Source organism: Delftia sp. S65 (assembly GCF_016516495.1).
GTDB classification, from domain to species: domain Bacteria; phylum Pseudomonadota; class Gammaproteobacteria; order Burkholderiales; family Burkholderiaceae_C; genus Comamonas; species Comamonas acidovorans.
This window is the reverse complement of the sequence record NZ_JACVUR010000011.1, coordinates 1-55,513: the sequence shown is the minus strand read 5'-3', so window position 1 is coordinate 55,513 and position 55,513 is coordinate 1. Positions and strand designations below refer to the sequence as shown.

The following is a 55,513-nucleotide window of genomic DNA, read 5'->3' as shown; positions in this document are numbered from 1 at the left end:
TCAAGAGCCACCACGTTGTAGCCGCCGTAGAACGGGCCGAAGAAAGAGACTTTGAGCGCCGCAACGTCCGGGCCGTGCACCGTGCGGGCCTTGCCCTCGGAGGATTTCCAGCGCCGGTGGCGGGCGTCGTAGCCCCGGTTCAGCACATGCACCGTGCCGTCGGGAAGCTGTGTGTACTCGGCCTGGGTGCGCTCCAGGCCTTTTTCGAAACTGTGGTCGATGCGGGCCACTTCATACCAGCGGCCCATGTAGCGCTGGATGTCCCAGCCGCGCACCGGCTCCACGGTAGGGGGGATGGGCGGGTTGCGCAGGCCCTTCCACAGCAACGCTGCTGCGGCGGCGCCTACGGCAAGCCCCGCGAGGCCGGCCGTGGGCAGCACCCAGGCGGGGCGGGAAGTGGATGGGGTGGTTGACTCTGTATTGGGGTGGCGGGGTGACATGGTGCGGAACTCCGTGTTCAGGCAGACTTGCATGCCAGGGTCTTGCGCGCTTGGCAGCGTGCTCCTACTTTAGGACAGAAAACCGGGCCGCAGTGTAGGTCGGCGCTGCCTGCGCCGGTGCTGTGCGGGCCGCGCAACGCTGGAACTTTCCCTATGCCAGAGCAGGCCATGTGTTTTTTTGTGCGCGGTCATGCAGGTCTATGGCCTAATTGCGCGTTCTCATTTTTTTGAAGAAGGAAATGCCATGGGCAACAAGATCGTTACCGAAGCCGACCGCAAGTTCACTCCCCAGCCCCCCCTGCCCAACGGCGTCACCCTGCCGACGCCCGGCCGTGGCCAGCGCGTGAGCCGCGCCCGTGGCGCCCACACCCATACCAAGAAGAACCCCGGCAAGCGTCACCGCTGAGCACGGCGGGCCGCATGCATGCCTGCTGCGGCCACGTTCTGAAAGCAAAAGCCCTCTTACGAGGGCTTTTGCTTTTGAGGCGGCGTTCTCAATGCTGCAGTGCCTGAAGCTTGCGGCGCAGCATCTGCACTTCCTCGATCAGGTCCGCCGTCAGCGCGGCCAGCTGAGGGTCGGCATCGAAGCTGTGCTCCAGATGGGCTATGCGGCGCGCGCGCACCAGGGTCTGGCTGCTGAAGCGCCACTGCGCCTGTGGCGCGGCCGCTTCGCCGGACGGCTCGTTTTCGCAGTACAGCACGCCGGTCTGCACACGCTCCACCACCCAGGCGGTGTTGCGCTGGCAGTGGCGGGCCAGATCCTGCAGGTCCAGAGCGCCTTCGCCCAGCAGTTCTGCGGGCTCGTAGAAGGGGTACAGCGGCGTGCTCATCGCGTGGCTCCTTGGCCCGCTGCGTGCTGGCGGGCATCGAACGAGGGAAAGGCCTGGGCCAGTGCCGCATAGGCCTGGCGCTGGGCGTCGGTCTGGGGCTCGGGCAGGGCGATGCCCAGTACCAGGTACAGGTCGCCCGGCGTGGCGGCGGGCAAGCCCTTGCCCTTGATGCGCAGCTTGCGGCCAGCGCGGCTGCCTGCGGGCACGCTGACCTCGAATTCACCGGCAATGGTGGCCACGCGGACCGGGCCGCCCAGTGCGGCTTCCCAGGGGGCCAGGGACACGGGCTGGTAGACATCCTTGCCCTCGGCCCACCAGCGCGGGTCGTGGCGCAGGTGCACTTCCAGCAGCAGATCGCCTGCCGGGCCGTTGCCCAGGCCCGGGCCCCCCTGGCCGGCCAGGCGGATCATCTGGCCTTCGCGCACGCCCTTGGGAATGCTGACCTGCAATTCCTTGTCGCGCGCCACGGGGTGTCCGTCCTCATCCAGCACCGTGGTGCGCAGGTGCAGGCTGCGCTGCGCGCCCTGGTAGCTGTCCAGCAGGTCCAGCTCGATGCTGGCGTGCTGGTCCTGCCCGCGCAGGTCAGGCGGGGAGCGATGCTGGCCGCCTCCGCCCGCATGGCGGGCACGCGCGCCCTGGCCGAACATCTGTGAGAAGAACTCGCTGAAGTCCGCGTCGCCCTCCGGCATGGCGCCGTCGCTGCTGCGAAAGTGAAAGTCCTGCCCTTCCCAGCCGGGCGGTGGCTGGAAGCCGCCGGCGCCGGGCCCGCTGCGGCGCGGCGCATCGGCCAGGGCGTCATAGGCTGCGCGCTTTTCGGGGTCCGACAGCACGGCATTGGCTTCGTTGACTTCGGCCATGCGCTCGGAGGCGTCAGCCTCCTTGCTGACATCGGGGTGGTACTTGCGCGCCAGCTTGCGGTAGGCCTTCTTGATGTCATCGGCACTGGCCTGCCTGTCCACGGCCAGGATGCGGTAGTAGTCCTTGTAATCCATGAATTTCCGTCCTCCGGCCCTTGCGGGCGATGTTCTGGACAAACCCGAAAGCAGCATAGCCCGGTCATGGCAGGGTCTCAACCGATGGGCCTTTTCCTGCTTGACTGGCATCTTGTGACGGGTTCATTACATTCGCGCGTCGGCAGGACGGAACAGGAGGCGTCGGACATGGCACATGGCAGTCGGGGGCGGGCTGGGCGGGGGCATCCAGGCTCCAGGGGATGGAGGGCCCTGCTGGGCGCATGGCTGGTGGCCGGCGCGTGTGGAGCCTGCGGGGTGATGGCGCAGACCGCGCAGACCATGCAGCCAGCACCGGGCGTGCCCATGGCAGACCTGCCGCCCGCCGTGGTCAGCGCCCCGCTGCCCGATGTGGGCTCCATGGCCTCCAGGGTGCTGGCCTGCACGGCCTGCCATGGTCCCGAGGGCCGGGCCACGCCCAGCGGCTACTTTCCGCGCATTGCGGGCAAGCCCGCAGGCTATCTGTACCGCCAGCTCAAGAACTTCCAGCAAGGGCGCCGCAGCTATCCCGCCATGAACCGGCTGATCGAATTCATGTCGGACGACTATCTGCGCCAGATCGCCACGCACTTCGCAGGCCTGGAGCTTCCCTATGCCCCGCCTGTGCCGGTACAACTGCCGCCCGCTGAACTCGCCCGTGGCGAGCAACTGGTCTTGCGGGGCGACGCGCAGCGCGGCCTGCCCGCCTGCGCTGCATGCCATGGTGAGCGGCTCATGGGTGCGGGTGACGATATTCCGGGCCTGCTGGGCCTGTCGCGCGACTATCTGAACAGCCAGATCGGTGCCTGGCGCTCCGGCCAGCGCAAGGCGGCAGCGCCCGACTGCATGGACCAGGTGGCCAAGGCGCTGACGGCGCAGGAGGTCGTGGCCGTCACGGCCTGGCTGTCATCGCGCCCTGCACTGGCGGCGCCGGGCGGACATGAAGCCCTGGCCCTGCCCATGCCGCTGCGCTGCGGCGCCGTGGCCGCCATTGCTGGCCAGGAGGGCAAGCCATGAACACCCTGACAGAAAACGCGGCAAGCGGGAACACACGCAGGCGGCGGCTGGCGAGGGTGGCAGGGCTGGCGTTGCTGATCATCGCCCTGCTGGGCGCGCTCCTGGTCTGGCTCAACCTGCGGGGCGAGCAGGGCGTGCACGCCTATGGCCATGGCGGCTGGTCAGGCGCGCGCGAAACGCCAACTGCCTTGATAGAGCGCGGTGCCTACCTGGCCCGCGTGGGCAGTTGCGCAGGCTGCCATACGGCGGCTGGCGGCGCCGAGTATGCGGGCGGGCGGGGCCTGCCCACCTCGTTCGGCACGCTGTACACCAGCAATCTCACGCCTGACAAGGAAAGTGGCCTGGGGCTGTGGACGGCCCAGGACTTCTGGCGTGCAATGCATAACGGGCGGTCACGGGAAGGGCGCCTGCTGTATCCGGCCTTTCCATATGACAGCTACACCCATGTGACGCGCGCCGACTCGGACGCATTGTTTGCCTATCTGCAAAGCCTGCCTGCCGTGCGCGCGCAGGTGCCCCGGCATGCGCTGGACTTTCCCTATGGCTGGCAGGGCTCGCTGGCTGTGTGGCGCGCGCTGTTCTTCACCCCGCAGGATTGGCAGGACCGGCCGCAGAAGGCGGCTGCCTGGAATCGCGGTGCCTATCTTGCCCAGGGCCTGGGGCACTGCGCGGCCTGCCATGCACCGCGCAACGGCATGGGCGCCTCGGCCCAGGCCATGTCCGGTGGCTTTGTGGCAGGGCAGGCCTGGTATGCGCCGTCGCTGCTGGACCCAGGCGAAGCCGGCGTGCGCGCAGGCCAGGAGTCCGCCTGGGTGCAGTTGCTGCAGACGGGTTCGGGTCCTTCGGGATCGGCGCTGGGCCCCATGGCCGAAGTCGTGGCGCGCAGCACCCAGCACTGGCAGCCGCAGGATCTGCAGGCCCTCGCTTCCTACCTGCAGGAGCAGGGCGCGGCAGCAGGCCCGCCCAGGAGCAGGCCTGCTGCCGCGCCCGTGCCATCCGGGCAAATGGCCTTGGGGCGGGCCATCTACGAGCGGCAATGCGCGGTTTGCCACGGTGCCGAGGGCCAGGGAACGCCGGGCGCGTTTCCCGCGCTTGCGGACAATGCCTCCGTGACCCTGGCCGAGCCGCGCAACCTGTTGCTGGTGTTGCTGGAGGGGGGCTACCCACCCTCCACCCGGCAGCAGCCGCAGCCGCACGGCATGCCGCCTTTCGGTCATGTGCTGTCCGACGCACAGGTGGCCGCCGTGGCCAGCTATGTGCGCAACGCCTGGGGCAACAAGGCGGCGGAAATCGGTAACATGGAGGTTTATCGCGCCCGGGAAGGGCGTGGTTTCTGAGAGGCTTTCATGGATTCAATGGCCGGCAAGCTGCCGGACGACAGCGACGCCACCCGCCCCTGGTGGGTGGTTTGCCTGTGCGCGCAATGGTGCGGCGTTTGCAACCAATACCGAAGCACGTTTGCGGAACTGGCAAGCCAGTTTCCGCAGATGCGCTTTGTCTGGCTTGATGTCGAGGACCGCGAGGACGTGGCCGGAGACCTGGACATCGAAACCTTCCCCTCGCTGCTGGTGGCCGATGGCGAGCGCGCACGTTTTCTGGGGCCGGTGCTGCCCCAGGCGGGGGTTGTGGCGCGCATGCTGCAGTCACTGGCCCAGGACCCGGGCGCGGCCCCTGCCGACCCCGCCGAGGCGCAGGCCCTCTTGCGGCGGCTCCAGGCGGCGCAGGCGCTGGAGCGCGTTGGCGTCTGAGCCTCGGGCAAGGGCGGGTGGGCCGGCATGAGGCGCCCCGTCCTGTCCCCGCTTTTGTGCGGGGCGGGCTTGGCCTGAAGGTCGTTTGCGGATACAATGGCATATTCACGACCAAACGGGCGGGTACCAACCGCCCTTTTTTTTGGGCGATCTTCGGGCGACCTTCGGGATTGCCATGGGGCTCGGCGCTGTTGGGACATGGCTGCTGCCAATGTTTCAGGGGCGTTCCGGGTCTTTTGTGTTTGCAGGACTGAATTTAAATACACGTGGCACTACAGCAAATCGTTGAACAAACCGTGACAGGTCTGGGCTATGACCTGGTGGAAATAGAACGCTCGGCGGGCGGGCTGTTGCGCGTCACAATTGATTTGCCTTGGCAGCCCCCGGTGGAGGGCGGGCCGGTGGTGCCGGAGCAGTTCGTGACAGTCGAGGACTGCGAGAAGATCACGCGCCAGCTGCAGTTCGCGCTTGAGGTTGATGGCGCAGATTACACGCGCCTTGAGGTCTCCTCCCCTGGTATCGACCGCCCCCTGCGGCACGAGCAGGACTTCACCCGCTTTGTCGGTGAAGTCATCGACCTGACCCTCAAGGAGCCCATCGGCGCCGCCGCTGAAGGGCAGGTCAGCGCCAATCGCAAGAAATTCCGCGGCACGCTGGAGCGTGCCGAAGATGGTGGCTGGCAGATCGTCTGGAGCGACGAGCCACCCGTCAAGCCTGGCCAGAAGGTCAGCAAAAAGCGTGTTCCCGCGCCCCTGCAGGCGCTGGGCTTCACTCTGGAGGAGCTGCGCGAGGCGCGTCTGGCTCCCATCGTGGATTTCAAGGGGCGTTCTGCCAAGCCGGTCTGATCGGAGCAGGCAGGGTACGTCGAATCATTGGGGCAGGAAGGGCACTGCCATCCCCTTCCTGTGTGATTGAAATAGGAGAGTCGTCGCATGAATCGCGAATTGTTGATGTTGGTAGAAGCCATTTCGCGCGAAAAGAACGTGGAGCGCGATCTGGTGTTCGGTGCAGTGGAATCGGCCCTGGCCCAGGCCACCAAGAAGCTGTACCAAGGTGAGGTGGACATCCGCGTGGCCATCGATCGCGATAGCGGTAACTACGACACCTTCCGCCGCTGGCTGGTGGTGCCCGATGATGCGGGCCTGCAAAACCCCGATGCCGAAGAAATGCTGATGGACGCACAGGACCGCGTCCCCGGTATCTCCGAAGGCGAGTACATCGAGGAAGAGATCGAGTCGGTTCCCATCGGCCGCATCGGCGCCATGGCGGCCAAGCAGGTCATCCTGCAGAAGATCCGTGACGCCGAGCGCGAAATGCTGCTCAACGAGTTCCTGTCGCGCGGCGACCGGATCTTCACGGGCACCGTCAAGCGCATGGACAAGGGCGACATCATCGTCGAGGCCGGCCGTGTCGAAGGACGCCTGCGCCGCAACGAGATGATCCCCAAGGAAAACCTGCGCAACGGCGATCGCGTGCGGGCCATGATCATGGAAGTGGACGCCACGCTGCGCGGCGCGCCCATCATCCTGTCGCGCTCGGCGCCCGAGTTCATGGTCGAGCTGTTCCGCAACGAAGTGCCCGAGATCGAGCAGGGCCTGCTGGAGATCAAGAGCTGCGCTCGCGATTCCGGCAGCCGCGCCAAGATCGCCGTGCTCAGCCATGACAAGCGTGTCGATCCCATCGGCACCTGCGTCGGCGTGCGAGGCACCCGTGTCAACGCCGTCACCAATGAACTGGCTGGCGAGCGCGTGGACATCGTGCTGTGGTCCGAAGACCCTGCACAGTTCGTGATCGGCGCGCTGGCTCCGGCCAATGTGTCGTCCATCGTTGTGGACGAGGAAAAGCATGCCATGGACGTGGTGGTTGACGAGGAAAACCTCGCCATCGCCATCGGCCGTGGCGGTCAGAATGTTCGCCTGGCTTCCGAGCTCACCGGCTGGAAGATCAACATCATGGACGCGGCTGAGTCTGCGCAAAAGCAGGCGGACGAGTCCGCTGTTGCGCGCCAGCTGTTCATGGAAAAGCTCGATGTGGACGAGGAAATCGCCAACATCCTCATCGAGGAAGGTTTCGAGACCCTGGAAGAAGTGGCCTATGTGCCGCTGCAGGAAATGCTCGAAATCGAGGCGTTCGACGAAGAGACGGTGAACGAGTTGCGCACCCGGGCGAAAGATGCACTGCTGACGCAGGAAATCGCGCACGAGGAAAACGTGGGCAAAGTGTCGCAGGATCTGCTGACGCTCGAGGGAATGACTCCGGAGATCGTGGACAAGCTGGCCGAGGCCGATGTGCACACCCGAGACGATCTGGCCGATCTGGCCATCGACGAGTTGACCGAGCTGACCGGGCAGACCGAGGAAGAAGCGAAGGCTTTGATCATGAAGGCGCGTGAACACTGGTTCACCGAAGGGCAAGAGTAAGGTCAGGGAGGTTCAGAGCATATATGTCCAGTAATACGGTTGCCGAGTTTGCAAGAGAGCTCAACAAGACCCCTGACACGTTGCTGCAGCAGCTCAAGGCTGCAGGCGTCGCCAAGGACAACGCATCGGATGCGTTGACCGACGGCGACAAGCAGCAACTGCTCAGCCATCTGCAGGCCAGCCACGGAAGTGGCGCCAAGAAGATCACGCTGACCAAACGGTCCACAAGCGAGATCAAGCAGGCCGATTCGTCGGGCCGCGCCCGCACCATCCAGGTGGAAGTGCGCAAGAAGCGTACCTTCGTCAAGCGTGACGAGGTCGCCGAGGGCGCCTCCGATCCCGCTGTCGTTGCCGCTGCCCAGGAGCAGCGCGCGGCATCGGAGCGCGAGTCCCAGGATCTGGTGCGCCGCGAAGGGGAAGCACGTCGCCAGGCCGAAATGATCGGCCGCGAGGAGGAAGAATTGGCACAGCAACGCCGTGAGCGCGAAGAGCGCGAACTAGTTCAACAACGCGAACGAGAAGCCGAAGAGCGCGCAAGCGCCTATGCGGCTGCAGAAGCCGCAAAGATCCTCGAGGCCAACCGCGCGAAGCAGGAAGCTTCGCGTGAGCAGGCTGCAGGCCAGGCTGCGCGCGCCGAAGCCCAGGTTGCGGCTCGCGTCAAGGCCGAGGAAGAGTCCAAGGCCCGCGCGGCCGAGGAAGCAGAACGCGCCAAGGATCTGGAAGACCGCCGCCGCAAGGCGCTGGCCGAGGCCGAAGCCATTCGCGCCATGATGGCTGCGCCCAAGAAGGTGCTCGTGGCCAAGAAGCCTGAAGAGCCCAAGCCCGTGGCCAAGCCTGCAGCGCCCGCTGCCGGCGATGCCAAGAAGACCACGCTGCACAAGCCCGCTGGCACGACCACCGGTGGAGCCGGTGCGCGTGCGGGTGCGCCTGCCGGTGCCGGCAAGGAAGTCAAGTCCGCCAAGCTCTCGTCGAGCTGGGCTGGCGATGGCAAGAAGAAGGAAATCAAGACCCGGGGCGACAGCTCCGGTGGCGTGGGTGGCCGTTCCAACTGGCGCGGCGGCCCGCGTGGCGGCCGTCGTGGCAATGACCGTCATGACGGTCAGCACCAGAGCGCGGCAGCGGAATTCCGCGCCATCGAAGTGCACGTGCCCGAGACCATCACCGTGGCCGAGCTGGCGCACAAGATGTCGGTCAAGGCGTCCGAGCTGATCAAGGTGCTGATGAAGATGGGCCAGATGGTCACCATCAACCAGCCTCTGGACCAGGACACGGCCATGATCGTGGTCGAGGAAATGGGCCACACGGCCAAGGTCGCCGCGCTGGACGATCCCGAAGCCTTCACGGCCGAGGAAGTGTCCCAGCAGGAAGCTGCCCAGGAGTCGCGTGCTCCCGTGGTCACCGTCATGGGCCACGTGGACCACGGCAAGACCTCGCTGCTGGACTACATCCGCCGCACCAAGGTGGCGTCGGGCGAAGCCGGTGGCATTACCCAGCACATCGGTGCCTACCATGTGACGACGCCCCGCGGCATCGTCACCTTCCTGGATACCCCGGGCCACGAGGCCTTCACGGCCATGCGTGCCCGTGGTGCCCAGGCCACCGACATCGTCATCCTGGTGTGCGCGGCCGACGACGGCGTGATGCCCCAGACCAAGGAAGCCATCAAGCACGCGAAGGCGGCTGGTGTGCCCATCGTGGTTGCCATCACCAAGGCCGACAAGCCCGATGCCAACCTCGACCGCGTCAAGCAAGGCCTGGTGGCCGAGCAGGTGGTGCCTGAAGAGTACGGCGGCGAGTCCCCGTTCATCGCCGTGTCCTCCAAGACCGGCCAGGGCATCGACGAGCTGCTGGAGCAGGTTCTGCTGCAGGCCGAAGTGCTGGAGCTGACCGCTCCCGTGGAAGCCGCTGCCAAGGGCCTGGTCATCGAAGCCCAGCTGGACAAGGGCCGCGGCCCTGTGGCCACGGTGCTGGTGCAGTCCGGTACGCTGAAGGTGGGCGACGTGGTGCTGGCAGGCCAGACCTACGGCCGCGTGCGCGCCATGCTGGACGAAGACGGCAAGCAGACCAAGTCTGCCGGCCCCTCCATCCCGGTGGAAATCCAGGGTCTGTCCGACGTGCCCCAGGCCGGCGACGACTTCATGGTGCTGCAGGACGAGCGTCGTGCCCGCGAAATCGCGACCTACCGTGCCGGCAAGTTCCGCCACACCAAGCTGGCCCGCCAGCAGGCTGCCAAGCTCGAGAACATGTTTGCCGAAATGGGTGCAGGCGAGGTCCAGACCCTGCCTATCATCATCAAGGCCGACATGCAGGGCTCGCAGGAAGCGCTGGGCACATCGCTGCTCAAGCTCTCGACCGACGAGATCCGCGTTCAGCTGGTCTACTCGGGCGTGGGCGGCATCAGCGAGTCCGACGTGAACCTGGCGCTGGCCTCCAAGGCCATCATCATCGGCTTCAACGTCCGGGCCGATGCCCAGGCGCGCAAGACGGCCGAGAGCAACGATGTGGACCTGCGCTACTACAACATCATCTACGACGCAGTCGAAGAGGTGAAGGCGGCCATGTCCGGCATGCTGGCTCCCGAGCGCAAGGAAGAGATCATCGGCATGGCCGAGATCCGCACCGTGTTCGTGGCTTCGAAGATCGGCACCGTGGCCGGCTCGTACATCACGCAAGGCCAGGTCACGCGCAATGCGCATTTCCGCCTGCTGCGCGAGAACGTGGTCATCTACACGGGCGAGATCGAATCGCTCAAGCGCCTGAAGGACGACGTCAAGGAAGTCAAGGAAGGCTTCGAGTGCGGTATCAAGCTCAAGAACTACAACGACATTCGCGAAGGCGACGTGCTCGAAGTGTTCGAGATCAAGGAAATCGCGCGCTCGCTGTAATTCGCCATGGCAACACGCAAGTCCGCTGCGCCGAATCGCAGCTTCAAAGTCTCTGACCAGATCCAGCGTGATCTGGCAGAGCTGATCGCGCGCGAGTTGAAGGACCCGCGCGTGGGCATGGTCACGCTGCAAAGCGTGGAGGTGACTCCGGACTATGCCCACGCCAAGGTCTACTTCAGCCTGCTCGTGGGCGATCCACAGGCGACGCAGGAAGCGTTGAACCAGGCCGCAGGCTTCCTGCGCAACGGCCTGTTCAAGCGCCTGCACATCCACACAGTGCCCACGCTGCACTTCATCTACGACCGCACCTCCGAGCGTGCGGCCGACATGAACGCCTTGATCGCCAAGGCCGTTTCTTCGCGCGGAAAGGAAGAGTAGCCCCATGAACGCGCCACGCACAAGGGTGCAGCGGCGCCCTGTGCATGGGGTGTTGCTACTCGACAAACCGCTGGAGCTGTCCAGCAACGACGCCTTGCAAAAGGTCAAGTGGTTGCTGCGCGCCGAAAAGGCCGGACACACCGGCACGCTGGACCCGTTGGCCACCGGCGTGCTGCCGCTGTGCTTCGGTGCGGCGACCAAGTTCAGCCAGTTGCAGCTTGAAGCTGCCAAGACCTACGAGGCGATTGCGCGCCTGGGCCAGACCACGACCACGGCCGATGCCGAGGGCGAGGTGCTGCGCGAGCGCGCCGTTGACCTCGCCGCCCTCACGGCCGAGCGATTGGCCGCCGTGCAGGCGCAGTTCACGGGTGCGATCCGCCAGGTGCCACCCATGTACAGCGCCCTCAAGAAGGACGGCAAGGCTCTCTATGAATATGCGCGTGCCGGCATCGAAGTCGAGCGCCCGGCGCGCGAAGTGACAATCCACGCACTGGAGCTTTCGCTGACGCAAGACAGCGAAGGCCTGCCTGCGATCCGGATGCTGGTGACCTGCAGCAAGGGCACCTACATCCGCACGCTGGCCGAGGACGTGGGCGAGGCCCTGGGCTGCGGCGCGCACCTGCGCGCGCTGCGCCGTATCGACACCGGGGGGCTGGGTGTCGAGCGCTGTATCTCGCTGGAGGCGCTGGCCGCCATGGGCGAGGGCGAGCGTCTGCAGCAGTTGCAGCCTGTCGACGCCCTGCTGGCCAGCCACACGGCTGTCACGCTGGGCGAGCAAGATGCGGCCCGTTTTCTCACGGGCCTGCCCCGCAGGGGCGCTTGGGCCGATGCCGAGGCGGTGGCTGTGTATGGCGAGAACCCACAGGCTCTGCTGGGAGTGGGGCGCGTGGTGCGTGGGGAACTCATCCCCGGGCGCCTGCTCAGTTCACTGGAAATTCAACAGATTTTGGAAGACACGCCGCGCCCATGACGCAGCGGCAATGGGAAAACACTATGAGCAAACAAATCCGCAATATCGCGATCATCGCCCACGTGGACCACGGCAAAACCACCATGGTGGACCAGCTGCTGCGCCAATCCGGAACCTTCGCCGAACACGAGAAAGTCGTGGACACGGTGATGGACAACAACGCCATCGAACGCGAGCGTGGCATCACCATCCTGGCCAAGAACTGCGCCGTGAGCTGGAACGAGACGCACATCAACATCCTCGACACACCCGGCCACGCGGACTTCGGCGGTGAAGTGGAGCGTGCCCTGTCCATGGTGGACGGCGTGGTGCTGCTGATCGACGCGCAGGAAGGCCCCATGCCCCAGACGCGCTTCGTGACCAAGAAGGCACTGGCCCTGGGCCTGAAGCCCATCCTCGTGGTCAACAAGGTGGACAAGCCCGGTGCGCGTCCCGACTACGTGGTCAACGCCGCCTTCGACCTGTTCGACAAGCTGGGTGCCACCGACGAGCAGCTGGACTTCCCCGTGGTGTACGCCTCGGGCATCAACGGCTGGACCTCGCTGGAAGAAGGCGCTCCCGGCGAACAGTGGGGCCCCGACATGTCGGCCCTGTTCGACACCATCCTGAAGCACGTTCCCGCCGTCAAGGGCGATCCTGCCGCTCCGCTGCAAATGCAGATCTCGGCGCTGGACTACTCCACCTTCGTGGGCCGTATCGGCGTGGGCCGCATCACCTCCGGCACGCTCAAGCCTTCGACCGACGTGCTGGTCATGGAAGGTCCTGACGGCAAGAGCTACAAGGGCCGCATCAACCAGGTTCTGAAGTTCCAGGGCATTGACCGCGTGCAGGTGACCGAAGCCGGTCCCAGCGACATCGTGCTGGTCAACGGCATTGCCGACCTGGGCATGGGCGTCACGCTGACCGACCCGCTGAACCCCCAGCCGCTGCCGATGCTCAAGATCGACGAGCCCACGCTGACCATGAACTTCTGCGTCAATACCTCGCCTCTGGCAGGTCGTGAAGGCAAGTTCGTGACCAGCCGCCAGATCTGGGACCGCCTGCAAAAGGAACTGCGTTCCAACGTGGCCCTGCGCGTCAAGGAAACCGACGAAGACGGCATCTTCGAAGTGTCGGGCCGCGGCGAACTGCACCTGACCATCCTGCTGGAAGAAATGCGCCGTGAAGGCTACGAGCTGGCCGTGTCCAAGCCCCGCGTGGTCTACCGCGACGTGGACGGCGTGCGCCACGAGCCTATCGAGCTGGTGACGGCCGACATCGAAGAAGGCCACCAGGGTGGCGTGATGCAGGCCCTGGGCGAGCGCAAGGGCGAGCTGGTCAACATGGAACCCGATGGCCGCGGCCGCGTGCGCCTGGAGTACCGCATTCCTGCGCGTGGCCTGATCGGCTTCACCAACGAATTCCTGAACCTGACCCGTGGTTCCGGCCTGATCTCCAACATCTTCGACAGCTACGAGCCGCACAAGGGCGAAATCGGCGGCCGCAAGAACGGTGTGCTGATCTCCATGGACGAAGGCGAAATCTTCACCTACGCCCTGGGCAAGCTGGACGACCGTGGCCGCATGTTCGTCAAGGCCAACGATCCCGTGTACGAAGGCATGATCATCGGCATCCACAGCCGTGACAACGACCTGGTGGTCAATGCCACGCGTACCAAGCAGCTGACCAACTTCCGCGTGTCCGGCAAGGAAGATGCCATCAAGATCACGCCCCCGATCGACCTGTCGCTGGAATACGCGGTGGAATTCATCGAGGACGACGAGCTGGTGGAAATCACCCCCAAGAGCATCCGCGTTCGCAAGCGCCACCTGTCCGAGAACGAGCGCAAGCGCGCTTCGCGCGGCGCATAAGCGCTGTTGCGACCAGGGCGCACGCAAGCCACCTGGCTTCACCGCCCTGACTGTCAAAGGCCGCATCTGCGGCCTTTGTCTTTTTGGCGCGCCGCTCTCAGGTGTGCCGGCGCAACGGCAAAGGAACTGCTGCTGCTGTTGCTTGCTACTGCAGCTGCAGCAGCAACTCGCGCAGGCGCTGCCCGGCCGCTGCGCTTTGCTGCGGATTGAGCGCCAGGGCCAGGCCGATGGAGGGCAGGTTCTCGGTATCTGCCAGCGCGCGAAACACCACCCCCGGCGTGCTGCCCTTGGCCACCACGGCTGGCACCAGCGCCACGCCCAGTCCCGCACCCACCAGGCTGACCAGGGTCTGCGCCTGCACGGCATGCTGCTTGACCTGCGGCATGAAGCCCGCGTTCTGGCAGGCCAGCACCACCAGCGCGTGCAGGCCGGGCACCTCGCTGGGGCGGTAGTTGATGAAGGGCTGGTCCGCCAGGTCCCGCAGCCGCAAGGCGGGCCGCTGCAGCAGCGGGTTGCCTTCGGGCAGCACGGCCACCAGCTCGTCCTTTTCCACGGGCGTGATGGACAGCTCGGTGGCCTGCGTCACCGGGTAGCGCAGCAGGCCGGCATCGAAATCGCCGCTGGCCACCTGCGCGCAGATCTCGCGCGTGGTCGATTCGGTCAGCACCAGGTCGATCAGCGGATATTCGCTGCGAAAGGCCTGCACCAGCCGCGGAATCAACGAGAACGTGGCCGAGCCTATGAAGCCTATGTGCAGGCGCCCGCGCTCGCCGCCGGCCGTGGCGCGCGAGACCTCCTGCATCTGGCGCGCATGGTGCAGGGCCAGCTCGGCACTTTCCAGGGCCGCCTGGCCTGCCTCGGTCAGCGCCGTGCCCCGGCGGTCGCGCTGGAACAACTGCACGCCCAGGCTGTCTTCCAGCCGGCGTATGGATTGGGACAGCGGCGGCTGCGACATGTGCAGCTGCTCGGCCGCCTGCCGGTAGTTGAGCGTGCGGGCCAGGGTGACGAAGTGACGCAGTTGGCGCAGGTCCATTGATATCTACCGTGTATCAGAGATGCTGAATTAAGTCTTAGACGCAGCTTTGAAGATATCAAATACTGGCTCCCTGAAGCAACATGGAGACCACAGTGCAGGCTGCGTTGACAGGGATTCGGGTGCTGGATCTGTCCAGCGTGGTGTTCGGGCCGCTGGCCAGCCAGGTGCTGGCCGACTATGGCGCCGAAGTCATCAAGATCGAGCCGCCGGCCGGCGACTCCACGCGCCATACCGGCCCGGCCGTGGAGCCCGGCATGGCAGCCATGTTCATGGGCACCAACCGCAGCAAGAAGAGCGTGGTGCTGGACCTCAAGCGGGAAGAGTCGCGCCAGGCCCTGCATGCGCTGCTGGCCACGGCCGATGTGTTCATGCACAGCATGCGCCCGCAAAAGCTGGCCCCGCTGGGCCTGGACCCCGCAACGCTGCGCGAGCGCTATCCGCGCCTGGTCTATGCAGGCCTGCATGGCTTTGGCGAGGACGGCCCCTATGCAGGCATGCCCGCCTATGACGACGTCATCCAGGGCATGAGCGGCCTGGCCGACCTGATGGAGCGCCAGACGGGCGAGGCGCGCTACCTGCCCACCATTGCGGCCGACAAGACCTGCGCCCTGGTGGCCGCGCATGCCGTGCTGGCGGCGCTGTTCCAGCGCGAGCGCAGCGGCCATGGCTGCTTTGTGGAAGTGCCCATGTACGAGACCATGGTGGGCTTCAATCTGGTCGAGCATTTCTACGGCATGCACTTCAGCCCCGCGCTCAGCGGCGCAGGCTACCCGCGCGTGATGGCGCCCTGGCGCAAGCCCTACCGAACGCTGGACGGCCACGTCTGCATGATGCCGTACACCGATGCGCACTGGCAGCGCTTCTTCGCCGCCGTGGGCCAGCCGCAGCTGGCCCTGGATGCGCGCTTTGCCAGCCAGGCCAGCCGCACGGCCCACATTGCCGAGCTGCTGGAGACCGCTGGCGAGCATGTGGCGCTGCACGGCACCCAGCACTGGCTCGATACCTGCCAGCGCCTGGAGATTCCCGCCGCCCCCGTGGCGCGCATGGACGATCTGCCCGCCGATCCACACCTGCAGGCCACGGAGTTCTTCGTGCCGCTGCAGGACCCCGCCATGGGCACCGTGCACCTGCCTCGCTCCTCCGTGCGCATGGATGGCCGGCAGGCCCCCATAGGCATGCCACCGCGCCTGGGCGAGCACACGGCGGCGCTGCTGGCCCAGGCGGGCTGGAGCGCCGAGCGCATCGCCGGCCTGCAGATCACGCAACAGGAGACATGAGATGACAGTGAACACCCCGCAGTCCCACCCTGGCGCCGCCTGGAACGCCGTGCCCCGCATGGGCCAGGGCTTTTTCTGGCAGGACCTGCAGATCGGCCAGCAGTTGCGCACCTTCCGCCGCACCGTGACCGAATCGGACCTCGTCGCCTTCATCAATGCCACGGGCATGCTGGAGGCCATCTTCATCGAGGAGGGCTACGACGGCGGCGCCATTGCCGGCCGCCCCGTGCCGGGCGCCATGACCTATGCGCTGATCGAAGGCTTCATCCTGCAAAGCATGATCCAGGGCACGGGCCTGGCCATGCTGGAGCTGCACCAGAAGATCCTTGGCCCCGTGCTGGTGGGCGACACCATCGAGGCGCTGGTCGAAGTCACCGCCATCAAGCCCACCTCCAAGGGCAACCGCGCCGTCGTCACCTCGCGCATCGAGGTCTTCAACCAGGGCCACCAGAAGGTCATGGAATACACGGCCGTGCGCCTGCTGGCCGGGCGCAGCTAGGCGGCCACAAGCATTCCCATAACGGCATCAGGAGACAAAAGCATGGACAAGCAGATCGACAAGGCGGCCCGCAATAGAAGGCGCCGCATGGCGCTGGTCACCCTGGCGGCCCCTATTGCGGCGGCAGCGGCGGTGGCAGTGGGGGCGGCACTGCCCGGCGCCGCGCTGGCGCAGCAGCCCTGGCCCAGCAAGCCCATCACGATGGTCGTGCCCTTCCCGCCGGGCGGGCCCACCGACCTGGTGGCGCGCGTGCTGGCCCAGCAGGTCGGCCAGCAACTGGGCCAGACCGTGATCGTGGACAACCGGCCCGGAGCCAATGGCAACATCGGCAATGCCCTGGTGGCCAAGGCCGCGCCCGATGGCTATACCGTGCTCTACAACACCTCGTCCATTGCGCTGAGCCCGTCGCTGTACAAGAAGATGAGCTACGACGTGGGCAAGGACCTGATGCCCGTGGCGCTGACGGCCGTGGTGCCGCTGGGCCTGGTGGTCAACCCCAAGCTGCCGGTGAAGAACGTGCAGGAGTTCGTGCGCCATGCCAGGGACAAGACCGGCCAGCTGTCCTATGGCTCGGCCGGCAACGGCAACGTCACCCACCTGGCGGCCTTCCAGGTCGTGCAGCACTACCAGATCGAGGCCAGCCACGTGCCCTACAAGGGCAGCGCGCCGGCCGACGTGGATCTGGTCGCCGGGCAGATCGACTTCATGACCGACACCATCAACTCGGTCGCCCCCTTCATCAAGGAAGGGCGGCTCAAGCTGCTGGCCGTCAGTTCCTCCAAGCGCCTGCCCAACTTCCCCGATGCACCCACGCTGGCCGAAAGCGGCATGTCCGGCTTCGAGGCCGGCGCCTGGCAGGGCGTGATGGTGCCCGCGAAGACGCCGGCCGCCATCATCCAGCGGCTCAACCAGGAGCTGATGCGCGCGCTCAAGGCCCCGGGCGTGGTCGAGAAGCTGCAGCTACAGGGCGCCGAAGGCCTGGGCTCCACGCCCGAGGAATACGGCGCCTACATCCGCAGCGAGATCAAGCGCTGGGCCGGCGTGGTCAAGAGTACGGGCGTCTCTCTGGACTGAGTGCGGGGCGTTGCGCCGCCTGTCGCGCAGTTGCGCAAATTGGCACCTGTTTGTCAGGGGTGGGCGCGGTTTTTCAGCTATGGTTGCGGCTCATTGCCCCGGGCTGCCGGGGCAGGGCATGCATAGCAACAAGGAGCAAGATATGACGGGAGCTGCCGGCGAAGTCCTCAGCGAAGTGCGGGGCCGCATGGGCATGATCACCTTGAACCGGGCCAAGGCGCTGAATGCGCTGTCGCTGGGCATGGTGCGCGATCTGCTGGCCACCCTGCTGGCCTGGCAAAAGGATGAGCAGGTGCTGGCCGTGGCCATCCGAGGCATGGGCAAGGAAGGGGTCTTCGGCGCCTTCTGCGCGGGCGGGGACATCCGCTTCCTGCATGGCGCGGGCAGCACGGGCAATCCGCAGCTGGAGGACTTCTTCACCGAGGAGTACGCGCTCAACCACCTGATCCACACCTTTGGCAAGCCCTACATCGCCTTCATGGACGGCATCGTCATGGGCGGCGGCATGGGCATCAGCCAGGGCGGCACGCTGCGCATCGTCACCGAACGCATCAAGATGGCCATGCCCGAGACGGCCATCGGCCTGTTCCCCGATGTGGGTGGCGGCTACTTCCTCTCGCGCTGCCCGGGTCACGCGGGTGAGTGGCTGGCGCTGACGGGCGATGTGATCGGCGCGGCCGATGCGCTGGACTTCGGCCTGGCCGATGGCTACCTGCCCTCGGACCAGCAGCCTGCGCTGTGGGACGCTCTGGCCGCCGGCAGCTTTGCCGATGCAGCGGCCGTTGAGGCCCTGGTGAAGTCGAAGTTCACGGCCCCGGCCAAGCCAGCGGCCCAGCCCCGCGCCGAGATCGACCGCGTGTTCGCCCTGCCCACGGTGGCTGCCATGGTGCAGGCGCTGGAAGCGGCAGATGGCGAGTGGGCCCGGCACACGGCTGCCACGCTGCGCAAGCGCTCGCCGCTGATGCTGCACGTGGTGCTGGAACAGATCCGCCGCGCGCGCGGCATGACGCTGGCCCAGGACCTGCGCATGGAGCGCGACATGGTGCGCCACTGCTTCTACCTGCGCCCCGGCCAGAGCGAGACCATCGAAGGCATACGCGCACTGGCCGTGGACAAGGACCACCAACCGCGCTGGAACCCTGCGCGCATCGAGGATGTGCAGGAAGCGCAGTGGCGCGCCTTCTTCGACAGCCCCTGGCCTGCGCATTCGCATCCGCTGGCGGCGCTGGACTGATCGCGGCGCAGAGCGTTCAGCGTTCAAGCTTCCAAAAGGCCATCCGGCGCCATGCCGGGTGGCCTTTTTGCATTCAACGATCCGCAGGCTCCATGCGGCAGGAATGGCCTGCCAGCAGCCGTACCGCGTCGTCAATGCGCGGGCCCGGATCCCATTCGGGCACGGGCGGCGTCAGGCCCAGGGCCATCTGCCGCAGGGGCTCGGCAATGGCCATGGACAGCAGCATGTCGCAGACGACTTCGGGCTGCTCGGCCCGCAGCAACCCCTTGCCGCACTGGCGCCGCAGCCAGTCCACCAGCATGCCGCGGCCGCGCTCTATGCCGTTGCGCTGGTAGACCTCCAGCAACTCGGGCTTGGCGGGAAAGTCGGTGGTGAGCAGGCGGAACATTCCCACCGCCTCGGCCGACAGCACGCGCGCGGCAATCACGCGCAGGATCTCGGCCAGCGCTGGCGCCACCTCTGAGGCCGACTGCGCATCGGCCGACAGGGCGGGGCGGAAACCGTCGGTCCAGCCGCGCACCACCAGGGCCACCAGGTCCTCGCGGTTGGCTGCAAAGCGGTAGAGCGTCTTCTTGGCCAGCCCCGCGCGCCTGGCCACGGCTTCCATGGTGGTGGCGGCATAGCCTTCGTTGAGCAAGAGCCAGGTGGCGGCGGCCAGGGCGGCGTCGTTGGCCTCGTGCTCGGGCCGGGCCGGCCGCCCGCGCGGCCTGGGGGCCGCAGGAGTGATTTCGGATTCCATTGGATTTCTTGTCGTTCCGTTCGGTGTTGTGCAGGGTCGTGCCTGGTTGTGCAGCATTTTGTTACCCGGCAGGGATTATCCGATTGTTTGGAAACGTTGTTCGTTTCTTTAATATAAGATGGCTTTTCCTCATCAACCCAGGAACGGAAAACACCCATGAACCCCCATGCCTTCGAGCCCGACATTTCCCGCATCGACGAGCTGCTGCACATCACGCCGCTGCGGCTGGAGACGGGAATCCAGCGCCTGCCCAGCGGCTGCCTGGTGGTGGCCTGCCGCACCGACCTGCATGGCTGCAGCGGCCGCATGCTGGACTGGTGGTTCAAGTTCTTCGAGACCACGCAGCACATCAAGTGGTGGCATCCGCACGACCACATCGCGCATCGTGGCTGGGATGCGCAATGGAAGAAGGGCGAGAGCTACATCGGCGCGTCCATCGAGGCCGTGGAGTCCCTGGCCGATATTCCGCCCGTGGCGGCCAGGCTCAAGTTCCACGATCCGCGCGAGCTGTTCGACCCTGCGCAGCTGGAGCTGGCCTTTGCCGAAAAACGCGCATCGGCCGCCGTGTATGCGCGTATCGGCTTCGGCGAGCATGTGCAGCTGGACGCCAGCGGGGACCCCATGGACGGGCAGATGGTGCACCTGGCGCGTGACACGCCTTTTGGCTGCGTGCTGCGCAGCCGCTTTTTGCTGGGCCAGTCCTGCGCCGACCCGGCGGCCGAGCTGCCCGACGCGCTGGGCCTGGGCCTGCTGCGCCATTGCTACACGGAGTTCACCTACCTGTCGCGCTTCCTGCCCTCGCTGTACTACGGCGAGCATGGCAACGGCGAGGCGGCGCCGCTGCCTTGGTAGCCGTGGCCCCAGGCTTCAAAGCTGCTGGTGCACGGCCGTGGCCAGCTGCAGCAGCCGGTTGCGCGGCAGGGCGCCGCTGAGCGCATAGCCAAAGCCCTGGTCCACCCAGTAGAAGCTGGGCACGGGGCCGTCGCTGCTGAAGTGAAAGGCGGTCTCGCCGTGCGTGGCCGGGTCCTGCAGCGCGCCCAGGTAGAGGGTGATGCGCTCGCCCGCCGCGTCCTGGTACATGAACTGGGCGCGTGCGCCGCTGTCGCCGGGCAGCAATCGGCCGCCCACCAGTTCATAGCCCAGGTCCGTGAGTGCCGGCAGCTTCAGCGGCCGGCCCAGGCGCTTGGACAGCCACTGCAGCAGATGGGCCTGCTGCGCGGCCTCCACCTCGACCGGGTGGCGTTGCTCGGGCTGGTAGACCGCGTGGGCGACGGCCGCCTGGTGGGCGAAGCGGGCCGGGGTGGCGGCAGCCAGCGTGGCCGCCGTGGATGGCGCGGCGGCGGGCACCGCCTGCTGCCCATGCACCAGCCAGCCCAGGCCGAAGGCCAGCATCCAGCCCGCGGCCATGCCACCCCAGCGCCACCACTGCTGCTGGCGCTGGTGCAGGCCCTGCAACTGTTCGGCGGCGGCGCGCATTTCGTCGGGCATGCCGGGTTCATCCCGGGCGGCATGCAGGGCGCGCAGCAACTGGCGCTGGCGTTGCCATTGCTCCACGCGCGCGGCACTGTCTTCGTCCAGCTGGTCGCGCAGCGCCTGCGCCTGCTGCGCGGGCAGGCGGCCATCGACCAGGGCGTGCAACTGCTCGTCGGAAATGGGCGGGGGCAAGGGCGAGGAAGATGAAAGAGGGGTGGGGGCGGATGCGGTCATGGCGGCCTCGTCATTTGAGCCGGCGCAGCGCGGGGGCTGCGGCTTGGGGTGTTGCGGCCTTGGCGGTCGGTGCTGACTGTGCAGGCGCTGCAGAGGAGGCCGAGTTGGCCGAGGTGGCCGATGGGGCCTCCATCAATTCGCGCAGCCGGGACCGTGCGCGCGACAGGCGCGACATCACGGTGCCCAAGGGCAGCTGCAGCACGCGCGCCGTGTCGGCGTAGCTCATGTCCTCCACGCTGACCAGCAGCAGCACGGCCCGCTGCTCGGCGGGCAGGCGCTGCAGGCAGCGCTCCAGGTCCAGGGCCGCGTCGCTGCTGTCCTCGGGCGCGGCCAGGGTCTCGGACAGGCTGTCTATGTCCAGCCACTGCCCGCGCGCGGCAGAGCGCCGCTGGTTCAGGTAGAGGTTGTGCATCAGCGTGAACAGCCAGGCGCGCAGATCGCCGTCGGGGCGCCACAGCAGCCATTTGCGGCAGGCACGCTCCAGTGTGTCCTGCACCAGGTCGTCGGCGGCCCAGGCATCGCCTGCCAGCAGCCGCGCATAGCGGCGCAGGCCGGGCAGGTGCTCCAGGATCTGGCTGCGGTCCATGGGCAGGTCCGAAGGCGGATGCGGCTGGAATCAGGGGCGTGCGGTATGCCAGACGCCCATGACGCCGTCGCCCGTGGTGTCACCGGCCTTGCCGTCCTTCACCCAGTAGTACAGCGGCTTGCCCTTGTAGGCGATCTGGCTGCTGCCATCGTCGCGCTGTATCACGCTGTAGTTGCCGCCGGACGGCGCCTGCTTGCCCATCAGCGGCGGCCAGTTGGTCGCGCAGGGGCCGTTGCAGACGGACTTGCCGCTGCCGGCCGTGTCCTTGTCGAAGGTGTAGAGCGTCATGCCGTTGGCGCCGACCAGCATGCCGTTTTGCACGCTGACCGCGCTGGGCGGGGTCTGGCCAGAGGCGTTGGCCGCAGGCGCGGAATAGCAGCCTGCCAGGGTCAATGTCAGGGCTGCCGTGAAGGCACAGGTACCAAGTTTCATGCCGAGCTTCTTCATCGCTGTCTCCGGTGCTTGCCGGCGCGCGAAATTGCAGCCGGACACTGCAATGAACACTGGGCCGTGCCGGTTTATTCCGCAGCAGTGCAAAAAAAGCTGCGGATGCCCGTCAACGGTTGAAGCTCTTCATGGCGCGCTCGACCTCGCGCTTGCCTTCGCGGTCCTTGATCACGTCGCGCTTGTCGTGCTCGGCCTTGCCCTTGGCAAGGGCGATGTCGCACTTGACGAAGCCGTTCTTCCAGTGAAGGTTGATGGGCACCAGCGTGAAGCCCTTTTGCTCGACCTTGCCGATCAGGCGCAGGATGTCGTCCTTCTTGAGCAGCAGCTTCTTGATGCGCGCCGCGTCGGGATTGACGTGGGTGGAGGCGGTCTTGAGCGGGTTGATCTGGCAGCCGAGCAGGAACAGCTCGCCGTCCTTGACGATGACGTAGCCGTCGGTCAGCTGCACCTTGCCGCTGCGCAGCGCCTTCACTTCCCAGCCGTGCAGCACGATGCCGGCCTCGAAGCGTTCTTCGAAGAAGTAGTTGAACGCGGCTTTTTTGTTGTCGGCGATGCGCGACTGTGTTTCAGGTTTCTTGGCCATGGAGTAATAGATGCGGCGAAAACCTGGAGATGAAAGCTCTCCATACAATACTGGATTGCCGTCTCGCCTCCGTGCGGGATTTTAGTTTCGCCTTGCCGTCATTGTGACAGCCGTATGCGCCATGACCGCGCAGCCGGTGTTTTGCATGCCGTGCAGCCCGCCCCATTCATGAAAAAAGTCAACAAGTCCGTCCTGATCTGGTACAGCCCCCAAGAAATGTTTGCCCTGGTGACGGACGTGGCCCACTATGCCGACTTCCTCCCCTGGTGCGACCAGGCCAGGGTGCTGGAGCAGGACGAGCAGGGCATGACGGCCGAGGTGGGCATTGCATTCGGCGGCATGCGCAAGTCCTTCGTCACGCGCAACACGCACAGCGTGCTCGACGATGGCGGGCGCCAGGTCAGCATCCGCCTGATCAAGGGGCCGTTCTCGCGGCTGGAGGGCAACTGGATGTTCCGCCCCGTGGGCGACGGCTCGCAGCGCGCCTGCCGCGTGGAACTGCAACTGGACTATGGCTTTGACAACATGGCGCTGGCCGCCGTGGTCGGCCCGGTGTTCGACCGCATCGCGGGCTCCATGGTCGATGCCTTCGTCAAGCGCGCCGAGCAGGTCTATGGCTGAACCCCGGCCGTTTCTGTGCATCACGCTGGCATGCAGCCCGCGTGCCGGTGAAGTCGTTGAACTGACCTTGCAATTGCCGGCCGGTGCCTCGATTGCCGACGCGGTCGATGCCGCTGGTGGCTGGCAGGCGCTGGGCTTTGCACAGGAGGGGCCCGCTGGCCTTTGGGGCCGCAGCGCACCTTTGACGCAAGGCTTGCGCGATGGTGATCGCGTGGAGCTGTACCGGCCCTTGACCGTGGACCCCAAGGTGGCGCGCCGCGAGCGCTTTGCGCGCCAGGGAGCCCGCGCCACGGGCCTGTTCCAGCACCAAAGGCCCGGGGCCAAGGCCGGTTACTGAAGGAGGGAGGCGCTCAGCGCACCGGGCCGCAGTCCGAGGCGATGGTGGCGTCGGCGCGCTTGAGTTCGCTGTTGCGCGTGGCTTCGTCCATGAAGCCGCGTTCGCCCTGTGCATTGGTGTGTGCCAGCAGGCCGCCCGATGACAGTGCCGTCTTGGCCTGTTTCGCCCGCGCACAGTTTTCCTGGCGATCCTTGGCAATGCGGTCCTTTTCTGCCTTGGCCTTGGCGGCCTCCTGGGCCTCGGCCTTGCGCTTTTGCTCTTCCAGGGCCTTGTCGGTGCCTGCGGGCTTGGCGTCCTTGGCGGCGGCGGCAGGCGCTGCCTGTGCCGTTGCATCTGCAGCGGGCTGCGTGGCCGCATCTGTAGCCGCCGGTGCAGCGGATGGCGCCGCCGCTGCTGGAGCGGGCGCGCTGCCGCCAGGCTGGCGCAGGATGTTCTTGGCCGGAATGTCAGGGGGTGGCGCGCGGTCGCTGAAGACCTTGCGGCCTGTGGCGTCGACCCATTGCCACTGGGCGGCTGCGGACAGCGAACAGGCGGCAAGCGCGGCTAGCAAAACAAGCTTGGTGGCATGCATGGTGATTGGGGTGATCGGGCCGGTTGCAGGTAGCAATAGCAGGAAATGATGGCGGGCAGCGATAGCGGGGAACAATGGCCTACAGCATACATTGTGATCCGGCGCACGGGTACAATCCTTCTTTTGGAGCTCTCACATGCGCCTTCTCGGTAAAGCCCTGACCTTCGACGACGTCCTCCTGGTCCCCGCTTTCTCCCAGGTCCTGCCCAAGGACACCTCGCTCAAGACGCGCTTTTCGCGCAACATCTCCCTGAACATCCCCCTTGTGTCCGCCGCCATGGACACCGTGACCGAAGCGCGTCTGGCCATTGCCATCGCGCAAGAGGGCGGTATCGGCGTGATCCACAAGAACATGACGGCAGAGCAACAGGCTGCCGAAGTGTCCAAGGTCAAGCGCCACGAATCCGGCGTGGTGCACGACCCCGTGGTCATCACCCCCGAGCACACCGTGCTGCAGGTGCTGCAGCTGTCCGAGAACCTCGGCATCTCCGGCTTTCCCGTGTGCGACGGCGGCAAGGTGGTGGGCATCGTCACCAGCCGCGACCTGCGCTTCGAGACCCGCTACGACGTCAAGGTCAGCCAGATCATGACGCCGCGCGAGCGCCTGATCACCGTCAACGAGAAGGACGGCACCACGCCCGTGGAAGCCAAGGCCCTGCTCAACAAGCACAAGCTCGAGCGCATCCTGGTCGTGAACGACGCCTTTGAACTCAAGGGCCTGATCACCGTCAAGGACATCACCAAGCAGACCACCTTCCCCAACGCAGCGCGTGACAGCGCAGGCCGCCTGCGCGTGGCCGCCGCCGTGGGCGTGGGCGAGGGCACCGAGCAGCGCGTGGAGCTGCTGGTCAAGGCCGGCGTCGATGCACTGGTGGTGGACACGGCCCACGGCCACAGCAAGGGCGTGATCGACCGCGTGCGCTGGGTCAAGCAGAACTACCCGCAGGTCGATGTCATCGGCGGCAACATCGCCACCGGCGCCGCTGCGCTGGCACTGGCCGAGGCAGGCGCCGACGCCGTCAAGGTCGGCATCGGCCCTGGCTCCATCTGCACCACGCGCATCGTCGCCGGTGTGGGCGTGCCCCAGATCATGGCCATCGACAGCGTGGCCCAGGCCCTGCAGGGCACGGGCGTGCCGCTGATCGCCGACGGCGGCATCCGCTTCTCGGGCGACATCGCCAAGGCCCTGGCCGCTGGCGCCTCGACCATCATGATGGGCGGCATGTTCGCCGGCACCGAAGAGGCTCCGGGCGAAGTCATCCTGTACCAGGGCCGTTCGTACAAGAGCTATCGCGGCATGGGCTCCATCGGCGCCATGCAGCAGGGCTCGGCCGACCGCTACTTCCAGGAATCGAGCACCGGCAATCCCAACGCCGACAAGCTCGTGCCCGAAGGCATCGAAGGCCGCGTGCCCTACAAGGGCTCCATGGTCTCCATCGTCTACCAGATGGCCGGCGGCGTGCGCGCTGCCATGGGCTACTGCGGCTGCGCCACCATCGAAGAGATGAACAACACGGCCGAGTTCGTGGAGATCACCGCCGCAGGCATCCGTGAATCGCACGTGCATGACGTGCAGATCACCAAGGAAGCGCCGAACTACCGCGCCGACTGATCCCGATCCAGCGCCTTGGCGCGAGATGGAAAAGAGGTCCGGGCAGCCACTGCCCGGACCTCTTTTTTTGTGCGCCTAGATGACGAAGCTCAGATGGCGAAGTTGTCCAGCACCGCGCCCGAGCTGGCGCTCGATGCGTTGAACGCGAACTTGGCCTGCACGCCCCGCGTGTAGCGGGGCGCGGGGGCCTTCCATGCCGCGCGGCGCTGGGCGAGCACGTCTTCGGGCACGTTCAGCTGCAGCTGCAATGCGTGCGCGTCGATGGTGATCGAGTCGCCCTCGTGCACCAGCGCGATAGTGCCGCCCACAGCCGCTTCCGGCGCCACGTGGCCGACCACCATGCCCCAGGTGCCGCCGGAGAAACGGCCATCGGTGATCAGGCCCACGCTCTCGCCCAGGCCGGCGCCGATCAGGGCGCCCGTGGGTGCCAGCATTTCCGGCATGCCGGGGCCGCCCTTGGGGCCCAGGTAGCGCAGCACCATCACGTCGCCGGCCTGGATCCTGCCGTCGAGGATGGCCGCAAGCGCCGATTGCTCATCGTCGAACACGCGTGCCGGGCCGGTGATGACCGGGTTCTTCAGGCCCGTGATCTTGGCCACCGCACCTTCCGGGCTCAGGTTGCCCTTGAGGATGGCCAGGTGGCCCTGCGGATAAAGCGCGTCCGAGAGGGGGCGGATGACCTGCGGGTTAGGCGGTTCGTCAGGCACGCCGGCCAGGGTCTCGGCGATGGTCTGGCCCGAGATGGTGATGCAGTCGCCGTGCAGCAGGCCCGCATTCAGCAGGATCTTCATGACCTGCGGGATGCCGCCCGCCTGGTGCAGGTCCACCGCCAGGTATCTGCCGCTGGGCTTGAGATCGCACAGCACCGGCACCCGCTGGCGGATGCGCTCGAAGTCGTCGATAGACCAGGGCACGCCGGCCGCATGGGCGATCGCAAGAAAGTGCAGCACGGCATTGGTGGAGCCCCCGGTCGCCATGATCACCGAGACCGCGTTCTCGATGGACTTGCGGGTCACGATATCGCGCGGCTTGAGGTCCATCTTGATGGCCTCGATCAGCACCCTGGCGGATTCCTTGGCCGAGTTCTCCTTTTCATCATGGGGATTGGCCATGGTGGAGGAGTAGGGCAGGCTCATGCCCAGCGCCTCGAACGCGCTGGACATGGTGTTGGCGGTGTACATGCCGCCACACGAGCCCGTGCCGGGAATGGCGTGCTGCTCGATGTCCTTGAGCTCCTGGTCGCTGATCTTGCCCGCGGCGTTTTCGCCGACGGCCTCGAACACGCTGACGATGTTCAGGTCCCGGCCTTTCCACCTGCCGGGCAGGATGGTGCCGCCGTAGACATAGATGGCCGGCACATTGGCGCGCAGCATGCCCATCATGCCGCCCGGCATGTTCTTGTCGCAGCCGCCGACCACCAGCACGCCGTCCATCCACTGGCCGCCCACGCAGGTCTCTATGCAGTCGGCGATCACCTCGCGGCTGACCAGCGAGTACTTCATGCCTTCCGTGCCCATGGACATGCCGTCCGAGATGGTCGGCGTGCCGAACACCTGCGCATTGCCGCCGGCTTCCTCGATGCCTGCGATGGCCGCGTCCGCCAGCCTTTGCAGGCCGGAGTTGCACGGCGTGATCGTGCTGTGGCCGTTGGCCACGCCGACCATGGGCTTCTTGAAATCCTCTTCCTTGTAGCCCATGCCGTAGAACATGGAGCGGTTGGCTGCGCGCGCCTTGCCTTCGGTGATGTGGGAGCTTCGGCGGTTGATCTGGTTCGGCGGGGTCATGGCATGTCTCTCGTTGTGGGGCTGGATGAGTATGGGCCGACTGATTCATCTGATCCAATCCTATTCATCGGCATGATTGATATGCTGCACATATGAATGAGCCCCCCATTGATCTGCGCGTCTGGCGGCAATTCCTGGCCGTGGCGGACGAGCTGCACTTCGGCCGCGCCGCGTCGCGCCTGCACATGACGCAGCCGCCGCTCACCCAGGCCATCGCCCAGCTGGAGCGCAGCCTGGACGTGGCGCTGTTCGAGCGCTCAAGCCGCCACGTCGCGCTGACGCCCGCTGGCGAGGCGCTTGTGCCGCAGGCGCGTGAGCTTCTGGCGCGGGCGGCAGCGCTGCCCGGGATTGCGCGGGCTGCGGCAGCGGGAGAAGTGGGGCGCGTGCGGCTGGCCTTTGTCTCCACCATCGGCTTCACCCGGCTGCCGCTGTGGGTGCGGGACTTCGTTGCAGGCACGCCCGGTGTGGCGTTGGAGCTGGTCGAGGCCACCAGCGATGCGCAGATGGAAGCCTTCGAGCGCGGGCAGATCGATGCCGGGCTGATGCTGCATGCCCCGGGGCATGCGCCGGCCGGCCTGGAGCGCCTGGCTGTAGGGCGGGAAGCCATGGTGCTGGCCCTGCCTCAGCAGCATGCGCTTGCCGACGCGGACCGGCTGATGCTCGACGAAGTGCTGGAGCAGCCGCTGGTGATCTTTCCGCGCCGCATCATGCCCTCGCTCCATGACGCGGTGACGGATCTGTACCGACGGCACGGACATGTGCCGCGCATCGCGCAGCAGGCGATACAGATGCAGACCATCGTGAACCTGGTCTGGGGCGGCATCGGCCTGGCCTGGGTGCCCGCCAGCGTGATGCAGTTCTGCAGGCCTGGCGTGGTCTACCGCGAGGCGGTTTTCGCCAGCGCCCGACTAGGCAGCAAACCCGTTGCTCTGCCGGTCTGCGAGACCAGCCTGGCCTGGCCTGCCGGAGCCATGTCGCCCGCGCTGGCGCGGTTTGTCGGCTTCGTGCGCGAACAGCGCTGAGTGGCGTTCACCGACAGCCCCCCGAGGCAAAGCTCTCGAATATCCGCATTGTTCTGGTCTGAATTTTTGGAAATTCTGGCCAGAATGATAGAATTCGGGCCAGGCCGGACACCAGCCTGTTTTTGTTTTCAGCCCCGCCATGCAATCTGTCGGCATCTACGAAGCCAAGACCCGTTTCTCCGCCCTGATCGAACTTGTCGAGCAGGGCGAGGAAGTGCGCATCACCCGCCACGGCAAGGAAGTGGTGCGCATGCTGCCGGTGCGCCGCCGCCCCGTGATCACCGACGAGCAGATCGCCCGCGAGCTGGAGCAGATGCAGGCGCTGCAGGCCACGGTGCGGCCGGCACAGTCGGCACAGTCGGCACAGGCGCCGGACTCCACCACCCGACTGCGCCACGCAGGCCGGAGCCAGGCATGACCTCCTTCGTGCTTGATGCCTCCGTCACCGCCGCCTGGCTGCTGCCCGATGCCGCCAGCGTGCACACCCAGCGCCTGTATACCCGCATCCGCCGCCATGAAGTGGACCCGCAGGCGCCCAACCTCTGGCAGTGGGAATGCGGCAACCTGATCGCCTCGGGCGTGCACGGCGGCCGCATTCCGCACAGCTCGGTCGAAGGCCTGTGGGGCGTGCTCGAGGCCATCCGCCACCGCGTGGAGCTGCACGAACTGGCGCCCGCCCAGCACAAGGCCGTGCTCGACGTGGCGCTGGACACCCGCCTGCCGGTCTATGACGCGGCCTACCTGTGGCTGGCGCAGTCGCTGCGCCTGCCGCTGGCCACCTTTGACGCGGCCCAGGCCGCCGCCGCCCGCAAGCGCGGGCTGGCGCTGCTGGCCCCTGAAGATTTCTGATCCCCTCCCATCACCTTTGCCTGAGATGACCATGCAACACGACAAGATCCTCATTCTTGACTTCGGCTCCCAAGTCACCCAGCTGATCGCCCGCCGCGTGCGCGAAGCCCATGTCTACTGCGAAGTCCACCCCTGCGACGTCAGCAGCGACTGGGTGCGCGAATTCGCCGCCGACGGCCGCCTCAAGGGCGTGATCCTGTCGGGCAGCCACGCCAGCGTCTACGAAGTGGACGACCGCGCCCCCGACGCCGTGTTCGAGCTGGGCATTCCCGTGCTGGGCATCTGCTACGGCATGCAGACCATGGCCACCCAACTGGGCGGCAAGGTCGAAGGCTCGCACACCCGCGAATTCGGCTACGCCGAAGTGCGCGCCCATGGCCACACCGAACTGCTCAAGGGCATCGAGGACTTCGCCACGGCCGAAGGCCACGGCATGCTCAAGGTCTGGATGAGCCACGGCGACAAGGTCACCGAGCTGCCCCCGGGCTTCAAGGTCATGGCCTCCACGCCGTCCTGCCCTATCGCCGGCATGGCCGACGAGGCGCGCCGCTTCTACGCTGTCCAGTTCCACCCCGAAGTCACGCACACCGTGCAGGGCGCGGCCCTGCTCAACCGCTTCGTGCGCGAGATCTGTGCGGCGAATGCCGACTGGATCATGGGCGACTACATCGAGGAAGCCGTCGCCAAAATCCGCGAGCAGGTGGGTGACGAGGAAGTCATCCTCGGCCTGTCGGGCGGCGTGGATTCGTCCGTGGCCGCGGCCCTGATCCACCGCGCCATCGGCGACCAGCTGACCTGCGTCTTCGTGGACCACGGCCTGCTGCGCCTCAATGAAGGCGACATGGTCATGGAAATGTTCGAGGGCAAGCTGCACGCCAAGGTCATCCGCGTGGACGCAAGCGACCTGTTCCTGGGCAAGCTGGCCGGCGTCAGCGAACCTGAGGCCAAGCGCAAGATCATCGGCGGCCTGTTCGTGGACGTGTTCAAGGCCGAGGCCGCCAAGCTCAAGGCGGGCGACGGTGGCCACAAGGGCGCCACCTTCCTGGCCCAGGGCACCATCTACCCCGACGTCATCGAGTCGGGCGGAGCCAAGAGCAAGAAGGCCGTCACCATCAAGAGCCACCACAACGTCGGCGGCCTGCCCGAACAACTGGGCCTGAAGCTGCTCGAGCCCCTGCGTGACCTGTTCAAGGACGAAGTGCGCGAACTCGGCGTGGCCCTGGGCCTGCCGCGTGAAATGGTCTACCGTCACCCCTTCCCGGGCCCGGGCCTGGGCGTTCGCATCCTGGGTGAAGTCAAGAAGGAATACGCCGACCTGCTGCGCCGCGCCGACGCCATCTTCATCGAGGAACTGCGCAACTGGACCGACGAAGCCACCGGCAAGAACTGGTACGACCTTACCAGCCAGGCCTTCACCGTCTTCCTGCCCGTCAAGAGCGTGGGCGTCATGGGCGACGGTCGCACCTACGACTACGTCGTGGCCCTGCGCGCCGTGCAGACCAGCGACTTCATGACCGCCGACTGGGCCGAGCTGCCGTACGGCCTGCTCAAGAAGGTGTCTGGCCGGATCATCAACGAAGTGCGCGGCATCAACCGCGTGACCTACGACGTTTCGACCAAGCCGCCGGCGACGATTGAGTGGGAGTGAAATCAGGTCCTTCGGGGACTATCGCTACCTATCGAAAATCCGAAGTAACGTATTGATTTAAAAGGAAATACGTCACGACAGCTATCCGTGACTATCGCGGGGTAGCGAAACGGATTGACGGTAGAGGTGACGGTAGAAACCGGAGGCCGGACTAAGACCTCCTTGTTGACTATCGAGACCAAATCGGTCTTTGACGGTAAATCACGCCTCTGGAAAGCTTGTTTCATGCGGCTTTCCAGGCATCAGCAGGTCTCCTGGCCCCTGACGGTAAAAGCCGTCATGAACAGGAGGAAAGACCTCGATGCATACCGACACCGCGCTGCGCAATTCGGCCGCCTGCAGCACTTGCAGCGCCTGGGCTTGGCCTACGAGATGCGGCCTGGCACCTGGGCCATCCATTCCGACGACGAGAAGACCTTGCGGGCCTTGGGCGAGCGCGGCGACATCATCCGCACGATGCAGCGGGCGATGCACGGCGATGCACGGCGAGTCGCGCGAGCCGGCGGTGTTCGAGCCCGGTGATGATGGCCGCACGATCATGGGCCGCGTGGCCGAAGGGCTATGGAAGGTACCCGGCGACCTGCCCGAGCAGGGGCGCCGCTACGACGCGCAGCGCCTGAGCGGCGTGGCTGTTGAACTGAAATCGCATCTACCCATCGAGCGGCAGGCCCCCGCGATCGGCGTGATCTTGCTGGACCAGCAGTTGATCGGTGGGGGCAGGGGATTGGGCGACCTCGGCTTTGGCAGCGAGGTCAAGGAAGCCCTGCACAAACGCGCTGGCTTCCTGGTAGAGCAAGGGCTGGTAGATCACTTGGAAAAGGCATAGGTCCGTCTTGAAAGGCAGAGATGAATAGGTCACTTCATCAGCAGGACTAGTTGGCAAGGCGAATTCAGCTTGCCGGTCTACATCAACCTTGTGGACTGAATACGTCCGGCACCCCGGAGCCGATCTGTCGTTGCAAAGACATCACGCTTCAGTCACCACTGCTAACCTGCGATGGAACTGGGCTGGGTATCCACAAACTTTGAGTGGATGAGCTTTTCACGTAAGGAGGCAGGATGATCGATCTATACAGCTGGGCGGCACCGAACGGGCACAAAGTGCAGATCCTCGTCGAGGAACTGGAGATTCCCTATCGGGTCATTCCGATCAACATCACTGCAGGCGACCAGCACACAGACGCCTATCGCGCGATCAATCCGAACGGGAAAATCCCGGCGATCGTGGACCATGCGCCGGCCGACGGCGGCGGGCCGTTCACGGTCTTCGAGACCGGAGCCATCATGGTCTACCTGGCGGAGAAGGAGAAACGCTTTCTCCCCACGGAGCCGCGCCAGCGCAGCGAAGTACTTCAGTGGCTGTTCTGGCAGGTCGGCGGGATCGGCCCGATGATGGGCCAAGCCCAACACTTCTTTCGCTATGCGTCCGAAAAGGTGCCTTATGCCATCACACGCTACCAGACGGAAACAAGACGTCTCTTGAAAATTCTGGATGACCGTCTTGATGGTCGCGAGTTCATCTGCGGTGAGTACTCGATTGCCGACATGGCCAGCTTCGCCTGGATCCGGATTCACAAGATGACCGGTGTCCCCCTGGACGAATTCCCTCGTGTGCAGGATTGGTATGGCCGGGTGCGCAGCCGTCCTGGCGTCGGCCGCGGCCTGGATCTCCTGAGAAACGAATGGGTGGACGTGACGAAGTCCGACGAAGCAAAGCTCAATCTTTTCCAGAAGAACCGTTGACCATGTCGATCGACATTGATCGGGTGGAAGCGTTCTTCGATCTGCGAAGCCCCTATTCTTACCTCGCGCTCGGCCCGGCCCGCGCACTCTCTCAGCGCAGTGGCGTCACCTTCGATTGGTGGCCTTACGTGACGGATTTCCAGTCCGCGTACGGCGGGGAAGTCGAGCAGCGATCGAGCCGTGATGTCGCGAAGCTGAAGTACCTGTACATGGATTGCCGAAGGCTCGCAAAGCTGCAGGGGTTGACGGTGCGGTCCACGACGAAGCTCTGGAATCCGACGCTCGCGAGCCAGGCCATCCTTTTTGCCAAGGCAAGGAATCGGCTCTGGGAATTCTGTGACCCGCTGCTCGCAGCGTTCTGGCGGCGCGAGTTCGACCTGGAGTCGCCCGCGGAGGTGGAGGCGGCTCTGGTCAACGCGGGGCTGTCATCTTCGGAGTGGAACGGGTTCCTGCAAAGAGAAGCTGAGGCAGCGCTGGCAGGGACGCTCGAACATGCCGAGAGGCTAGGCGTGTTTGGCGCTCCGACTTTCATCTACAGGGGTGAGATGTTCTGGGGCGGAGACCGCATGGATCTGCTTGAGTCTGCGATCCTGAGGGCGTGATGGCCTGGTCCATCCAGCGTGGTGACACAGTGCACGAGATGCTCGGACATCCCTTCTGGCATCCAGCCATTGAAGAAGGCTTGCGTACGTGCCTGCGAAATCTCGCACGAGCCATGCCCGATCGGAAACAGGTGGGAGCCTTTCTCGGCTGAGTGGTGCAGGGCTCGGTCTCGGTCTGCAGCCGTACGTTGTCGACGAGTGGATGCGCTGTCAAATCCCGATGTAGTTGCGCAGGCGTTGTGTGTGGACGATCAAATAGCCTTTGGTGCCTTCGGTACGGACAATTCCACCCTGCTTGAACGAGGCAAGAGCCATATTCACCCGCTGGCGCGAGAGTCCGCAAATCAATGCCAGCTTGTGTTGATTGATCGACAGCCTGAGCGCGTCTTCGCGTCCGTTCTTGGCGAGCATCAGGAGTGCCTTCGCAACCCGCATCTCGGGCCCCAGTAGGCGCGATGCCACGAGCATCCCTACGAACTCGCCCATGCGGGCGTTCATGACATCGCAAAGAAAGTTGCTGAACTCATGAGACGAACTGCGCAGAACGTTGAACGTGTTCGCAGGAACAAGGCAGAGTTGTGCGGAGGTCAACGAGCGCAGGTCGTACTGCATCAACTCCTTTTTCAACAAGGACCCGTCGCCGCACCATTCTCCTTCCCGGAGGTAGTACAGCGTCGTCTCGTCTCCTTCGGGCCCGGCGATGTACATCTGCAGGTGGCCGCGCATCACGCCGTACCAGTATGCGCTGGGCTGGCCGGACCGCGCGATGAATTCATCGGCCTCGACCTTTTTCTCGATGGAGGTCTGCAATGTCATGGCCCGCAGCTCCTCGGGCAGCATGCAAAACCATGGCCACTGGCTGAGGAATTCGGTCAGAGCGGACGACGGCGCCGGCTGGTATGCGGATGTCTGGACGGTTCTCTGTTCCATCGTGTCTCCGCATCTTCTCTTATTAGACTGACACATCCACCTGGAAGCGGCCGCGGTAGGCGCCCGGGCTCATCCCGATGCGTTGACGGAAGAGTCTGGAAAAGGAACTGGTGTCGCTGTACCCGACCTGGCTTGCCACTTCTTCGACACTGTGCGAACTGGTCTCAAGCAGCGCACGCGCAGCTTCCAGCCGGAGATCTTGAAGATAGGCCAACGGTGTTTGGTCCAGCACACTGCGAAAGCGCCTGATGAGGGTTCTGTCGCTGACCGCGAGCGCATCGGCAAGTTCCGTGATCTTCAAATCCTGGGTCATCTTGCTCTGAAGCCACCGCTGGGCGCGATGCACCAGCGCATCGGAGTGACTCTTTTGCGCCAACAACGGAAGGTAGGGAATCTGGCTGGTTTGGCTCACATCGATCAGCATCGCCTTCGCACACTGTGACGCGATGACAGGCCCCGCAAAGCGCTCGATGACCCGTATGGTCTGAAGCAGATACGACGCCGATGCACCTGCACAGATCAGTCGATCCATTTCGGTGAGCACCGGTCGCAGTTGCAGGTCGACGCGGGGAAATTTCTCCCTGAACTGCCGCTCTAGCCACCATGTGGTTGTTGCGGTGCGTTCATCCAACAAACCGGTCTGGGCCAGGATGAATGTGCCCGTGCAGTTCGCTGCCACCCATGCTCCTGACTGCCATTGCGCCGTCATCCAGGTGCATGCATCGGCATGCCGACTGAGGAACTGATCAAACTGGCGATGTCCGCCGTAGTGGAAGCTAGGAACGAAGACCAGGTCATAGCGTTCTCGTGGTCCCACCTTGTGGGTTGGTAAGGCCAGGCCATTGCTGGCAATCGCGGTCTCGCCCGATGGCGACACGAATCTCCAGTCGAACAGCGCGGACGCTGGCGCGCCTTCGAGTTTCAGATGGGAGTTCGCGATTTGAAGGATGTCGGCAAACCCGGCCACGCTGGAGGCATAGCAACCGTCGAAGGTGAGGATGGCAGCACGTGGCATTGGTCGAAAACGGCATAGAACATGTCAGTTTCGACAATTTACACCAAGACGCGCAGTCTGCCTAATGAGTCTTGCTGGCCTCTAGCCCAGCGACAGCAAGAAGGAGCACGGAGATGAGCGGCATACCCCCTGTGTCATTGCGCGGCAACGTTCCTACCTGCGCTCAAGCCTCGCAGAGCCAGATGAACGCGAACTCTCGCCAGGTCGCTGACAGACAGCCCCATCCCGCCTGTGAAGACGGCGACCAAGTTTCCGTGCTGGGGAGCTGCCCGGGTTTCGTTGTCGTCCCCGCGGGTCAAGTGCACGACTTTTATCGCGGGTACGCGTTGGTGGCTGTCCCACTCATCGCGATGACAGCCGTGGCCGGCATCGCCTATTTCGTGTTTGGGCTGTCATTTTGAGTGACTCCAGCGTGCGCAGCCCGAGGTGTGTGGCGAATTTGGCATGGATAAAGTCACTTTCGCCAATGTACGAATGGGGCGACGTGACAGTTAATTGGAGGGTCGGTATCCGACCGAGCAACAAATACAAGGAAGTCCCCATGAGTCTGTCACCGCGTGCAACTCCCTCGTGCGAGGCACATCCCAGTGCCGTTCTCTTCAACTGCGCCCAACATGGGGAGGTGCGGCATGTCTGAGGTCGCGCCGGCACCGGGCGCACTGCTGCGTCCCGCGAAGCTCGAGGACCGCTACCAGCTGGACCGTGGCCCTGCCTACATCAGCGGTTCGCAGGCGCTGGTCCGGTTGCTGCTCAACCAGAGTGCACGCGACCGCGCGGCAGGATTGAACACCGGCGGATTTGTCAGCGGTTATCGCGGGTCGCCATTGTCGGGTCTTGATCAGACCCTCTGGGGTATTCAGAAACTCCTCAAGGAACGGCAGATCGAGTTCATCCCGGGCCTCAACGAAGACCTGGCCGCAACCGCCTGCTGGGGAACCCAGCAGTTGATGCAGCACCCGGAGGAGGCCACGGTCGATGGCGTGTTCGCCATGTGGTACGGCAAGGGGCCTGGTGTCGACAGAAGCGCGGACGCCCTCAAGCATGCCAACGCGGCTGGAACTTCTGCGCATGGCGGAGCCCTCGTGCTGGCGGCCGACGACCATACGGCCAAGTCGTCCTCGTTCGCGCACCAGAGCGAACAGTTGCTGGTCGCGTCGTTCATCCCCATCCTGTACCCGAGCAACGTGCAGGAATACCTCGACTACGGGATTCATGGCTGGGCAATGAGCCGCGCGTCGGGCCTGTGGGTGGGGCTCAAGTGCGTGGGCGATATCGTCGAGACCACATCGATCGCAGACGTTGATCCGTTCCGGGTCGAATGCCGGCCACCCGAGGATTTCAAGGCGACGGAAGACGTCCACATCCGCTGGCCCGACGTGTGGGCGACGCAGGAGCCGCGGATCGTGCGCACCAAGCTGCCTCTGGCGCTGTCCTACTGTCGTGCGAACGCGTTGAACCGCATCGTGGCCAAGGGCGCAGGTTCCCGCATCGGCATCATTGCGGGCGGCAAGCCCTACAACGACGTGCGCGAAGCGCTGGGGCTGCTCGGTATCGGTGAGCAGGATATGGACGCGAGGGGTATAGCCCTGTTGAAGCTGGGCATGGTTTGGCCGCTGGAGCCGCAGATCATCCGCGAGTTTGCGCAGGGCCTCGACGAGATCTTCGTGGTGGAGGAGAAGAGGGCCCTGATCGAGCAGCAGGTCAAGGACATCCTCTACCCGCTTGCCGCAAGCGGCGAGAAAGCGCCCCAGGTCGTGGGCAAGTCCAGTGGCGGCCCCCAATGCGCGGAATTCGAGATTCCATATGAACAGCGCCTTTTGCGCGGAGATGCCGAACTCGGGCCCGCGGACATCGCGGCGGCGCTGCAGGCGCGGCTGCATGCCGCAGGCATGGACGCCTGCCAAGCGCTCCCCTCGACGCCAGAAAAGGGCAAGCTCCTGGCGCCCCTCATGCGCACGCCGTACTTCTGTTCCGGCTGTCCGCACAACAGCTCCACCAAGGTTCCGGAGGGTTCGCGCGCCACGGCCGGAATCGGCTGCCACTACATGGCCAACTGGATGGATCGCCGCACCGAGAGCTATACGCACATGGGCGGCGAGGGGGCTCCCTGGGTGGGACAAAGCCGTTTCTCCAAGCGGCCGCACATGTTCGCCAACATGGGCGATGGCACGTTCTTCCATTCGGGTTCGCTCTCCATCCGTCAGGCCGTGGCGGCCAAGACGCCGATGACGTTCAAGGTCCTGTTCAACGACGCTACGGCGCTCACGGGCGGGCAGCCGCACGACGGACCGCTCACGGCACCGATGCTGACGCAACTGCTGCATGCCGAAGGCGTGTCACGCATCGTGGTCGTCAGCGACGATGTCGAGAAATACAAGGGGCACGAAACAGCGTTTGCGCCTGGCACGACCTTCCATCATCGGCGCGATCTGGACGCCGTCCAGCGCGAGTTGCGCGAACTGCCCTTCGTGACCGCCCTGGTCTACGACCAAACCTGCGCCGCTGAAAAGCGCCGCCGACGCAAGCGCAACAAATACCCGGATCCTCCGGTCCGCTACGTCATCAATCCGGAAGTGTGCGAAGGCTGCGGGGATTGCACCGTCAAGAGCAACTGTGTTTCCATCGAGCCGCTGGAGACACCGCTGGGCCGAAAACGCCAGATCAACCAGTCCTCATGCAACAAGGACTATTCCTGCGCCGATGGCTTTTGCCCGAGCTTCGTGGCCGTGGAGGGCGGGGCATTGCGCAAGAAACCGGTGGCTTCCGCTGCCGGCGCCGAAGGCGATCCCGCCGCCTGGCCCGAGCCATCCCATCCCCAACTGCCAGCGCTGCACAGCAGCTACGCCGTGCTTGTCAATGGCATTGGTGGCACGGGTGTGCTGACGATCGGCAACATCCTGGGCATGGCCGCGCATTTGCAGGGCCTGCATTGCTCGGTGATGGACATGGCCGGCCTTGCGCAGAAGGGCGGTGCGGTGTGGAGTCATGTACGCATCGCGACATCAGCCGAGGACATCCATGCACCCCGCATACCGGACGCCACCGCCGATGCACTTATTGGGGGCGATCTGGTGGTGAGCGCTCATCCGGACTCCGTCAGCCGGCTGAAGCCAAATTGCCGCGCCATGGTGAACACCAATGTATCGCCCACTTCCGACTTTCAGCGCAACCGTGACTTCAGCATGCCAAACGAGGCGCTGTGGGCCACCATCGAACAGGCGTGCGCAGAGAAGAACCTGGCCAAGATCCCGGCCCATGACATCGCGGTGCGCTACTGCGGAGATAGCGTCTATGCCAACATGATCTTGCTGGGCGCGGCCTGGCAGGCGGGGCAGGTGCCGCTGTCGCACGATGCGCTGCGCCGCGCGATCGAGCTCAATGGACAGGCGGTGGAGGCCAACCTGCGCGCGTTCAAGATCGGGCGGCAGTATGTGGTGTCGCCACAGCGGCTGGTGGCGAAGCCCGCTGCGGTCGTGCAATGGCTCCCCAGAGGCGGCAAAGAAAATGTGCCTCAGCTGGTGCAAGACCGCCGCGACCGGCTTGTGGCCTACCAGGGCAGCAGCTATGCCCAGCAGTACGAAGGCTTTCTGCGCAAGTTAGGTTCGTCCGGTGCTGCAATGCCCGACGGCTACGAACAGGCCGTCGCCAAGAACCTCTTCAAGCTGATGGCCTACAAGGACGAGTATGAGGTGGCGCGTCTGCATTCGTCTGCGGAGCTGCGCAAGCTGATCGAAAGCCAGTTCGATGGCGAATACAAAGTTGGGTTCTCCCTGGCGCCGCCACTGTTCGCCCGTCGCGGCTCGGACGGTTTGCCGCGCAAGCAACTGTACGGCGGCTGGATGGCGTCGGCCTTCACGGTCCTTGCGAAGCTGAAGTTCTTGCGGGGCACGCTGTTCGATCCGTTCGGCTACACGCACGAGCGCAGGACAGAGCGCGCGCTTATCGACGAATACAAGAAAGGTATCCAGGCCACGCTGCCTTTCATCGCAACCCATCCGAAGAAGTGTCTGGAGCTGGCACGTATTCCTGAGCAGATCCGTGGGTTTGGGCACGTGAAATTGAAAGCCATCGGGGAGGCGCGTGAACGCCAGCGTGCCTTGCTGGGCGAGATTACCGGCAAGGGCGCACCGCCGATGACCCATGAGCACCGCTTGCAAGGAGCCTCATCGTGAGGACGCAAAACACTGAATCCATCCAGTGCAGTGTGCAAGACGGGGTATGGCATCTCTGTATCGCCCGGCCTGAAAAGCGAAACGCGCTCACCATGCCCATGTTCGCGACGATCGCCGAGGCCCTGAAGGCCGCCGACGAAAGAGACGACGTGCGCAGCATCCTGGTGACCGGGGCGGGCGACGTGTTCTGCGCCGGGCATGACTTGAAGGCTTTCGAGGAGTGGCCTCAGAAGCCGCAGGATGCCGTACCTACCTTCCTGCACGCCATCGCCGATGTGAGAAAACCTGTCGTGATCGCGGTGCAAGGCTCCGCCACGGGGATCGGTGTGACCTGGCTGCTGCATGCCGATTGGGTGGTAACGAGTGCCGACACGGTTTTACGGCTTCCCTTCGTCGACCTGGGCATTGTCCCGGAGGCGGCCAGCACGCTTTTGCTGCAGCGGGCTGTCGGCCTGCCGCGTGCCAGGCGCCTGCTCCTCGGTGGCGAGAAGTTCACGGGCGCCGAGGCATGCGAGTGGGGACTTGTTGCAGAAGCCCCGCCGGCGGCAGAGGTTGGTGCACGGGCCTGGGAGCGTGCAAAGTTTCTCGCCGCGAAGGATCCAACGATTGTTCGTCGCATCAAGGACTGGCTGCATCCCAGCAGCGAGTATCACCAGCGCATTGACGAAGAGGTGATCGAAATCAACGCGGCCGTCGGTCGCCGTCGAAAGGCAATGGAGAGCACGCAATGAAACGCGCACACATCGTTTACGCGCACCCTGAACCGAACTCGTTCGTCGCAGCCATGCGCGACATGACCAAGGAGGCCCTGGAAAAAGATGGTTGGCAGACGAGCATGACCGATCTGCAGGCAATCGGCTTCAACGCTGTGGCCAGTGCAGATGATTTCGGAACCCGGTCACGCGAGGACTATCTGGTCTATCCACTGGAGCAGCGTCACGCCTGGCAAAACCAGACCATCGATCCACAGATTGCCGCCGAGGTCGAGGCCGTGCGCAATGCCGATCTGCTCGTGCTGGTGTTCCCCATCTTCTGGTACTCAGTACCGGCCCAACTCAAGGGTTGGATCGACCGGGTGTTTCTGTCCGGTGTCTTTTACGGTGGAATGCGGGTCTACGACCAAGGCGGCATGCGCGGCAAGCGCGCGATGGTCGTGGCGTCGCTGGGCGGGCGGGACTACATGTTCGGCCCCGGCTCGATCCATGGCGACCTGAAGGACATGCTCAAGCATCTGCTGCAGGGCACGTTGGGGTATGTGGGCTACTCCGTCCATGAGCCGTTCTTCGCGTACCACGTACCGTATGTGGACAACACGGAGCGTACTGGCATGCTCATGAAGCTTTTCCACGCCGTGGAGAACATCGACAGCCGGCCGGTATTGTCGATGCCCAGCCTGAATGATTTCGACGACCAGTTCCGGCCCAAGGTGGCGCAGGCTTCATCCACGTGACCCAGGAGTAGTGAGATGACCGAAATCATTGACGCCTGGATGCAGCTTCCGAACAAGGCGTACTTGCTCGACCCCATGTTCGATTCGCTGCGCCGTTGGCCCACGGCTTGGCGGACGCTGGCGCAGGACAACCCTGACATCTCGCACGACGAGGCGCTCAAGACATTCCGCGAGCAGGGTGTCACGAGGACTATTGCAAGCGCGTGGTGGGGGCCGGCCGGGCCAATGATCACGAACGACGAAGTGGCCGCAGCGGTCAAGGCGAATCCCGGATATGTGGCCGGAATTGCGTCCGTCGACATCAACAGGCCGATGGACGCGGTGAGGGAGCTGCGCCGATGCGTCAAGCAGTTCGGTTTTAAAGGGCTGCGTGTCCTGCCCTGGCTGTGGGGGATTCCTCCTGATGATCGCAGGTACTACCCCCTCTATGCCGAATGCGTCGAACTCGGTGTCACCTTCTGTCTGCAGGTGGGCCATGCCGGGCCAATGCGGCCTTCTGAGCCTGGGCGGCCGATCCCCTATTTGGACAACGTTGCGCACGAGTTCCCTGAACTGCGCATCGTCGGTGGGCACATCGGATTCCCCTGGGTGAGCGAGATGATCTCGCTCATGATGAAGCACCCGAACGTGTACGTCGACACCTCGGCCTACAAGGCTTCCCGGTTTCCTCAGGAACTGGTGGCTTACATGCGCGGCCCCGGAAAGCACAAGGTGCTTTTCGGCACCAACTATCCGATGCTGACCCCGGCGCAATGCCTGAAGGACATTCAGGCGCTTGAACTCGGAGACGATGTACTCCCCCGATTCCTTGCTGGGAATGCGCGTCGTGCGTTCAACCTGCAAGCTTGATTCCGCCGGCCGCTATTTCGTTTAACAACTGAAGGAGACTCACATGGCATGGGATATCGAAGTCATTGATGAATGCGCCGTCGTGCGCATGAACACCAACAAGGTCAACGTCCAGAACGATCAGTTCTTCGCCGACCTGCACGCAGCATTCGATCGCCTCGAGCGAGAGTTCAGTGAGCTGCCGGTCGTCCTGACGGGGCAGGGCGATGCTTTCTCGGCTGGTATCGACTTCCAGTACAGCTTCGAGATCTTCGGAAGCGGCAGCCACGACAAGATCCGCGATTGGTACAAGGCCTACCGCGAAACCAATCTGCGCATCTTCCGATACCCGCGGCCCACGGTGGCGGCCATCAACGGCCATGCCATCGCAGGTGGCTTGATCACTGCCCTCGATTGTGATTTCCGCGTTGCGGCCCGCAAGACCGCGAAATTCGGTCTCAACGAAGTGCCTATCGGCATTCCCATGCCTGCCGCCTACGTGGAGATCATCAAGTACGCCCTGGGCGACAAGGTGGGGGCGCTGACCACCTTGCGTGGCGAGTTGTACGGTCTGGAAGAGGCCGAGCGCCTGGGGTTCTTTCATGAAGTGGTGGAGCCGGACCAACTGCTGTCCACGGCCATAAGCTATGCACGCTGCATCACTCCCGACTGCAACGTCGCCTACGCGATGTCCAAAAAGGCGCTGCAGGATGCGACGAACAAGCAGATCGACGAGCGTACTGTTGCTCTCGATGCCTTGCTGCCGAACGGTATGAGCGATCCTGGCAACCGACAGGCCCAGGATCGCCGTCGGCTCGAGATCATGCACAAGCGCAAATAGTGCGACGCGCAGCGCGTCGCATCTTCAACGCGCATCTCATCTGGCAGATCGTTTTGCCTCCGCCCCTTCACTGAGGGAGGAGGTCGCTTTGCCATGGATTTCAGAACGTATATCTGCGCCAAGACCTTTGTCAGCGTTTCACCTGTCGGTGGAGTGGACCGTATGTATCACATCGAAATTCAAAAACTTGTAGACGTGGAGGGCGTCGCAGTCCCCGCACGTGCTTCATGAACCGTTGATGAGCTCGGACATCGAGCGAGCGAGTCAAGACTTCACCAAGGCATTGCCGCGCTATTGCAAAGGGCGGTCAGGCGCAATCACACGAAGGCATCTATTCATTGCGGCGGGTCACGGTGGCGCTACGCACGGCTCCCAAGCGCGTGGAGCTTGGGGGAATGAACTTTTGGAGGCTGAATCGATGACCAAGTTAGAGATGAGCTATTCGCGCGGAGCGACCGACACACCACTGATCGAGGAGACGATCGGCGCTTTCTTCGACGCGATGATCGAGAGGTTCCCGGACAAAGAGGCGGTGGTCTCTTGTCACCAAGGCATCCGCTACACGTACCTCAAGCTGCAGCGCGAAGTCGATCGGATGGCGAGCGCTTTGCTTCGGGCGGGGCTCAAACCCGGCGACAGGATCGGGATCTGGTCGCACAACAGTGTCGAATGGCTCGTCACCCAGTTCGCGACGGCCAAAGCCGGGGTCATTCTCGTCAACATCAATCCGGCGTATCGGGTGGCGGAGCTGGAGTACGCGCTGGCCAAGGTCGAATGCAAGGCGTTGATCGTGATGCCGAGCTTCAAGACGACCGACTATCTGGAGATGATCAGAAGCATTGCACCGGAGGTGAGCGGTGCGGTGCCCGGACGCCTTGAGTCCGCCAAACTGCCGTCACTGAAAACCGTCATCCAGATCGGAAACGACACGGTTCCTGGTTTCATGCGCTTCTCGGATCTGCTCGCGACGGGCGATCCGGCCGATCAAGCTGTCCACTCCCTCGGTGCGCGACTGCGGAACACCGATGCCATCAACATTCAGTTCACGAGTGGCACCACGGGTTCTCCCAAGGGCGCGACCCTGACCCATCGAAACGTACTGAACAACGGGTTCTTCATTGGCGAAGCCATGCGGCTGTCCCCGGATGACCGTCTGTGCATTCCGGTGCCGCTGTACCACTGCTTCGGAATGGTGGTCGGCAATCTTGCTGCTCTGACGCATGGCACGACCATCGTGTACCCGAACGATGCGTTCGAGGTCGTGTCGGTGCTGCGGGCCGTGCAAGACGAGCGGTGCACGGCGCTTCATGGTGTGCCAACCATGTTCATTGCCGAGCTCGACCACCCGCGCTTCAAGGAGTTTGACCTCTCGACGCTGCGCACAGGGGTGATGGCTGGCTCGCCCTGTCCCATTGAAGTGATGAAGCGCGTCGTAAACGAGATGCATATGGGCGAGGTGACGATTGCCTACGGCATGACTGAAACCAGTCCGGCAAGCTGCCAAAGCACCACGGACACCCCCTTGGAGAAACGTGTTTCCACCATCGGGAAAGTGCTGCCCCACCTGGAATTGAAAGTCATATCTCCGGAGTCCGGGGAGATTCTTCCTGTGGGGGCCGTGGGCGAGCTTTGCACGCGCGGCTATTCCGTGATGCGTGGATATTGGGAGGACGCCGCGAAGACCTCCGAGGCCATCGATGCAGAAGGCTGGATGCACTCAGGGGATCTCGCCACGCTTGATGAGGACGGCTACGTCAACATCGCGGGCCGCATCAAGGATCTGGTGATTCGAGGCGGCGAGAACGTCTATCCGCGGGAGGTCGAAGAGTTCCTCTATCGCCATCCTGCTATCCAGGACGTGCAGGTGATTGGAGTGCCGGACCAGAAATACGGCGAGGAACTGTGCGCATGGGCGATTCTTCGCGACGGTGCCACGCTCTCTGAAGATGGGTTGCGGGCGTTCTGCAAAGGGCAGATCGCGCACTACAAGATTCCTCGATACATACGCTTCGTCGAGAGCTTTCCGATGACAGTCACCGGAAAGATTCAGAAGTTCGTGATGCGGGAGATGATGAAGGAAGAGCTTCGTCTCAAAGACGCGGCATCCGCATGATTCGCGATTGAGATGCTTCTCGATCCGAGCGCCTTGGAAGAGTTCAAGGCGCTCTTGTTCTTTCTGGACTCCAAAGTCGGAGGTCGGCGCTCACTGCTGGTGGTTTTAGGGTGACGGAATACGCATGGAAATAGTCAATTTAGCCACTGTCCACTAGCGGATGAAGTTCCTAAAGTACCTGTCATCGACTGCCATGCCGTGTCCATGCATCGGCGCAAGCCCACCGCTTCCTCAGCTTCTTCCAGGCCTTTCATGAATGCTCGCGAAATCTTTGTTGTCGCCACCGCTCGTACAGCCATCGGCACCTTTGGCGGTGCGCTGAAGGACGTGCCAAACACCCAACTGGCAACCACTGCGGTGAAGGCCGCATTGGAGCGCAGCGGCGTTGCACCTGACGCCATTGGGCATGTCGTCATCGGGAATGTGATCCCCACCGATCCGAAGGATGCGTACCTCAGTCGCGTCGCCGCCATCGATGCGGGTGTTCCGATAGAGACCCCGGCATTCAACGTCAATCGGCTGTGCGGCTCTGGGCTCCAGGCCATTGTCTCGGCGGCGCAGGCTATTGCGCAGGGCGACTGCGAGATCGCCATCGGAGGGGGCTCGGAGTCGATGAGCCGAGGGCCATACATCGACACTTCGGCACGCTATGGTGCCCGCATGGGTGATGCGACGCTGGTCGACTACATGCTCGGCATCCTGCATGACCCCTGGGACAAGATCCACATGGGCATTACTGCGGAAAACGTGGCGGAGCGATTCAAGATCTCGCGCAAGCAGCAGGATGGACTGGCGGTTCTCAGCCAGCAACGCGCGGCAACGGCCATCGCGACGGGCCGCTTCAAGGAACAGATCGTTCCAGTGGAAGTGAAGACACGCAAGGGCGTCGTGCTGTTCGATACCGATGAGCACGTGCGGGGCGACACCACGCTCGAATCCCTTTCCGCGATGAAGCCGGCCTTCAAGAAGGACGGCCTGGTTACTGCCGGCAACGCGTCGGGTATCAACGATGGCGGGGCAGCCGTGGTGCTGGCGGAGGGCGGACGTGTGAATGCGCTGGGCCTCAAGCCGCTGGCCCGCTTGGTGGGCTATGCCCATGCGGGTGTGGAGCCTGCCTATATGGGTATCGGCCCCATCCCGGCTACGCGCAAGGTGCTGGCGCGCACGGGCCTGAAAGTCCAGGACCTGGATGTGATCGAGTCGAACGAGGCGTTTGCGGCACAGGCCTGCGCGGTGATTCAGGAGCTTGGCCTCGATCCGGACAAGGTGAATCCGAATGGCTCCGGCATCTCTCTGGGCCACCCCGTCGGCGCGACAGGCGCAATCATCACGACGAAGGCGATCGCTGAGTTGCACCGCATTGGTGGACGCTATGCGCTGGTGACGCTGTGCATCGGCGGAGGGCAGGGCATCGCCGCCATCTTCGAACGTGTCTGACCGCGTTCCGGGCCTCGTCACACAGCGTCTGAAAGCTGCCCTGACAGACCTTCAATTCGGACGCGCTCCAGATCCTCACGGCTGGTTGGAGCGGCTGTCATAAGCCACAAATCCTGCGGGAGTTCCATCCCGCCTTTTTCAAGCCGAAAGCAGGAGACCTATATGACACGATTCGCGGCTTCGCAAGGCTTCATGGGGCCTTTCTCCCATGACGGGCAGGCAAGCATCGCCCCCAGTCCACCGTGGCACTATGCGGCCGACTTCATCACGATCGAGACCTGGGTCGACCCGGTCGCCATCGAGGCACTACTGCCGCCTGGCTTGAGCTTGCATCCAGACGAGGCGGGCCTGGTGACGGTCTCCTTCGTCGATTGGCAGGCCTGCACTGACACCGGCGGCGAGCTGCTCGACCCGATCCGGGCGCAATACCGCGAATGCATCGTGTTGGCGAGCGTCCAGTACGAGGGCAAGCTCATGCAGTATTGCCCCTACATCGTGGTCGATCAGGACACGTCGCTGGCGCGCGGCTGGGCGCTCGGCTATCCGAAGAAGATCGGCTCGGTATGGATCACACGGTCCATGGGTATGCCCTCGATTGCATCGCCCAAACTGGAGGCCGGCGCCACCTTTGCCGGCACAGTGGCCGTCAAGGACCGGCGCCTCGCCGAAGGTCACGTGAAGTTGTCAGCCCTTGCCGACAGTTCCGCTGTGACGTTCGGCAGCCGGCCCATCGTCGCGCTGCGGCACTTCCCATCGATGTTCGAGGGCCAGCACGATAGACCGGCTGTCTACGAACTCGTACGGCTCCAGGCCGAGAACGTGCAGGCCAGCCCGGTCTGGCAGGGCGACGCGGCATTGACGATCTACGACGCACCCATCGAGCCCCTCGCCAGGTTGCATCCCACCCGCATCGGGCGAGGCTGGCGCTACTCGATTGCGATGACGAACCGCAACAACCATTTGCTGCGCGATCTGCGCGACACCCCTTTGTCCCAGGAGAAATGACATGGACTCCGTGAAACTTCAACGTACCTACCTCGACCTCACGACGCCGCACGTAGCGGACGCATGCATGCGTTTGGGTATCGCGGTTCGTTGTGCACCTGCCGGAGTTCGTCCCTTGTGGAATGACTCCCACATCGTGGGCCGGGTACGTCCTGCGCGGCACTATGGCAGCGTCGACGTCTTTCTCGAAGCGATCGACCGGGCCACGCCTGGTGATGTCTTGGTGGTCGACAATGGTGGGCGTCTGGACGAGGCCTGCGTTGGTGACCTCGTCACTCTGGAGACGGCCCTGGCTGGCCTGCGGGGCATCGTCATTTGGGGCTTGCACCGCGACTCATCGGAGTTGCGCACCATCAGACTGCCCATTTTCAGCTTGGGCACCTTGCCCGCGGGGCCGCAGCGTTTGGACTCACAGGAGGCCGACGCGCTCATTTCTGCCAAGTGTGGCGAACATGTGCTCACCTCCGACGACTTCGTGCTTGGTGACGATGATGGGGTGATTTTCATGCCCCTGAGCCAGGCCCAAAAGGTGGCGGAACTGGCGACTGTGATTCGGGACACCGAGCGCAGTCAGGCGGCGCGCATGCAACTCGGCACGAGTTTCAGAAAACAGGCTCGCTTCGATGATTTCCTCGCCGCAAGAAAAGCTGACGAGAACATGACATTCCGCCAGTATCTGCGCTCGATCGGTGGCGCAATCGAGGAGTGAGTGTCGAACCGATCGGCCGGGTCACCTGAACATCGGCCCTCTGCTTCCATTTTCTGTTCGGCAGCTACCAGCAGTCGCGAGAGCAAGCCATGGCGTCAGCCTCGCCTTTGATGCAGGCGGGTGCACGATGCCTGTTCCGCGACGCATCCATCGCAGGGACGGGACTAATGACCTCTCCTGCATGGCCGAAATCAACAGCGCGACACTGAGAGCGCAACGTGCCCTAAGGAGAGGGAGCTTTGGCCCGTCATCGAATGAGCAGGGCGGCCGGGCCCGAGCCTCCCGCAGCTTTGAGTACAGGGGCATGAAACAGGCCTGCCCTGCGCATCCTCTGGAGCGCGACGACAATAGCCCATGATTCAAGAAAAGCCCCTGGCGGCAACCGAACTGGAGCGGCCTGCCATGGCCCTGCGCACTCTTGCGAATGGAGTGCGGCTGCTGGCGCTGCCCATGCCGCATTTGCAGAGCGTCAGCGTGGGTGTGTTCCTGCGCGTGGGCTCCCGCGACGAGACCTCCACCAGCAACGGCATCAGCCATGTGCTGGAACACATGGCGTTCAAGGGCACGCATACGCGTTCCGTGCAGGAGATCAACCTGGATGCGGAGCGGCTGGGCGCGGAGGTCAACGCCTTCACCGGGAAGGACATCACCGGCTATTTCATGACCGGCCTGGGCTGGCATGCGCAGGCCTTGCTGGGAATGATTGCGGACATCGTGCTGAACAGCGTGTTTCCCGAGCATGAACTGCAAAGGGAGCTGCAGGTGATCCGGCAGGAGGCCATCGAGTACGAAGAGGACCCGGAGGACAGCGCCGGCGATCTGCTGGACCGCGCCATCTGGGGCGACGACCCGATGGGCATGCCGGTGATCGGCACGGTGGCCAATATCGAAGGCTTCACGCGGCAGGATCTGGTGCGCCATGTGCAAACCCATTACGTGGGAAAAAAGACCGTCGTCGTCGCTGCCGGAAACTTCGATGTGCCGGCCTGGCTGGAGCAGGCGGCGCAGCTGTTCGCCGGCATGCCTGCGTCGGCCGATCCGGCTGTGGCGTTGCCCCCTCAGCCCGCAAAGTATGTGGGGCAGGCCCTGGCGCAACGCTTCACGCAGGTGTCCCAGATGTTCGTGAACCTGGCCTATCCCCTGGTGTTCGAGCAGTTGCAGGGCGAGCATCCGCAGCGTGTGCGTCTCGTGGCCTCGCTGGCGGCCCATCTGCTGGGCGAGGGGATGTCGTCGCCCCTGGTCGATACCGTGCGTGAACGGCTCGGACTGGCCTATACGGCCTATGCGGCGATGGAGGGCGGTGACGTCTGGGCCAATTTCATCGTGCATGCCGTCACGACGCCGGACAAGCTCGAAGCGCTGGTGGCCGCGACAGGCGGCCTGCTGCGCGCCCAGGCTGCCGGCATCGACCCCGTGCATCTGGAACGGGCCAAGAACCAGCTGGCAGTTTCGCGGGTGCGCGCCGGCGAGCGGACCTACGCCACCATGGAGCGGGCTGTCGAGGACCTCTTTGCCCATGGCAGCGTGACGTCCGTGGCCGAAACGCTGGCGATGATCGATGGCATCGGTGCCGAGGAAGTGCGCAAGGTCTTCGAGCGCATGCTGGCCCACCCTCCGGCGGTGGCCATCACCGGCAAGGGCGCCAGTGCCCGGGCCGTGCGGCAACTGGCCGCAGGCCTGGCGGCCTGAGCCGGCAGCGCGCGATCAGCGGCCAGCGGCCAACCGCCAGCTGCAACACATGGCGCTTTTCCCGTTGTCATGGAATTGGGGGAGCGGGCGGCGGCGCGTTCCATTGCCGCTTGAGGTAGTGCGACTTCGGGTGCTCCTGCAGGAACACGCAGCACTGCACCCACGCCGCTGACTCCAGGGGCGCACCGATCGCGCGCGAGAGATGCTCGAACACGACCTCGGCCATGGCCGAGCACATCTGTGGCGGGCGCGGGTTGGTCAGCGTCAGGGTGGCGATGAGCTGCTGCGCGTGGGGGTCCTCGCCGCACAGTCCGACGGCGATGGGGGCCACGCGCGACTTCAGGTCCGCGAGCCGTGCCCATCCGTGCTCGGCCAGCGCAAGGTGCATGGCGTGCAGGACCGGCTCCCACTGGATCGACGGGAGCAACGATGGCGATACCTCGATGGCGATGTGCGGCATGGGGCGGCGCCTTCAGTCGAGCTTGATGCCGACTTCGCGGATCAGCGTCTGCCAGCGTGCCCGCTCGCTGTCCAGCAGGCGTGCGAATGCCTGGGGCGAGTTGTCGATGGGCACCGAGCCGAGTTCGGCCAGCCTGTCCTGCGTGGCCTTGGCCGCCAGCGCCGCGCCCATGTGCTTGATCAGCCAGGCCTTGCGGTCGGCCGGGGTCGCGGCGGGCGCGAGGAAGCCGTACCAGCCGCTGATCTCGGCGTCCACGCCTGATTCCTTGAGCGTGGGCACGCCGGGCAGCGCGGGAATGCGCCTGGCGGACGTCACCGCCAGCGCCTTCAGGCGCCCGCTTTGCACATGCTGCAGGATGGCCGGCGTGGCTTCGAACACCATCTGCACCGTGCCGCCCAGCACGTCGTTGAGTGCAGGCGCGGAGCCCCGGTAGGGAATGTGCAGGATCGAGGTGCCGGTCTGGCGCTTGACGAGTTCTCCCGCCAGGTGCTGCGGCGTGCCGTTGCCGGCGGATGCGTAGGAGAACTTGCCCGGGTTCTTGCGCAGCCATTCGAGCGCCTCCTTGGCCGTGGCCGCCGGGAAGGAGGGATGCACGGCCCAGATCAAGGGTACCGAGGCGGCCCATGCCAGCGGTGTGAAGTCCTTGGCCGGATCGAAGTTGAGCCTGGAGTACAGCGCCGGGTTCGCGGCCATGGGGCCGAGTGCGCCCAGCAGCAGCGTGTAGCCGTCGGCCTCGGCGCGTGCTGCCGCCTCCGTGCCGATGTTGCCGCCCGCACCGCTGCGGTTGTCCACGATCACCGTGCTGCCGCTGTCCGTCTGCAAGGCGTTCGCCATCAGGCGGGAGACGGCATCGGTGGTCGCACCTGCCGGATAGGGGCAGATGATGCGGATGGGCTTGGAAGGGAATGCCTGTGCGCGCGCCGAGGGGCTTGCGCCCAAGGCTGAAATGGCCGTCGCCGTGCTGGCGTACTGAAGGAAGTTGCGTCGTTTCATCGGTGCTCTCGTGACCAGAGTTGTCTCGTGGCCGTAGTGTCGGCAGGCCCTTGTTTCTTCGCAATTCGCATTTTCTGGCCGCGCCTATCGGATAATCCGATGGCCATGTCCGCACGCAGCCGCGACCCTCTCGATCTCGTCTCATTGCGCCAGTTGCGCTACTTCGTGTCGGCGATGCGAGCGCACAGCTTCAGTGCGGCATCGCGCGATGCCTCGATCTCGCAGGCGGCGCTGTCGGAGCAGATCGCCTTGCTGGAATCGACCCTGGACGTGCATCTGTTCGACCGTGCGAGCGGGCGCGCCGTTGCCACGGCCTCCGGACATGAGCTCGACCGCCGGGTGTCGGCCTGCCTCAGGGAGCTGCAGGCGGCCCTGCGCGACGTGCAGGCGCGTGCGAGCACCGTGGCGGGCCTGGTGCGCATCGGCCTGGTGCAGTCCTACGCGGGATGCTGGGTACTGCCCGTCGTGCGCAGTGCCCAGGCGCAGTGGCCGCAGCTGGCGATCGCACTGCGCAGGCGCACCGCACAGGCCTTGGTGGAGGGCGTGTTGCGCGGCGATTTCGATCTCGCCGTCAGCTTCGACCCGGAGCCGCATGCCGATCTGGAGATCCTGGCCTGCTTCGACGAGCCGGTGGTGGCCGTGGGATTGAAGCCCCGCCGGCGGCGACGCCTGCTGGAGCTCAGCGAGGTCGCGAACCACCCCCTGGCCTTGCTGCCAAGCGAATACGCAATGCGGCGCCAGCTCGACAACGCCTTTGCGGCGCAGGGGCTGAAGCCGGGCGTGCATCTGGAGTCCGATACGCTGGAGGATCTGGTGCATGCCGCCCGTGAAAACGGCATGGTTGCGCTGCTCAACGGTGCTGCGGCAATGAGCCTGGACGTGCAGGACGCAGTCCCGTTGGCCGAAAGAAATCTGGGCCGGCAAGCCTGCCTGGTGCGCTCACGCAGCCGTCACCACGGCTTTGCCGCCCAGTACGTATGGGACGAGCTGTCGGCGGCAACTCCCACGCTGCCGCCAGCGTGGGGGCGGCGCTCTGCAGCCGCGCGCTAGTCGTCGGCCGGATCCGTACCGCCCGTCAGGGCACTTCCTTCAAGCCCACCAGTTGCAGGGGGCGTGCCAGCAGTTCGTCGAAGCGTTTCTCGAACGCCTTGAAGTACGGCATGCTGAAGTGCGCATCCAGCGCTGCCTGGTCCCTGAATGACTCCCGCATGTAGAAGGTGCCGGGGGTGTCCGCCAGTTCGAACAGCGTGTAGTCCAGGCATCCGGCCTCCTGCCGGGTGAAGGGCACCAGCGCGCGCAGGGCGTCGCGCAGCTGGTCGTGCTGGCCGGCCTTCGCTTCAAGGATGGCCAGGTTGAAAATGGTCTGTGTCTTCATGGCTCAGCCCCAGTTCTCCAGCACCACCTTGCCGCGCGCCTTGCCCGACTCGATCAGGGCATGGGCGCGCTTGAGGTTGTCTGCGTTGATGCTGCCGAAGCGCTCGGCCAGCGTGGTGCGGATCAGGCCGGCATCGACCAGTGCGGCAACCTCGTTGAGCAGGCGGTGCTGGCCGATCATGTCGTCGGTGCCGAACAGGGCGCGGGTGAACATCAATTCCCAGTGCACCGACACCGACTTGCGCTTGAGCTTGGTGATGTCCAGCGACGCGGGATCGTCGATCAGGCCGAATTTTCCCTGGGGCGCGATCGCCTCGACGATCTGTGCGAAGTGCAGGTCGGTCTGCGTGAGGCTCACGATGTGGTCCACCGTGGGAAAGCCGATGCGCTTGAGTTCGTCGGCAATCGGCTGGCTGTGATCGATCACGTGGTGGGCGCCGAGCTCCTTGACCCAGGCCTGCGTCTCGGGCCGCGATGCGGTGCCGATGACGGTAAGGCTGGTCAGCCGCGTGGCCAGCTGCGTGAGGATGGAGCCCACGCCGCCGGAGGCGCCGATGATGAGCAGCGTCTTGTGGCTGGGGTGCTTGCCCGGCGCGATGCCCAGGCGGTCGAACAGCATCTCCCACGCGGTGATGGCGGTCAGGGGCAGGGCCGCAGCCTGTGCGAAGTCCAGCGACCTGGGCGCGTGGCCCACGATGCGCTCGTCCACCAGGTGCAGTTCGCTGTTCGTGCCAGGGCGCGCAATGGAGCCGGCGTACCAGACGCGGTCGCCCGGCTTGAACAGCGTGACTTCGGGGCCCACGGCCTTGACGATGCCGCTGGCATCCCAGCCCAGCACCTTGTGCGTTTGCCCCTCGGCGGGCGCGCCGCTGGCGCGCACCTTGGTGTCCACCGGATTGACGGACACGGCCCTGACTTCGACCAGCAGGTCGCGGCCGGTGGCCACGGGATCAGGCAGGGTGATGTCGATCAGCGATTCGGGTTGGCTGATGGCCTGGGGTTTCTGGTATCCAACGGCTTTCATGGTCGTGCTTTCAAAGGTTGAGGAAGAGGGGATAGCAAGGAGGGAGAGCAGGGAGGGCGAGCAAGGAGGGCGAGCAAGGAGGGTTTTAGGCAGTGGCGAGGGCTGCGTAGTCCGAGTAGCCGCGCGCGTCGCCGCCAAACAGGGCCTTCGGATCGAATGCGGCCAGCGGCGCCTGGGCGGCGTAGCGCGCCGGCAGGTCCGGGTTGGCGATGAAGGGGCGGCCGAAGGCAACGAGGTCTGCCAGGCCCTCGTGCAGGATGGCTTGGGCGCGCTCCGCGTCGTACTTGCCCGCAACGATCACCTTGCCCTGGTAGGCGCGGCGCAGCGCGTGGCGGAAGTCCTGCGGAATCTCGGGCGCATCGTCCCAGTCGGCTTCCGACAGGTGGATGTAGGCCAGGCCGGTCTCGTCGAGCCTGCTGGCCAGATGCAGGATGGTCTCAATGATCTGCGGGCAGTTCATGTTGCGCTGCGTGATGAAGGGCGCCAGGCGAATGCCGGTGCGCTCGGCCCCGACCTCGCCCGCCACGGCGGCCGCGACCTCTTCGGCGAAGCGCGTGCGCTGGGCGATGCCGCCGCCGTAGGCGTCGGTGCGGTGGTTGGAGGTGGTGCGCAGGAACTGATCGATCAGGTAGCCGTTGCCGCCGTGGATTTCCACGCCATCGAAACCGGCACGCATCGCATTGGCCGCGCCCCTGCGGAAGTCGCCGATCACCTCCTGGATGTCCTGTGCGCTCAGTGCGCGCGGTACGGGGCAGTCGACCATGCGGCCGACACCGTCGTCGCCGACCACCCAGACCTGCGCTTCGGGCGACAGCGCCGAAGGCGCGACCGGCAGGCCATCGGCGTGAAAGCTGGCATGCGACATGCGGCCAACGTGCCACAACTGCAGCACCATGCGCCCGCCGGCGGCGTGCACCGCGTCCGTGACGCGGCGCCAACCGTCCACCTGCTCCTCTGAATAGATGCCGGGGGTGAAGCTGTAGCCTTGGCCCTGGCGGGAGATCTGGGTGGCTTCCGAGACGATCAGGCCGGCGCTGGCGCGTTGTGCGTAGTAGGTGGCCATCAATGCATTGGGCACGTCGCCTGGCTGGCTGGTGCGGCTGCGCGTCATGGGGGCCATCACCATGCGGTTGGGCAGGCTGAGCGGGCCGAGCTGCAGGGGGCTAAACAGGGGCGTGGAGGCGGTGGTCATGCGGTTCTTTGGCGGAGCTGTAGAGGTGTTGGGACGGTGGTGGAAGTCCGGTTCGCAAGTCGTCTGGGCATGGAGCGATGTTGACCTGGGCGTTTCAATTGAAAAAGACCCGCAGGACTGAAGGCGGCTTCAAAAGAAATTTGACGATGAGGTCCAGGCGCGGCCCGCACAACCCCCGGGCGGATGGCCGTGCCGCGCCTGCCTGGCTACCATCTCCCCCATGAAGACCCAATACTTCGCCGCCACCTCACTCGACGGATTCCTGGCCACCGAGGACGACTCCCTGGACTGGCTGTTCCCGCTGGGCGACATGCAGGCCACGGGCTACCCGGAGTTCATTGCCGGCGTGGGCGCGCTGGCCATGGGGTCCGCCACCTACGAATGGATGCTGCGCCACGCGGAGACGGTGGCGCAGGAGACCGGGGCGGCGTGGCCCTATACGCAGCCAGCCTGGGTGTTTTCCAGCCGCACGCTGCCTGGTATCCCGGGTGCCGATATCCGGTTTGTCAACGGTGATGTGCGTGCCGTGCATGCGCAGATGCAGGCTGCGGCCGGCGGGCGCAACCTTTGGATCATGGGAGGCGGGGACTAAGGGCCTGTTCACACTAATGTGGGGATCGCGTTGCCCGGCTGTGGGGTCGTATGCAAGGCGCACGTGCGCAGCAAGGCCCGTGCCTTGCAAGCGCGTGCAACGCCGCAGACGGCCCCACAGCCGGGTAACCCGAAGGGAAGCTGCCTGCCAGCCCGCCACTCGGCGTTGCGCTCCTTGTGCGTGTGAGCACA

At 64.8% G+C, this 55,513-nt stretch carries 54 protein-coding genes and 2 pseudogenes (1 of these 56 cut by a window edge); 38 read left to right on the top strand and 18 right to left on the bottom strand.

Annotation, left to right across the window (positions count from 1 at the left end):
• Positions 1-440, bottom strand: partial view of a lipocalin family protein gene (locus IAE24_RS12075; protein WP_034398350.1) — the 5' portion only. Its footprint begins 187 nt before the window's first position; 440 of the gene's 627 nt are visible here — the first part of the coding sequence; it begins with the start codon at positions 438-440; the stop codon falls past the left edge of the window.
• A gap of 244 nt (positions 441-684) precedes the next feature.
• Between IAE24_RS12075 and IAE24_RS12070 the strand changes: the two genes are divergently transcribed.
• A complete protein-coding gene (locus tag IAE24_RS12070) occupies positions 685-846 on the top strand; it encodes a hypothetical protein (RefSeq protein ID WP_012204826.1) in 162 nt (53 codons plus the stop codon).
• An 88-nt stretch (positions 847-934) separates the two neighbouring features.
• On the opposite strand, the gene IAE24_RS12065 is transcribed toward IAE24_RS12070, so the two are convergent.
• Positions 935-1,270, bottom strand: coding sequence for a chaperone modulator CbpM (locus IAE24_RS12065; protein ID WP_043823548.1), 336 nt, complete (start codon positions 1,268-1,270; stop codon positions 935-937).
• Entirely contained in the window at positions 1,267-2,262 is a 996-nt protein-coding gene (locus IAE24_RS12060; protein ID WP_063326527.1) for a DnaJ C-terminal domain-containing protein, read from the bottom strand. Before IAE24_RS12060 ends, IAE24_RS12065 begins: the two co-directional genes overlap by 4 nt.
• Before the next feature lie 168 nt (positions 2,263-2,430).
• Between IAE24_RS12060 and IAE24_RS12055 the strand changes: the two genes are divergently transcribed.
• The 9 genes from IAE24_RS12055 to typA all read left to right on the top strand — a co-directional run bounded on the left by IAE24_RS12055 (position 2,431) and on the right by typA (position 13,527).
• Positions 2,431-3,276: a c-type cytochrome gene (locus IAE24_RS12055; RefSeq protein WP_200016370.1), complete on the top strand. Its 846-nt coding sequence runs from the start codon at positions 2,431-2,433 to the stop codon at positions 3,274-3,276.
• Positions 3,273-4,613 (top strand): c-type cytochrome, encoded by a 1,341-nt coding sequence (locus IAE24_RS12050; protein ID WP_199960965.1) that lies wholly within the window; start codon positions 3,273-3,275, stop codon positions 4,611-4,613. The genes IAE24_RS12055 and IAE24_RS12050 overlap by 4 nt, the downstream gene beginning before the upstream one ends.
• 9 nt (positions 4,614-4,622) lie before the next feature.
• Positions 4,623-5,024 (top strand): thioredoxin family protein, encoded by a 402-nt coding sequence (locus IAE24_RS12045; protein WP_199960964.1) that lies wholly within the window; start codon positions 4,623-4,625, stop codon positions 5,022-5,024.
• 266 nt (positions 5,025-5,290) lie between these two features.
• The gene (rimP, locus tag IAE24_RS12040) at positions 5,291-5,869 is read left to right on the top strand and encodes a ribosome maturation factor RimP (protein WP_012204832.1); all 579 of its coding nucleotides are present in this window, start codon (positions 5,291-5,293) and stop codon (positions 5,867-5,869) included.
• Between the two features lie 87 nt (positions 5,870-5,956).
• Positions 5,957-7,444: a transcription termination factor NusA gene (gene nusA, locus IAE24_RS12035; RefSeq protein ID WP_012204833.1), complete on the top strand. Its 1,488-nt coding sequence runs from the start codon at positions 5,957-5,959 to the stop codon at positions 7,442-7,444.
• Positions 7,445-7,467: 23 nt separating this feature from the next.
• Positions 7,468-10,329 (top strand): translation initiation factor IF-2, encoded by a 2,862-nt coding sequence (gene infB / locus IAE24_RS12030; RefSeq protein ID WP_034392162.1) that lies wholly within the window; start codon positions 7,468-7,470, stop codon positions 10,327-10,329.
• Between the two features lie 6 nt (positions 10,330-10,335).
• Complete coding sequence (rbfA, locus tag IAE24_RS12025; RefSeq protein WP_012204835.1) at positions 10,336-10,707, top strand: 30S ribosome-binding factor RbfA; 372 nt, start codon at positions 10,336-10,338, stop codon at positions 10,705-10,707.
• Positions 10,708-10,711: 4 nt separating this feature from the next.
• Entirely contained in the window at positions 10,712-11,677 is a 966-nt protein-coding gene (gene truB / locus IAE24_RS12020; RefSeq protein ID WP_199960963.1) for a tRNA pseudouridine(55) synthase TruB, read from the top strand.
• A 23-nt stretch (positions 11,678-11,700) separates the two neighbouring features.
• Complete coding sequence (gene typA, locus IAE24_RS12015; RefSeq protein ID WP_034398352.1) at positions 11,701-13,527, top strand: translational GTPase TypA; 1,827 nt, start codon at positions 11,701-11,703, stop codon at positions 13,525-13,527.
• A 145-nt stretch (positions 13,528-13,672) separates the two neighbouring features.
• Here typA and IAE24_RS12010 read toward each other — a convergent pair whose 3' ends face one another.
• Complete coding sequence (locus IAE24_RS12010; RefSeq protein ID WP_197943060.1) at positions 13,673-14,560, bottom strand: LysR family transcriptional regulator; 888 nt, start codon at positions 14,558-14,560, stop codon at positions 13,673-13,675.
• Between the two features lie 83 nt (positions 14,561-14,643).
• Here IAE24_RS12010 and IAE24_RS12005 point away from each other — a divergent pair, with 83 nt between their 5' ends.
• From IAE24_RS12005 to IAE24_RS11990, 4 genes are all read left to right on the top strand, one after another.
• Entirely contained in the window at positions 14,644-15,840 is a 1,197-nt protein-coding gene (locus tag IAE24_RS12005) for a CaiB/BaiF CoA transferase family protein (RefSeq protein WP_199960962.1), read from the top strand.
• Position 15,841: 1 nt separating this feature from the next.
• Positions 15,842-16,339, top strand: a complete 498-nt coding sequence (locus IAE24_RS12000; RefSeq protein WP_199960961.1) for a MaoC family dehydratase — start codon at positions 15,842-15,844, stop codon at positions 16,337-16,339.
• 42 nt (positions 16,340-16,381) lie between these two features.
• Complete coding sequence (locus tag IAE24_RS11995) at positions 16,382-17,413, top strand: Bug family tripartite tricarboxylate transporter substrate binding protein (RefSeq protein WP_199960960.1); 1,032 nt, start codon at positions 16,382-16,384, stop codon at positions 17,411-17,413.
• A 142-nt stretch (positions 17,414-17,555) separates the two neighbouring features.
• On the top strand, positions 17,556-18,647 hold the full coding sequence (locus tag IAE24_RS11990; RefSeq protein WP_199960959.1) for an enoyl-CoA hydratase/isomerase family protein: 1,092 nt from the start codon (positions 17,556-17,558) through the stop codon (positions 18,645-18,647).
• A gap of 73 nt (positions 18,648-18,720) precedes the next feature.
• Here the strand turns inward: IAE24_RS11990 and IAE24_RS11985 are convergent, their stop codons facing one another.
• Entirely contained in the window at positions 18,721-19,386 is a 666-nt protein-coding gene (locus IAE24_RS11985; protein ID WP_199960958.1) for a TetR/AcrR family transcriptional regulator, read from the bottom strand.
• Between the two features lie 156 nt (positions 19,387-19,542).
• On the opposite strand from IAE24_RS11985, the gene IAE24_RS11980 reads away from it, so the two are divergent.
• Positions 19,543-20,238 (top strand): DAPG hydrolase family protein, encoded by a 696-nt coding sequence (locus IAE24_RS11980; RefSeq protein ID WP_013803030.1) that lies wholly within the window; start codon positions 19,543-19,545, stop codon positions 20,236-20,238.
• Between the two features lie 15 nt (positions 20,239-20,253).
• Here IAE24_RS11980 and IAE24_RS11975 read toward each other — a convergent pair whose 3' ends face one another.
• The 4 genes from IAE24_RS11975 to smpB form a co-directional block, all read right to left on the bottom strand.
• Entirely contained in the window at positions 20,254-21,093 is an 840-nt protein-coding gene (locus IAE24_RS11975; protein WP_065347246.1) for an anti-sigma factor family protein, read from the bottom strand.
• 10 nt (positions 21,094-21,103) lie between these two features.
• The gene (locus IAE24_RS11970) at positions 21,104-21,679 is read right to left on the bottom strand and encodes an RNA polymerase sigma factor (RefSeq protein ID WP_099751396.1); all 576 of its coding nucleotides are present in this window, start codon (positions 21,677-21,679) and stop codon (positions 21,104-21,106) included.
• A 30-nt stretch (positions 21,680-21,709) separates the two neighbouring features.
• Positions 21,710-22,126, bottom strand: a complete 417-nt coding sequence (locus IAE24_RS11965; protein WP_012204847.1) for a COG4315 family predicted lipoprotein — start codon at positions 22,124-22,126, stop codon at positions 21,710-21,712.
• A 109-nt stretch (positions 22,127-22,235) separates the two neighbouring features.
• On the bottom strand, positions 22,236-22,709 hold the full coding sequence (gene smpB, locus IAE24_RS11960) for an SsrA-binding protein SmpB (RefSeq protein WP_013803027.1): 474 nt from the start codon (positions 22,707-22,709) through the stop codon (positions 22,236-22,238).
• A 168-nt stretch (positions 22,710-22,877) separates the two neighbouring features.
• On the opposite strand from smpB, the gene IAE24_RS11955 reads away from it, so the two are divergent.
• Positions 22,878-23,330: a type II toxin-antitoxin system RatA family toxin gene (locus tag IAE24_RS11955; RefSeq protein WP_034398355.1), complete on the top strand. Its 453-nt coding sequence runs from the start codon at positions 22,878-22,880 to the stop codon at positions 23,328-23,330.
• Positions 23,323-23,667: an RnfH family protein gene (locus IAE24_RS11950; protein ID WP_199960957.1), complete on the top strand. Its 345-nt coding sequence runs from the start codon at positions 23,323-23,325 to the stop codon at positions 23,665-23,667. Before IAE24_RS11955 ends, IAE24_RS11950 begins: the two co-directional genes overlap by 8 nt.
• 13 nt (positions 23,668-23,680) lie before the next feature.
• On the opposite strand, the gene IAE24_RS11945 is transcribed toward IAE24_RS11950, so the two are convergent.
• Entirely contained in the window at positions 23,681-24,238 is a 558-nt protein-coding gene (locus IAE24_RS11945; RefSeq protein ID WP_199960956.1) for a DUF4124 domain-containing protein, read from the bottom strand.
• A gap of 136 nt (positions 24,239-24,374) precedes the next feature.
• Between IAE24_RS11945 and guaB the strand changes: the two genes are divergently transcribed.
• Complete coding sequence (gene guaB / locus IAE24_RS11940; RefSeq protein WP_013803023.1) at positions 24,375-25,850, top strand: IMP dehydrogenase; 1,476 nt, start codon at positions 24,375-24,377, stop codon at positions 25,848-25,850.
• A gap of 89 nt (positions 25,851-25,939) precedes the next feature.
• Here the strand turns inward: guaB and ilvD are convergent, their stop codons facing one another.
• The gene (gene ilvD / locus IAE24_RS11935) at positions 25,940-27,634 is read right to left on the bottom strand and encodes a dihydroxy-acid dehydratase (protein ID WP_013803022.1); all 1,695 of its coding nucleotides are present in this window, start codon (positions 27,632-27,634) and stop codon (positions 25,940-25,942) included.
• Positions 27,635-27,726: 92 nt separating this feature from the next.
• Here ilvD and IAE24_RS11930 point away from each other — a divergent pair, with 92 nt between their 5' ends.
• From IAE24_RS11930 to IAE24_RS11900, 7 genes and pseudogenes are all read left to right on the top strand, one after another.
• On the top strand, positions 27,727-28,656 hold the full coding sequence (locus IAE24_RS11930) for a LysR family transcriptional regulator (RefSeq protein WP_199960955.1): 930 nt from the start codon (positions 27,727-27,729) through the stop codon (positions 28,654-28,656).
• A 139-nt stretch (positions 28,657-28,795) separates the two neighbouring features.
• Positions 28,796-29,074, top strand: coding sequence for a type II toxin-antitoxin system Phd/YefM family antitoxin (locus IAE24_RS11925; RefSeq protein WP_013803020.1), 279 nt, complete (start codon positions 28,796-28,798; stop codon positions 29,072-29,074).
• The gene (locus IAE24_RS11920) at positions 29,071-29,505 is read left to right on the top strand and encodes a type II toxin-antitoxin system VapC family toxin (protein WP_012204856.1); all 435 of its coding nucleotides are present in this window, start codon (positions 29,071-29,073) and stop codon (positions 29,503-29,505) included. Before IAE24_RS11925 ends, IAE24_RS11920 begins: the two co-directional genes overlap by 4 nt.
• Positions 29,506-29,536: 31 nt before the next feature.
• Positions 29,537-31,153, top strand: a complete 1,617-nt coding sequence (gene guaA, locus IAE24_RS11915) for a glutamine-hydrolyzing GMP synthase (RefSeq protein ID WP_034364424.1) — start codon at positions 29,537-29,539, stop codon at positions 31,151-31,153.
• A 309-nt stretch (positions 31,154-31,462) separates the two neighbouring features.
• A pseudogene (locus tag IAE24_RS11910) lies at positions 31,463-31,961 on the top strand (DUF3363 domain-containing protein); the annotation flags it as partial.
• A gap of 251 nt (positions 31,962-32,212) precedes the next feature.
• Positions 32,213-32,896 (top strand): glutathione S-transferase family protein, encoded by a 684-nt coding sequence (locus IAE24_RS11905; protein ID WP_199960954.1) that lies wholly within the window; start codon positions 32,213-32,215, stop codon positions 32,894-32,896.
• Positions 32,897-32,898: 2 nt separating this feature from the next.
• On the top strand, positions 32,899-33,498 hold the full coding sequence (locus tag IAE24_RS11900; protein ID WP_199960953.1) for a 2-hydroxychromene-2-carboxylate isomerase: 600 nt from the start codon (positions 32,899-32,901) through the stop codon (positions 33,496-33,498).
• 210 nt (positions 33,499-33,708) lie between these two features.
• Here the strand turns inward: IAE24_RS11900 and IAE24_RS11895 are convergent, their stop codons facing one another.
• Both IAE24_RS11895 and IAE24_RS11890 read right to left on the bottom strand, forming a co-directional pair.
• Entirely contained in the window at positions 33,709-34,428 is a 720-nt protein-coding gene (locus IAE24_RS11895) for a Crp/Fnr family transcriptional regulator (protein WP_099734044.1), read from the bottom strand.
• Between the two features lie 22 nt (positions 34,429-34,450).
• Complete coding sequence (locus tag IAE24_RS11890) at positions 34,451-35,443, bottom strand: GlxA family transcriptional regulator (RefSeq protein WP_199960952.1); 993 nt, start codon at positions 35,441-35,443, stop codon at positions 34,451-34,453.
• A gap of 113 nt (positions 35,444-35,556) precedes the next feature.
• Here IAE24_RS11890 and IAE24_RS11885 point away from each other — a divergent pair, with 113 nt between their 5' ends.
• The 11 genes from IAE24_RS11885 to IAE24_RS11835 all read left to right on the top strand — a co-directional run bounded on the left by IAE24_RS11885 (position 35,557) and on the right by IAE24_RS11835 (position 49,687).
• Positions 35,557-35,844, top strand: a complete 288-nt coding sequence (locus IAE24_RS11885) for a hypothetical protein (RefSeq protein ID WP_099734042.1) — start codon at positions 35,557-35,559, stop codon at positions 35,842-35,844.
• 228 nt (positions 35,845-36,072) lie between these two features.
• Positions 36,073-39,615, top strand: coding sequence for an indolepyruvate ferredoxin oxidoreductase family protein (locus IAE24_RS11880; protein WP_199960951.1), 3,543 nt, complete (start codon positions 36,073-36,075; stop codon positions 39,613-39,615).
• The gene (locus IAE24_RS11875) at positions 39,612-40,346 is read left to right on the top strand and encodes an enoyl-CoA hydratase-related protein (RefSeq protein ID WP_199960950.1); all 735 of its coding nucleotides are present in this window, start codon (positions 39,612-39,614) and stop codon (positions 40,344-40,346) included. The genes IAE24_RS11880 and IAE24_RS11875 overlap by 4 nt, the downstream gene beginning before the upstream one ends.
• Positions 40,343-41,065 carry an NAD(P)H-dependent oxidoreductase gene (locus tag IAE24_RS11870; RefSeq protein ID WP_099734039.1) on the top strand — a complete coding sequence of 241 codons (723 nt, stop codon included), beginning with the start codon at positions 40,343-40,345 and terminating at the stop codon, positions 41,063-41,065. The genes IAE24_RS11875 and IAE24_RS11870 overlap by 4 nt, the downstream gene beginning before the upstream one ends.
• Positions 41,066-41,080: 15 nt before the next feature.
• Positions 41,081-41,914, top strand: a complete 834-nt coding sequence (locus IAE24_RS11865) for an amidohydrolase family protein (RefSeq protein ID WP_099734038.1) — start codon at positions 41,081-41,083, stop codon at positions 41,912-41,914.
• A 43-nt stretch (positions 41,915-41,957) separates the two neighbouring features.
• On the top strand, positions 41,958-42,734 hold the full coding sequence (locus IAE24_RS11860) for an enoyl-CoA hydratase/isomerase family protein (RefSeq protein WP_013803009.1): 777 nt from the start codon (positions 41,958-41,960) through the stop codon (positions 42,732-42,734).
• Between the two features lie 418 nt (positions 42,735-43,152).
• Positions 43,153-44,847, top strand: a complete 1,695-nt coding sequence (locus IAE24_RS11855) for an AMP-binding protein (protein ID WP_199960949.1) — start codon at positions 43,153-43,155, stop codon at positions 44,845-44,847.
• A 252-nt stretch (positions 44,848-45,099) separates the two neighbouring features.
• On the top strand, positions 45,100-46,284 hold the full coding sequence (locus tag IAE24_RS11850) for an acetyl-CoA C-acyltransferase family protein (RefSeq protein WP_199960948.1): 1,185 nt from the start codon (positions 45,100-45,102) through the stop codon (positions 46,282-46,284).
• Positions 46,285-46,446: 162 nt separating this feature from the next.
• Complete coding sequence (locus tag IAE24_RS11845) at positions 46,447-47,289, top strand: acetoacetate decarboxylase family protein (protein WP_199960947.1); 843 nt, start codon at positions 46,447-46,449, stop codon at positions 47,287-47,289.
• A gap of 1 nt (position 47,290) precedes the next feature.
• On the top strand, positions 47,291-47,998 hold the full coding sequence (locus tag IAE24_RS11840) for an RraA family protein (protein ID WP_123691636.1): 708 nt from the start codon (positions 47,291-47,293) through the stop codon (positions 47,996-47,998).
• 402 nt (positions 47,999-48,400) lie between these two features.
• Entirely contained in the window at positions 48,401-49,687 is a 1,287-nt protein-coding gene (locus IAE24_RS11835) for a M16 family metallopeptidase (protein ID WP_199960969.1), read from the top strand.
• Positions 49,688-49,754: 67 nt separating this feature from the next.
• On the opposite strand, the gene IAE24_RS11830 is transcribed toward IAE24_RS11835, so the two are convergent.
• Both IAE24_RS11830 and IAE24_RS11825 read right to left on the bottom strand, forming a co-directional pair.
• Positions 49,755-50,147, bottom strand: a complete 393-nt coding sequence (locus tag IAE24_RS11830) for a 5-carboxymethyl-2-hydroxymuconate Delta-isomerase (protein WP_199960946.1) — start codon at positions 50,145-50,147, stop codon at positions 49,755-49,757.
• A 12-nt stretch (positions 50,148-50,159) separates the two neighbouring features.
• Positions 50,160-51,140, bottom strand: coding sequence for a Bug family tripartite tricarboxylate transporter substrate binding protein (locus IAE24_RS11825; RefSeq protein ID WP_197943072.1), 981 nt, complete (start codon positions 51,138-51,140; stop codon positions 50,160-50,162).
• 105 nt (positions 51,141-51,245) lie between these two features.
• On the opposite strand from IAE24_RS11825, the gene IAE24_RS11820 reads away from it, so the two are divergent.
• On the top strand, positions 51,246-52,190 hold the full coding sequence (locus tag IAE24_RS11820; protein WP_233626230.1) for a LysR family transcriptional regulator: 945 nt from the start codon (positions 51,246-51,248) through the stop codon (positions 52,188-52,190).
• A gap of 25 nt (positions 52,191-52,215) precedes the next feature.
• Here the strand turns inward: IAE24_RS11820 and IAE24_RS11815 are convergent, their stop codons facing one another.
• The 3 genes from IAE24_RS11815 to IAE24_RS11805 all read right to left on the bottom strand — a co-directional run bounded on the left by IAE24_RS11815 (position 52,216) and on the right by IAE24_RS11805 (position 54,730).
• A complete protein-coding gene (locus IAE24_RS11815; protein ID WP_199960944.1) occupies positions 52,216-52,515 on the bottom strand; it encodes a putative quinol monooxygenase in 300 nt (99 codons plus the stop codon).
• Between the two features lie 3 nt (positions 52,516-52,518).
• Positions 52,519-53,538: a zinc-binding alcohol dehydrogenase family protein gene (locus IAE24_RS11810; RefSeq protein WP_047470751.1), complete on the bottom strand. Its 1,020-nt coding sequence runs from the start codon at positions 53,536-53,538 to the stop codon at positions 52,519-52,521.
• Positions 53,539-53,623: 85 nt separating this feature from the next.
• Positions 53,624-54,730, bottom strand: a complete 1,107-nt coding sequence (locus IAE24_RS11805; RefSeq protein ID WP_199960943.1) for an alkene reductase — start codon at positions 54,728-54,730, stop codon at positions 53,624-53,626.
• Between the two features lie 220 nt (positions 54,731-54,950).
• Between IAE24_RS11805 and IAE24_RS11800 the strand changes: the two are divergent.
• Positions 54,951-55,319, top strand: a pseudogene (locus tag IAE24_RS11800) (dihydrofolate reductase family protein); the annotation flags it as partial.
• Positions 55,320-55,513 lie beyond the last annotated feature (194 nt).

Coding starts and splice junctions, on each gene's coding strand:
- IAE24_RS12065 (WP_043823548.1), bottom strand. CDS start 1,270: ATGAGCACGCCGCTGTACCCCTTCTACGAGCCCGCAGAACTGCTGGGC.
- IAE24_RS12060 (WP_063326527.1), bottom strand. CDS start 2,262: ATGGATTACAAGGACTACTACCGCATCCTGGCCGTGGACAGGCAGGCC.
- IAE24_RS11980 (WP_013803030.1), top strand. CDS start 19,543: ATGAACCCCCATGCCTTCGAGCCCGACATTTCCCGCATCGACGAGCTG.
- smpB (WP_013803027.1), bottom strand. CDS start 22,709: ATGGCCAAGAAACCTGAAACACAGTCGCGCATCGCCGACAACAAAAAA.
- IAE24_RS11830 (WP_199960946.1), bottom strand. CDS start 50,147: ATGCCGCACATCGCCATCGAGGTATCGCCATCGTTGCTCCCGTCGATC.
- IAE24_RS11890 (WP_199960952.1), bottom strand. CDS start 35,443: ATGCCACGTGCTGCCATCCTCACCTTCGACGGTTGCTATGCCTCCAGC.
- rbfA (WP_012204835.1), top strand. CDS start 10,336: ATGGCAACACGCAAGTCCGCTGCGCCGAATCGCAGCTTCAAAGTCTCT.
- IAE24_RS11835 (WP_199960969.1), top strand. CDS start 48,401: ATGGCCCTGCGCACTCTTGCGAATGGAGTGCGGCTGCTGGCGCTGCCC.
- IAE24_RS11970 (WP_099751396.1), bottom strand. CDS start 21,679: ATGGACCGCAGCCAGATCCTGGAGCACCTGCCCGGCCTGCGCCGCTAT.
- IAE24_RS11930 (WP_199960955.1), top strand. CDS start 27,727: ATGAATGAGCCCCCCATTGATCTGCGCGTCTGGCGGCAATTCCTGGCC.
- IAE24_RS11965 (WP_012204847.1), bottom strand. CDS start 22,126: ATGAAGAAGCTCGGCATGAAACTTGGTACCTGTGCCTTCACGGCAGCC.
- IAE24_RS11865 (WP_099734038.1), top strand. CDS start 41,081: ATGACCGAAATCATTGACGCCTGGATGCAGCTTCCGAACAAGGCGTAC.
- IAE24_RS11810 (WP_047470751.1), bottom strand. CDS start 53,538: ATGAAAGCCGTTGGATACCAGAAACCCCAGGCCATCAGCCAACCCGAA.
- IAE24_RS11945 (WP_199960956.1), bottom strand. CDS start 24,238: ATGCATGCCACCAAGCTTGTTTTGCTAGCCGCGCTTGCCGCCTGTTCG.
- IAE24_RS11860 (WP_013803009.1), top strand. CDS start 41,958: ATGGCATGGGATATCGAAGTCATTGATGAATGCGCCGTCGTGCGCATG.
- IAE24_RS11885 (WP_099734042.1), top strand. CDS start 35,557: ATGAGCGGCATACCCCCTGTGTCATTGCGCGGCAACGTTCCTACCTGC.
- IAE24_RS12000 (WP_199960961.1), top strand. CDS start 15,842: ATGACAGTGAACACCCCGCAGTCCCACCCTGGCGCCGCCTGGAACGCC.
- nusA (WP_012204833.1), top strand. CDS start 5,957: ATGAATCGCGAATTGTTGATGTTGGTAGAAGCCATTTCGCGCGAAAAG.
- IAE24_RS12050 (WP_199960965.1), top strand. CDS start 3,273: ATGAACACCCTGACAGAAAACGCGGCAAGCGGGAACACACGCAGGCGG.
- IAE24_RS11925 (WP_013803020.1), top strand. CDS start 28,796: ATGCAATCTGTCGGCATCTACGAAGCCAAGACCCGTTTCTCCGCCCTG.
- truB (WP_199960963.1), top strand. CDS start 10,712: ATGAACGCGCCACGCACAAGGGTGCAGCGGCGCCCTGTGCATGGGGTG.
- ilvD (WP_013803022.1), bottom strand. CDS start 27,634: ATGACCCCGCCGAACCAGATCAACCGCCGAAGCTCCCACATCACCGAA.
- IAE24_RS11920 (WP_012204856.1), top strand. CDS start 29,071: ATGACCTCCTTCGTGCTTGATGCCTCCGTCACCGCCGCCTGGCTGCTG.
- guaB (WP_013803023.1), top strand. CDS start 24,375: ATGCGCCTTCTCGGTAAAGCCCTGACCTTCGACGACGTCCTCCTGGTC.
- IAE24_RS11900 (WP_199960953.1), top strand. CDS start 32,899: ATGTCGATCGACATTGATCGGGTGGAAGCGTTCTTCGATCTGCGAAGC.
- IAE24_RS11905 (WP_199960954.1), top strand. CDS start 32,213: ATGATCGATCTATACAGCTGGGCGGCACCGAACGGGCACAAAGTGCAG.
- IAE24_RS11880 (WP_199960951.1), top strand. CDS start 36,073: ATGTCTGAGGTCGCGCCGGCACCGGGCGCACTGCTGCGTCCCGCGAAG.
- IAE24_RS12045 (WP_199960964.1), top strand. CDS start 4,623: ATGGATTCAATGGCCGGCAAGCTGCCGGACGACAGCGACGCCACCCGC.
- IAE24_RS11805 (WP_199960943.1), bottom strand. CDS start 54,730: ATGACCACCGCCTCCACGCCCCTGTTTAGCCCCCTGCAGCTCGGCCCG.
- IAE24_RS11895 (WP_099734044.1), bottom strand. CDS start 34,428: ATGGAACAGAGAACCGTCCAGACATCCGCATACCAGCCGGCGCCGTCG.
- typA (WP_034398352.1), top strand. CDS start 11,701: ATGAGCAAACAAATCCGCAATATCGCGATCATCGCCCACGTGGACCAC.
- IAE24_RS12070 (WP_012204826.1), top strand. CDS start 685: ATGGGCAACAAGATCGTTACCGAAGCCGACCGCAAGTTCACTCCCCAG.
- IAE24_RS11955 (WP_034398355.1), top strand. CDS start 22,878: ATGAAAAAAGTCAACAAGTCCGTCCTGATCTGGTACAGCCCCCAAGAA.
- IAE24_RS12055 (WP_200016370.1), top strand. CDS start 2,431: ATGGCACATGGCAGTCGGGGGCGGGCTGGGCGGGGGCATCCAGGCTCC.
- IAE24_RS11815 (WP_199960944.1), bottom strand. CDS start 52,515: ATGAAGACACAGACCATTTTCAACCTGGCCATCCTTGAAGCGAAGGCC.
- IAE24_RS12010 (WP_197943060.1), bottom strand. CDS start 14,560: ATGGACCTGCGCCAACTGCGTCACTTCGTCACCCTGGCCCGCACGCTC.
- IAE24_RS11855 (WP_199960949.1), top strand. CDS start 43,153: ATGACCAAGTTAGAGATGAGCTATTCGCGCGGAGCGACCGACACACCA.
- IAE24_RS11850 (WP_199960948.1), top strand. CDS start 45,100: ATGAATGCTCGCGAAATCTTTGTTGTCGCCACCGCTCGTACAGCCATC.
- IAE24_RS11870 (WP_099734039.1), top strand. CDS start 40,343: ATGAAACGCGCACACATCGTTTACGCGCACCCTGAACCGAACTCGTTC.
- IAE24_RS11985 (WP_199960958.1), bottom strand. CDS start 19,386: ATGGAATCCGAAATCACTCCTGCGGCCCCCAGGCCGCGCGGGCGGCCG.
- IAE24_RS11950 (WP_199960957.1), top strand. CDS start 23,323: ATGGCTGAACCCCGGCCGTTTCTGTGCATCACGCTGGCATGCAGCCCG.
- IAE24_RS11825 (WP_197943072.1), bottom strand. CDS start 51,140: ATGAAACGACGCAACTTCCTTCAGTACGCCAGCACGGCGACGGCCATT.
- IAE24_RS11975 (WP_065347246.1), bottom strand. CDS start 21,093: ATGACCGCATCCGCCCCCACCCCTCTTTCATCTTCCTCGCCCTTGCCC.
- IAE24_RS11820 (WP_233626230.1), top strand. CDS start 51,246: ATGTCCGCACGCAGCCGCGACCCTCTCGATCTCGTCTCATTGCGCCAG.
- IAE24_RS11995 (WP_199960960.1), top strand. CDS start 16,382: ATGGACAAGCAGATCGACAAGGCGGCCCGCAATAGAAGGCGCCGCATG.
- IAE24_RS12005 (WP_199960962.1), top strand. CDS start 14,644: ATGGAGACCACAGTGCAGGCTGCGTTGACAGGGATTCGGGTGCTGGAT.
- IAE24_RS11990 (WP_199960959.1), top strand. CDS start 17,556: ATGACGGGAGCTGCCGGCGAAGTCCTCAGCGAAGTGCGGGGCCGCATG.
- infB (WP_034392162.1), top strand. CDS start 7,468: ATGTCCAGTAATACGGTTGCCGAGTTTGCAAGAGAGCTCAACAAGACC.
- IAE24_RS11845 (WP_199960947.1), top strand. CDS start 46,447: ATGACACGATTCGCGGCTTCGCAAGGCTTCATGGGGCCTTTCTCCCAT.
- IAE24_RS11840 (WP_123691636.1), top strand. CDS start 47,291: ATGGACTCCGTGAAACTTCAACGTACCTACCTCGACCTCACGACGCCG.
- guaA (WP_034364424.1), top strand. CDS start 29,537: ATGCAACACGACAAGATCCTCATTCTTGACTTCGGCTCCCAAGTCACC.